The organism is Nocardioides sp. (genome assembly GCA_037045645.1).
In the GTDB taxonomy this organism is placed as follows: Bacteria; Actinomycetota; Actinomycetes; order Propionibacteriales; family Nocardioidaceae; genus Nocardioides.
The window spans coordinates 56789-113572 of the sequence record JBAOIH010000001.1; the positions used below are offsets into that span (position 1 = coordinate 56789).

Annotated in this window: 55 protein-coding genes and 5 pseudogenes (1 of these 60 running past the window's edge); 37 read left to right on the top strand and 23 right to left on the bottom strand. The window is 67.9% G+C overall.

The window, feature by feature from the left end; genetic code table 11:
* Positions 1-43: 43 nt before the first annotated feature.
* Both V9G04_00305 and V9G04_00310 read right to left on the bottom strand, forming a co-directional pair.
* Positions 44-1300, bottom strand: a complete 1257-nt coding sequence (locus tag V9G04_00305) for a penicillin-binding transpeptidase domain-containing protein (protein ID MEI2711762.1) — start codon at positions 1298-1300, stop codon at positions 44-46.
* Positions 1301-1691: 391 nt separating this feature from the next.
* Positions 1692-2420, bottom strand: a pseudogene (locus V9G04_00310) (biosynthetic peptidoglycan transglycosylase).
* A gap of 277 nt (positions 2421-2697) precedes the next feature.
* On the opposite strand from V9G04_00310, the gene V9G04_00315 reads away from it, so the two are divergent.
* Entirely contained in the window at positions 2698-2976 is a 279-nt protein-coding gene (locus V9G04_00315; protein ID MEI2711763.1) for a WhiB family transcriptional regulator, read from the top strand.
* Between the two features lies 1 nt (position 2977).
* Here the strand turns inward: V9G04_00315 and V9G04_00320 are convergent, their stop codons facing one another.
* Positions 2978-4129, bottom strand: coding sequence for an ArsA-related P-loop ATPase (locus V9G04_00320; GenBank protein ID MEI2711764.1), 1152 nt, complete (start codon positions 4127-4129; stop codon positions 2978-2980).
* Between the two features lie 41 nt (positions 4130-4170).
* On the bottom strand, positions 4171-5172 hold the full coding sequence (locus V9G04_00325; protein ID MEI2711765.1) for an ArsA-related P-loop ATPase: 1002 nt from the start codon (positions 5170-5172) through the stop codon (positions 4171-4173).
* 43 nt (positions 5173-5215) lie between these two features.
* On the opposite strand from V9G04_00325, the gene V9G04_00330 reads away from it, so the two are divergent.
* Positions 5216-6019, top strand: a complete 804-nt coding sequence (locus V9G04_00330; GenBank protein MEI2711766.1) for a CoA transferase subunit A — start codon at positions 5216-5218, stop codon at positions 6017-6019.
* 1 nt (position 6020) lies between these two features.
* Positions 6021-6650, top strand: coding sequence for a CoA transferase subunit B (locus V9G04_00335; GenBank protein ID MEI2711767.1), 630 nt, complete (start codon positions 6021-6023; stop codon positions 6648-6650).
* A gap of 225 nt (positions 6651-6875) precedes the next feature.
* On the opposite strand, the gene V9G04_00340 is transcribed toward V9G04_00335, so the two are convergent.
* Positions 6876-8243: an MFS transporter gene (locus V9G04_00340; protein MEI2711768.1), complete on the bottom strand. Its 1368-nt coding sequence runs from the start codon at positions 8241-8243 to the stop codon at positions 6876-6878.
* A 151-nt stretch (positions 8244-8394) separates the two neighbouring features.
* On the opposite strand from V9G04_00340, the gene V9G04_00345 reads away from it, so the two are divergent.
* From V9G04_00345 to V9G04_00405, 13 genes are all read left to right on the top strand, one after another.
* Positions 8395-9435, top strand: coding sequence for an LLM class flavin-dependent oxidoreductase (locus tag V9G04_00345; GenBank protein ID MEI2711769.1), 1041 nt, complete (start codon positions 8395-8397; stop codon positions 9433-9435).
* A gap of 10 nt (positions 9436-9445) precedes the next feature.
* Positions 9446-9601 (top strand): hypothetical protein, encoded by a 156-nt coding sequence (locus tag V9G04_00350; protein ID MEI2711770.1) that lies wholly within the window; start codon positions 9446-9448, stop codon positions 9599-9601.
* A gap of 3 nt (positions 9602-9604) precedes the next feature.
* Positions 9605-10060 carry a RidA family protein gene (locus tag V9G04_00355; GenBank protein ID MEI2711771.1) on the top strand — a complete coding sequence of 152 codons (456 nt, stop codon included), beginning with the start codon at positions 9605-9607 and terminating at the stop codon, positions 10058-10060.
* An 8-nt stretch (positions 10061-10068) separates the two neighbouring features.
* Positions 10069-10941 carry an NUDIX hydrolase gene (locus V9G04_00360; GenBank protein MEI2711772.1) on the top strand — a complete coding sequence of 291 codons (873 nt, stop codon included), beginning with the start codon at positions 10069-10071 and terminating at the stop codon, positions 10939-10941.
* Positions 10938-11744, top strand: a complete 807-nt coding sequence (locus V9G04_00365; protein MEI2711773.1) for an MBL fold metallo-hydrolase — start codon at positions 10938-10940, stop codon at positions 11742-11744. The genes V9G04_00360 and V9G04_00365 overlap by 4 nt, the downstream gene beginning before the upstream one ends.
* 52 nt (positions 11745-11796) lie before the next feature.
* Positions 11797-13722, top strand: a complete 1926-nt coding sequence (locus V9G04_00370) for a PKD domain-containing protein (protein ID MEI2711774.1) — start codon at positions 11797-11799, stop codon at positions 13720-13722.
* 20 nt (positions 13723-13742) lie between these two features.
* Positions 13743-14114, top strand: a complete 372-nt coding sequence (locus tag V9G04_00375; protein MEI2711775.1) for a hypothetical protein — start codon at positions 13743-13745, stop codon at positions 14112-14114.
* Positions 14008-15639: a PKD domain-containing protein gene (locus tag V9G04_00380; GenBank protein MEI2711776.1), complete on the top strand. Its 1632-nt coding sequence runs from the start codon at positions 14008-14010 to the stop codon at positions 15637-15639. Before V9G04_00375 ends, V9G04_00380 begins: the two co-directional genes overlap by 107 nt.
* 450 nt (positions 15640-16089) lie before the next feature.
* A complete protein-coding gene (locus V9G04_00385) occupies positions 16090-16920 on the top strand; it encodes a hypothetical protein (GenBank protein MEI2711777.1) in 831 nt (276 codons plus the stop codon).
* 28 nt (positions 16921-16948) lie between these two features.
* Positions 16949-17257 (top strand): hypothetical protein, encoded by a 309-nt coding sequence (locus tag V9G04_00390; protein ID MEI2711778.1) that lies wholly within the window; start codon positions 16949-16951, stop codon positions 17255-17257.
* A 251-nt stretch (positions 17258-17508) separates the two neighbouring features.
* Positions 17509-18024, top strand: a complete 516-nt coding sequence (locus tag V9G04_00395; protein ID MEI2711779.1) for an RNA polymerase sigma factor — start codon at positions 17509-17511, stop codon at positions 18022-18024.
* Positions 17960-19123, top strand: a complete 1164-nt coding sequence (locus V9G04_00400; GenBank protein MEI2711780.1) for a hypothetical protein — start codon at positions 17960-17962, stop codon at positions 19121-19123. The genes V9G04_00395 and V9G04_00400 overlap by 65 nt, the downstream gene beginning before the upstream one ends.
* A 75-nt stretch (positions 19124-19198) precedes the next feature.
* Complete coding sequence (locus V9G04_00405; GenBank protein ID MEI2711781.1) at positions 19199-19606, top strand: hypothetical protein; 408 nt, start codon at positions 19199-19201, stop codon at positions 19604-19606.
* Between the two features lie 148 nt (positions 19607-19754).
* Here the strand turns inward: V9G04_00405 and V9G04_00410 are convergent.
* Positions 19755-20318: pseudogene (locus tag V9G04_00410) on the bottom strand (transposase).
* Positions 20319-20509: 191 nt separating this feature from the next.
* Positions 20510-21202, bottom strand: a complete 693-nt coding sequence (locus V9G04_00415) for a Crp/Fnr family transcriptional regulator (GenBank protein MEI2711782.1) — start codon at positions 21200-21202, stop codon at positions 20510-20512.
* Between the two features lie 95 nt (positions 21203-21297).
* Between V9G04_00415 and nth the strand changes: the two genes are divergently transcribed.
* From nth to V9G04_00435, 4 genes are read left to right on the top strand one after another with little or no spacing between them, the layout of a single operon-like run.
* Positions 21298-22017 (top strand): endonuclease III, encoded by a 720-nt coding sequence (nth, locus tag V9G04_00420; protein ID MEI2711783.1) that lies wholly within the window; start codon positions 21298-21300, stop codon positions 22015-22017.
* Complete coding sequence (locus V9G04_00425; protein ID MEI2711784.1) at positions 22014-22523, top strand: TlpA disulfide reductase family protein; 510 nt, start codon at positions 22014-22016, stop codon at positions 22521-22523. Before nth ends, V9G04_00425 begins: the two co-directional genes overlap by 4 nt.
* On the top strand, positions 22520-23176 hold the full coding sequence (locus tag V9G04_00430) for a CoA pyrophosphatase (protein MEI2711785.1): 657 nt from the start codon (positions 22520-22522) through the stop codon (positions 23174-23176). Before V9G04_00425 ends, V9G04_00430 begins: the two co-directional genes overlap by 4 nt.
* Before the next feature lie 7 nt (positions 23177-23183).
* Positions 23184-24359, top strand: a complete 1176-nt coding sequence (locus V9G04_00435; protein MEI2711786.1) for a MarP family serine protease — start codon at positions 23184-23186, stop codon at positions 24357-24359.
* Positions 24360-24364: 5 nt separating this feature from the next.
* Here the strand turns inward: V9G04_00435 and V9G04_00440 are convergent, their stop codons facing one another.
* A complete protein-coding gene (locus V9G04_00440) occupies positions 24365-24766 on the bottom strand; it encodes a phage holin family protein (GenBank protein MEI2711787.1) in 402 nt (133 codons plus the stop codon).
* Between the two features lie 196 nt (positions 24767-24962).
* Between V9G04_00440 and nhaA the strand changes: the two genes are divergently transcribed.
* Positions 24963-26339 (top strand): Na+/H+ antiporter NhaA, encoded by a 1377-nt coding sequence (gene nhaA / locus V9G04_00445; protein ID MEI2711788.1) that lies wholly within the window; start codon positions 24963-24965, stop codon positions 26337-26339.
* Between the two features lie 185 nt (positions 26340-26524).
* Here the strand turns inward: nhaA and V9G04_00450 are convergent.
* Both V9G04_00450 and V9G04_00455 read right to left on the bottom strand, forming a co-directional pair.
* A pseudogene (locus tag V9G04_00450) lies at positions 26525-26656 on the bottom strand (hypothetical protein).
* Between the two features lie 289 nt (positions 26657-26945).
* Positions 26946-27503, bottom strand: a pseudogene (locus tag V9G04_00455) (AMP-binding protein).
* On the opposite strand from V9G04_00455, the gene V9G04_00460 reads away from it, so the two are divergent.
* Positions 27496-27768, top strand: coding sequence for a hypothetical protein (locus V9G04_00460; GenBank protein MEI2711789.1), 273 nt, complete (start codon positions 27496-27498; stop codon positions 27766-27768). The pseudogene V9G04_00455 and the gene V9G04_00460 overlap by 8 nt on opposite strands.
* Here the strand turns inward: V9G04_00460 and V9G04_00465 are convergent.
* From V9G04_00465 to V9G04_00505, 9 genes and pseudogenes are all read right to left on the bottom strand, one after another.
* Positions 27738-28334, bottom strand: a complete 597-nt coding sequence (locus V9G04_00465; GenBank protein MEI2711790.1) for an acetyl-coenzyme A synthetase N-terminal domain-containing protein — start codon at positions 28332-28334, stop codon at positions 27738-27740. The two genes, V9G04_00460 and V9G04_00465, sit on opposite strands and share 31 nt — an antisense overlap.
* Before the next feature lie 124 nt (positions 28335-28458).
* A pseudogene (locus V9G04_00470) lies at positions 28459-30166 on the bottom strand (cation acetate symporter).
* Positions 30167-30177: 11 nt separating this feature from the next.
* On the bottom strand, positions 30178-30567 hold the full coding sequence (locus V9G04_00475) for a DUF485 domain-containing protein (GenBank protein MEI2711791.1): 390 nt from the start codon (positions 30565-30567) through the stop codon (positions 30178-30180).
* 155 nt (positions 30568-30722) lie between these two features.
* Positions 30723-32240 (bottom strand): cation acetate symporter, encoded by a 1518-nt coding sequence (locus V9G04_00480; protein ID MEI2711792.1) that lies wholly within the window; start codon positions 32238-32240, stop codon positions 30723-30725.
* A complete protein-coding gene (locus tag V9G04_00485) occupies positions 32241-32624 on the bottom strand; it encodes a hypothetical protein (GenBank protein MEI2711793.1) in 384 nt (127 codons plus the stop codon). It lies immediately after the preceding gene.
* Positions 32621-33346, bottom strand: coding sequence for a LytTR family DNA-binding domain-containing protein (locus V9G04_00490; protein MEI2711794.1), 726 nt, complete (start codon positions 33344-33346; stop codon positions 32621-32623). The genes V9G04_00485 and V9G04_00490 overlap by 4 nt, the downstream gene beginning before the upstream one ends.
* Before the next feature lie 24 nt (positions 33347-33370).
* On the bottom strand, positions 33371-34480 hold the full coding sequence (locus V9G04_00495) for a histidine kinase (protein MEI2711795.1): 1110 nt from the start codon (positions 34478-34480) through the stop codon (positions 33371-33373).
* A 4-nt stretch (positions 34481-34484) separates the two neighbouring features.
* Positions 34485-35303, bottom strand: coding sequence for a class I SAM-dependent methyltransferase (locus tag V9G04_00500; GenBank protein ID MEI2711796.1), 819 nt, complete (start codon positions 35301-35303; stop codon positions 34485-34487).
* A gap of 61 nt (positions 35304-35364) precedes the next feature.
* Positions 35365-36084, bottom strand: coding sequence for a hypothetical protein (locus V9G04_00505; protein ID MEI2711797.1), 720 nt, complete (start codon positions 36082-36084; stop codon positions 35365-35367).
* A 112-nt stretch (positions 36085-36196) separates the two neighbouring features.
* Between V9G04_00505 and V9G04_00510 the strand changes: the two genes are divergently transcribed.
* Complete coding sequence (locus tag V9G04_00510) at positions 36197-36913, top strand: oxidoreductase (GenBank protein ID MEI2711798.1); 717 nt, start codon at positions 36197-36199, stop codon at positions 36911-36913.
* Positions 36914-37194: 281 nt separating this feature from the next.
* Here V9G04_00510 and V9G04_00515 read toward each other — a convergent pair whose 3' ends face one another.
* On the bottom strand, positions 37195-37995 hold the full coding sequence (locus V9G04_00515; GenBank protein MEI2711799.1) for an HAD family hydrolase: 801 nt from the start codon (positions 37993-37995) through the stop codon (positions 37195-37197).
* A gap of 76 nt (positions 37996-38071) precedes the next feature.
* Between V9G04_00515 and ssd the strand changes: the two genes are divergently transcribed.
* From ssd to V9G04_00550, 7 genes are all read left to right on the top strand, one after another.
* A complete protein-coding gene (ssd, locus tag V9G04_00520; protein ID MEI2711800.1) occupies positions 38072-39115 on the top strand; it encodes a septum site-determining protein Ssd in 1044 nt (347 codons plus the stop codon).
* Entirely contained in the window at positions 39115-40257 is a 1143-nt protein-coding gene (locus V9G04_00525; protein ID MEI2711801.1) for a TadA family conjugal transfer-associated ATPase, read from the top strand. Before ssd ends, V9G04_00525 begins: the two co-directional genes overlap by 1 nt.
* On the top strand, positions 40254-41015 hold the full coding sequence (locus V9G04_00530; protein ID MEI2711802.1) for a hypothetical protein: 762 nt from the start codon (positions 40254-40256) through the stop codon (positions 41013-41015). Before V9G04_00525 ends, V9G04_00530 begins: the two co-directional genes overlap by 4 nt.
* Positions 41016-41024: 9 nt before the next feature.
* Positions 41025-41741 carry a type II secretion system F family protein gene (locus tag V9G04_00535; protein ID MEI2711803.1) on the top strand — a complete coding sequence of 239 codons (717 nt, stop codon included), beginning with the start codon at positions 41025-41027 and terminating at the stop codon, positions 41739-41741.
* Positions 41742-41880: 139 nt separating this feature from the next.
* Positions 41881-42165 (top strand): DUF4244 domain-containing protein, encoded by a 285-nt coding sequence (locus V9G04_00540; protein ID MEI2711804.1) that lies wholly within the window; start codon positions 41881-41883, stop codon positions 42163-42165.
* The gene (locus V9G04_00545; protein ID MEI2711805.1) at positions 42165-42524 is read left to right on the top strand and encodes a TadE family type IV pilus minor pilin; all 360 of its coding nucleotides are present in this window, start codon (positions 42165-42167) and stop codon (positions 42522-42524) included. Before V9G04_00540 ends, V9G04_00545 begins: the two co-directional genes overlap by 1 nt.
* The gene (locus V9G04_00550; protein MEI2711806.1) at positions 42521-42871 is read left to right on the top strand and encodes an Rv3654c family TadE-like protein; all 351 of its coding nucleotides are present in this window, start codon (positions 42521-42523) and stop codon (positions 42869-42871) included. Before V9G04_00545 ends, V9G04_00550 begins: the two co-directional genes overlap by 4 nt.
* Before the next feature lie 12 nt (positions 42872-42883).
* Here the strand turns inward: V9G04_00550 and V9G04_00555 are convergent, their stop codons facing one another.
* Both V9G04_00555 and V9G04_00560 read right to left on the bottom strand, forming a co-directional pair.
* The gene (locus tag V9G04_00555; GenBank protein MEI2711807.1) at positions 42884-43186 is read right to left on the bottom strand and encodes a hypothetical protein; all 303 of its coding nucleotides are present in this window, start codon (positions 43184-43186) and stop codon (positions 42884-42886) included.
* Between the two features lie 32 nt (positions 43187-43218).
* The gene (locus tag V9G04_00560; protein ID MEI2711808.1) at positions 43219-45489 is read right to left on the bottom strand and encodes a DEAD/DEAH box helicase; all 2271 of its coding nucleotides are present in this window, start codon (positions 45487-45489) and stop codon (positions 43219-43221) included.
* Between the two features lie 271 nt (positions 45490-45760).
* Between V9G04_00560 and V9G04_00565 the strand changes: the two genes are divergently transcribed.
* From V9G04_00565 to topA, 4 genes are all read left to right on the top strand, one after another.
* Positions 45761-46108: an anti-sigma factor antagonist gene (locus V9G04_00565; GenBank protein MEI2711809.1), complete on the top strand. Its 348-nt coding sequence runs from the start codon at positions 45761-45763 to the stop codon at positions 46106-46108.
* Positions 46109-46216: 108 nt separating this feature from the next.
* Complete coding sequence (locus V9G04_00570) at positions 46217-48529, top strand: sodium-translocating pyrophosphatase (GenBank protein ID MEI2711810.1); 2313 nt, start codon at positions 46217-46219, stop codon at positions 48527-48529.
* Positions 48530-48668: 139 nt separating this feature from the next.
* Positions 48669-50144 carry a class I SAM-dependent methyltransferase gene (locus V9G04_00575; protein ID MEI2711811.1) on the top strand — a complete coding sequence of 492 codons (1476 nt, stop codon included), beginning with the start codon at positions 48669-48671 and terminating at the stop codon, positions 50142-50144.
* A 99-nt stretch (positions 50145-50243) separates the two neighbouring features.
* The gene (topA, locus tag V9G04_00580) at positions 50244-52946 is read left to right on the top strand and encodes a type I DNA topoisomerase (GenBank protein ID MEI2711812.1); all 2703 of its coding nucleotides are present in this window, start codon (positions 50244-50246) and stop codon (positions 52944-52946) included.
* Here the strand turns inward: topA and V9G04_00585 are convergent, their stop codons facing one another.
* Complete coding sequence (locus tag V9G04_00585; GenBank protein MEI2711813.1) at positions 52947-54116, bottom strand: hypothetical protein; 1170 nt, start codon at positions 54114-54116, stop codon at positions 52947-52949. It abuts the gene before it with no gap.
* 108 nt (positions 54117-54224) lie between these two features.
* Between V9G04_00585 and tmk the strand changes: the two genes are divergently transcribed.
* The 3 genes in view from tmk to V9G04_00600 are tightly spaced (each overlapping or abutting the next) and all read left to right on the top strand, a layout consistent with a single transcriptional unit that may run on beyond the window.
* Positions 54225-54869: a dTMP kinase gene (gene tmk / locus V9G04_00590; GenBank protein MEI2711814.1), complete on the top strand. Its 645-nt coding sequence runs from the start codon at positions 54225-54227 to the stop codon at positions 54867-54869.
* Positions 54866-56026, top strand: coding sequence for a DNA polymerase III subunit delta' (locus tag V9G04_00595; GenBank protein MEI2711815.1), 1161 nt, complete (start codon positions 54866-54868; stop codon positions 56024-56026). Before tmk ends, V9G04_00595 begins: the two co-directional genes overlap by 4 nt.
* Positions 56026-56784, top strand: the beginning of a protein-coding gene (locus tag V9G04_00600) for an alpha/beta hydrolase (protein ID MEI2711816.1). 804 nt of this gene lie beyond the right edge of the window; 759 of the gene's 1563 nt are visible here — the first part of the coding sequence; the start codon lies at positions 56026-56028; its stop codon lies beyond the right edge, outside the window. The genes V9G04_00595 and V9G04_00600 overlap by 1 nt, the downstream gene beginning before the upstream one ends.

The window sequence follows — 56784 nt, forward strand, 5'->3', positions numbered from 1 at the left end:
TTCGAGACGCCGACTACGTCGGCTCCTCAACCAGCGGGGGCGGTTAGTTGCGGTTGCCGTTGCCGTTGTTCTTCCCGCCCTTGCCCTTGTTCTTGTTCTTCTTGGGCTTGACCTGCGGCGTGCCGTCGGAGGGGTAGATCACCACCGTGTCACCGGAGGCGGCGTCCGCACCGGCTTTGGGGTAGGTGTACGCGACGGTGTCCTTGTCCTGCGAGGAGTCGCGGTAGCCGCCGATGGAAGTTTCGAAGCCGGCGTCCTCGAGCGCGGCCTTGGCGGCCGAGAGTGACATGCCGGTGACGTCGGGAACACCAGTCAAGTAGCCGGCTACATCGGTGCCGGACGGCTGGACGAAGTCCACCGAGGGCAGTTTGGTCGCGGCTACGTCCATCATGTCGCCCCACATCGGGCCGGCCAGGGTGGAACCGAACGCCTCGCCGACATAACGGCCGCCGACGCTCTGGCCGTTGAGCGTGACCCAACTGCCCGACTCGTTGGCGCCGGCGATCATCGAGGCCGTGGCCAGTTTGGGCGTGTAGCCGACGTACCACACCGCCATGTTGGAGTTGATCGTGCCGGTCTTCGCGGCCGAATCCATCGGCAGGCCCAGACCCTGGCTGTAGCCGAAGCCGCCGGGCTCCTGGAGGCCGCGCAGCACGTCGTTGACGGCATCGGCGACAGGCGACGGGATCACCTGGCGGCAGGCCTCCTCGTACTCTCGGATGGTCTTGCTCTTGGAGTTCTCGATCGAGGTCACCGGCCGGGAGTCGCAGTGGAAGCCGCGACCGGCGAAGGTGGCGTACGCCTCGGCCATCTCCAGCGGGCTCACGTTGGCAACGCCGAGCACGAATGAGGCGACCCGCTCGGGTGGGATGCCGAGCTTCTTGTCACCGTTGGGGTGGTCGAGTTGGATGCCCATCTCCTTGGCGAGCTTGAACGGCTCGCACAGGCCGGTCTTCTTCTCGAGTTGGGCATAGAAGGTGTTTACCGACAGCCGGGTGCCGGTGTACATGTTCATCACGCCCGACGACGTGGAGTTGCCGACCGGCCACTCGCCATAGTCGTACGGCTTGTCCTGACAGTCGAGGAAGTCCTCCTTGCGCAGCACCATCTTCTCGGGCGAATTGACCGACCAGGTCAACGGAATGCTCTGATTGATGGCGGCGGCGAGGACGAACGCCTTGAACGTGGAGCCGGCCTGGAAGCCCTTCGCGTCGCCGTACTTCTCCGGCACGATGTAGTTGAGGTAGGTCTCGCCCTTCTTCTTCAGCCGACCCATCGGACGTGACTGGGCCAGCGCCATCACGTTGCCGGTGCGAGGTTCGACGCATGGCGAGTGCGCCGATCGCCTGGTCGGTCGGATAGACGTGATTGCGTACGGACGCCTCAGCCGCGCGCTGCATGTCCATGTCGATCGTCGTGCGGATCGTCAGACCACCCGAGTAGAGCAACTCCCGGCGCTCCTTCGGGGTGGCGCCCAGCGACTCGTCCTGCATCAGGTAGCGCACGACGTAGTCGCAGAAGAAGGGCGCGGCGCTGAACACACAGCCGTTGCGGGTCTCCTGCGGCCTGAGGTTGAGCGGCTGGTCCTTGATCCGCTCGGCCTTCTTGTCCTTGATCACATTGAGTTGGGCCATCCGCTCCAGCACCACGTTGCGTCGCGTCAGCGCCCGGTCGGGAGCGTTGGTCGGGTCGTAGCCGGTGGGGTTCTTCACCAGGCCCGCGAGCATCGCGGCCTCGGGCAGCGTCAGGTCGGCGGCGTCCTTGGAGAAGTAGTGCTTGGCTGCGGACTGCACGCCGTACGCACCATCGCCGAAGTAGGCGATGTTGAGGTAGCGCTCCAGGATCCAGTCCTTGGAGTAGTTCTCCTCGAACGCGATGGCATAGCGAAGCTCGCGGATCTTGCGGGCGTACGTGTCGTCGGTCGCCGCCTGCCGTTCCTTCTTGGTCTGCGCCTGATCGATCAAGGTCAGCTTGACCATCTGCTGGGTGATCGAGGAGCCACCCTGCACAACCGCTCCGGAGTTGGCCTGGTTGGTAACCAACGCCCGCAGGGTGCCCTTAAGGTCGAGCGCGCCGTGTTGGTAGAAGCGGTAGTCCTCGATCGCGACGATCGACTTCACCATCACCCGCGAGATCTGCGACAGCGGGACGGTAATGCGGTTCTCGTCATAAAGGGTGGCGATCAGCCCACCCTTGGCGTCCAGGATCTGCGTACGCTGCGCCAGGTCGCGGGTCTTCAGCGACGCCGGCAACTTCTCCATCGACTTCGCAACGTCCTTGGCGCCTGCCCCCAGCGCGCCCACGAACGGCAAAGCCAGGCCCGCGGTGACCACGCCCATCACCGCGGCGACCAGCACCATGACGCCCAGGTGCGACAGGATCCGTCCCGCGGAAAGGGGTCGAGAATCAGGTGCAGACATGCTTGTCAGAGTACGGGAGAGCCGAAGTCGGGCCTAACTCCCGCACGCGGCTCCTGGACCGGTATCGCGAGGGCGTGCCCACTACTTTAGTACCCACGCTGAGGTGAGGCGTCTAGTCCGGTCGGGCTATGTGGAACTAGTCAATTACGACTCTGGCGACCGGATGAATGAACCTTTAACGTTCTGTCCAGGTGGTGAGTTGTGGGTGACGAGCCGCCGGTCTCGAGCGGACGTCATGGGGACTTTCGCCGACCGAGATGAAACTTGGGTTGCGCACATGTGGGCAAATGATTGGGCTATCAACGCCGCGTGCCGGTCGTTATCGCCGGACGAGCTCTTCGTACGAGGTGCCGAGCAGAACAAGGCGAAGCAGTTGTGCGCCTCCTGCGTGGTGCGTACCGAATGCCTTGCCGAGGCACTGGACAACCAGATCGAGTGGGGCGTGTGGGGAGGCATGACCGAGCGGGAGCGTCGAGCGCTGCTGCGTCGGCACCCCGATGCGTCGTGGCGCCTGGTCCTTGAGACCGCCCGCGACGGCTCACCGCTGCCTGTCTGAGTCAGGGCGCCGCAAGCAGGTCGCCGACCAGACGCAGCCCGTCGAGGTCGTGTACGTCCGTGGCGAGGGCGGGTACGACGATCGTCGCGACGTCGGGATGTGCCGCCGCGAACCGTTCGCGCAACAGCACCTCGCGCTCCCCGAGTCGTACGCGGTCGGCATGCAGCCGTAACAGACCCGCGGACGCCGAATCCGCGTCCTGACTGCGCAATCGCTCCGCGGCGGCGTACGCCTCGTCAGCCGACAGGTCGCTCTGCGGCCGTGCGCTGGCGCGGTTCACCACGAGACCCGCCAGGGGCATCTGGTCCTCGCGGAGACGATCAACGAAGTATTCGGCCTCGCGCAACGCGTCGGGTTCCGGAGCGGCGATCACCAGGAACTTCGTGCCGTCGGCTTGGAGAAGTTCGAACGTCTTCTGGGCGCGCTGACGAAATCCCCCGAAGAGGGTGTCGAAGGCCGACACGAACGTCTGCATGTCGCGCAGCACCTGCGCCCCCAGGATCTTGGTCAACGCGTTGGTGACGATGCTCAACCCGGCGGTCATCAGCTTGGCCGGACCGCGCGCGGGCGCCAGCAACAACCGGATGAACTTGCCGTCGAGAAAACTCGACAACCGCTCGGGGGCATCGAGGAAGTCCAGTGCCGAGCGGGAGGGTGGGGTGTCGACCACGATCAGGTCGTACGTCTTGTCCTTGGCCGCCTGCTTGTGGATCTGGCCGAGCTTTTCCATCGCCATGTATTCCTGGGTGCCGGCGAAGGAGCTGGACAAGGCGATGTAGAAGGGATTGTTGAGGATCTGCTGGGCCTTCTCGGGGGTGGCCTGAGACTCGACCACCTCGTCGAAGGTGCGCTTCATGTCGAGCATCATGGCGTCGAGGGAGCCGTGGTTTCGGCTCCCCTCAACGGGGGCGAGGGGGACGGGGCGCGGGGTGTTGTCCAGGGCCGCGATCCCCATCGACTGCGCGAGCCGTTTGGCCGGGTCGATCGTGAGCACCACGACGCGGCGACCACGCTCGGCCGCACGCAGAGCGAGGGCAGCCGAGGTGGTCGTCTTGCCCACGCCGCCGGAGCCGCAGCACACGATGATGCCAGTGGAAGGGTCGTCGATCAGTGCATCGATATCGAGTTCCCCCGCGGCCGACGCGACCGTCATGGGACCGACCCGGGTGCGGGTCTTCGTACGTCTGCGAGCCATCACGCCATTCCTTGCTCGTCGAGTGCGGCGGCGAGTTCGTAGAGCCCGCCGAGGTCGATCCCGCCCGCGAGGCGGGGGAGTTCGTAGACCGGCACGCCCAGGTCGTGGACCAGCGCGCGTTGCTCGTCCTCCAGGGCCCGGCGCTCGGCGTGGTCGAGCCCCTCCGCGAGGAGACCCTCCACGAGTTCGGGCTCGGCATCGAGTCCGACGCCTTCGAGGGCACGACTGATCTGCCCCACGTCGAGGCTGCCGTCGCGCAGTGCGGCCAGGTCCGCCTCGCCGAGGTCCTGCGGGCGTACGAGATTGACCACCACGCCGCCGACCGGGAGGTCGTGTTTGCGCAACTCGGCGATCCCGTCCGCGGTCTCCTGCACCGGCATCTCCTCGAGCACCGTAACGAGGTGGACGGCCGTGCGCGGCGAGCGGAACAGCGTCATCACCGTGTCGGCCTGGCTTTTGATCGGACCCATCTTGGCCAGGCCGGCGAGTTCGCCGTTGACGTTGAGGAACTGCGCGATCCGCCCGGTCGGGGGAGCGTCGAGGACGATCGCGTCGTAGTGGATGGCATCGCGGTTGCGCTTGTTGCGCTGGGCGGCCTCATAGACCTTGCCGGTCAGCAGCACGTCGCGTACGCCCGGTGCGATCGTGGTGGCGAACTCGATGACGCCGAAGCGGTCCAGAGCCTTGCCGGCGCGACCGAGCTTGTAATACATCGCCAGGTATTCCAGCAGCGCCGACTCTGCATCGATGTGTAGCGCATAGACGTTGCCGCCGCCGGGGCCGAGCCCCGACGCGATCCGGCGTTCGGCGTACGGCAGCGGGTCGACGTCGAACATCCGGGCGATGCCCTGGCGTCCCTCGACCTCGCAGAGCAGGACGTTCTGGCCCTTCGCTGCGAGCGCGAGCGCGAGGGCTGCGGCGACGGTGGATTTGCCGGTGCCGCCCTTGCCGGTGACGACATGCAACTGCACGCGCGGCCAGTCCGAGTCTGAGGGATTCACGGCTCAGAGACTAGGCGGGACCCGTAGGGCTAGGGTGCCGAGCATGGACAAAGTGGTGGCATCTCCTGCTCAGGCTGTGGCGGACATCTCGTCCGGCTCCACCCTTTCGGTGGGGGGTTTCGGGCTCTGCGGCGTGCCGTCGGTGCTGATCGAGGCACTGCTCGACGCGGGCGTGGATGAGCTGGAAGCCGTGTCCAACAACTGCGGCGTCGACGAGTGGGGGCTGGGCCGGCTGCTGATGGCGCGGCGGCTGCGCCGGATGATCTCGTCGTACGTGGGGGAGAACAAGGAGTTCGCGCGGCAGTACCTCTCCGGTGAGTTGGAGGTCGAGCTCACCCCGCAGGGAACGTTGGCCGAACGGATGCGCGCGGGCGGGTCGGGCATACCGGCCTTCTTCACCGCCACGGGGGGAGGCACTCAGGTCGCCGAGGGTGGACTGCCGTGGCGCTACGACACCGAGGGCAACGTGATCGTGTCGTCACCACCCAAGGAGACCCGCGACTTCGACGGGCGGGAGTACGTCCTGGAGAACGCGATCGTGGCCGACTTCGGGCTGGTGCGAGCGTGGAAGGGTGACCGGCACGGCAACCTCGTCTACCGGGATTCGGCGCGCAACTTCAATCCTTTGGCCGCGATGTGCGGACGAGTGACCATCGCGGAGGTCGAGGAACTCGTCGAGCCGGGCGAGATCGACCCCAACCACGTGCACACACCAGGTGTCTTCGTCCAACGCGTCGTCGCGCTGAGCCCGGAGCAGGCGGCGGACAAACGGATCGAGAAACGTACGACCCGACCGCGTCCTGAGGGCGCCGCTTCGGATTCGGCGACTCACGGACTGGGAGGCTGACATGGCATGGACACGTGAAGAGATGGCGGCGCGCGCCGCATCGGAGCTGACCGACGGGTCGTACGTGAACCTCGGCATCGGGCTGCCCACGCTGGTGCCGAATTATGTCGCCGACGATGTGGAACTCGTGCTGCAAAGCGAGAACGGCATCCTCGGCGTCGGTGCCTATCCCTATGAAGGCGACGAGGACCCCGACCTGATCAATGCCGGCAAGGAGACGGTCACCTTGCGCAAGGGGGCGTCCTTCTTCGACTCCGCGACCTCGTTCGGGATGATCCGCGGCGGCAAGATCGACGCGGCGATCCTGGGGGCGATGCAGGTGTCGGCCAAAGGCGACATCGCCAACTGGATGATCCCCGGCAAGATGGTCAAGGGGATGGGGGGCGCGATGGACCTCGTCCATGGTGCCAAACGGGTGATCGTGTTGATGGAGCACGTCGCGAAGGACGGTTCGTTCAAGATCGTGCATGAGTGCTCGTTGCCGTTCACCGGCAAGGCCGTGGTCGAACGCATCATTACCGACCTCGCGGTCATCGACGTGACCTCGCAGGGACTGCGCTTGGTGGAGTGCGCGCCGGGCGTGACCGTGGATGAGGTGCGGGAGAAGACAGAGCCGGAGTTGCTCAACTGAGGGTGCGCTCAGAGCCAGCCATTCTCGTGCGCCGGGTTGCGGCAACGACCACGTCCGAGCCTGCCTAAGGCGATTGGGCCACTTCTTTGTCAGGCGTACGAGCAGCCCCGTGCATCCGGGGCGTGCCGGGGCGAAGCGGCTGCCGAGCTCCTCGCGGGGGAACTAGACACCCGAATTGTCCGCTCAGCACCCGGCTCGTCAGGGGTTGAGCGGACCAGAGTCCGCTCAACCACCGGCCAGCGTGCGGTTCGCGGCCGCCACGCCGAGCACGCCGCCGAGCGTGGCAAGCAGGAACACCACCAAGAACGGGTCGAGCCCAGCACGCCCCGCAACGCTGAACGCCACCCCGGCCAGCGACAGCGCGAGCGCGGCCCCCAGCGAGTCGGCGATGGTCAGCGCCGAGGAGTTGAAGCCGCGGTCCTTGTCGGTGGACACGGCCAGCATCGCGACACTCGTACGCGGGTAGGCGAAGCCCATCCCGGCCCCGGCCAGGACGTACGACGCTGCGGGCAGCACCGGGTGTACGGCGCCTCCGGACGCGTGGACTAGCACGCACACCGCCAGCAGGCCGATGCCGGTGAGCACGAGCGAGGTGCCGACGACCATCGCGCGGGTGTTGGAGACGCGTTCGCCGAGGCGGGACTGGATCGAGCTCGCAGTGGCCCAGATCAGGCCGACACAGGTCAACGCGATCCCTGCGCGGCCCGGCGTCAGGCTCCAGTGGTCTTCGAGGACATAGACGATGTAGGCCTCGGCGCAGAAGAAGACGCCGCTGAGCAGACCGCGTGTGGCCATCACAGCGGGCAGGCCGCGCCGCAGCAGCAGTGAGCCGGCGGGCAACAGGCGTCGCAGTGACAACACCACCAGCGCGAAGGCGACGATCGCGCCCAAGGCCGTGATGCCGGTGGCGGACCCGAGCAACTCCAAGACCAGCACCGTGATGGCACCCACCGCGGCCCACCACAGACGTACGCCCGGCGTACGCGTGGACGACTCGCTCGGTCGCAGGCTGCGCAACGCCGGCAGCAGCAGCGCGAGTGCGCCGACGACGAGGAAGACCACGCCGAGGAAGACCCAACGCCACCCCAGGGTGTGTTCCACGAAGGCCGCGAGGCCGGGGCCGAACAAGGCGGGCAGCACCCAGGCGGCGGCGAACGCCGCGAAGATCGAAGGTTGCAGGGGCGCCGGATAGACCAGCCCGACCACGACGTACAACCCGACGGTCAACGCGCCACCGCCGAGGCCTTGGAGCACCCGACCGAGCAGCAGCACCTCCATCGAGGGAGCGAAGCCACACACGAGCAGACCCAGGGAGAAGGTCGCCAAGGACGCCAGCAACGGCACGGCCGGGCCGGAGTGATCGCTCCACATCCCGGCCGCAACCATCCCGACGACCCCGCTCGCCAGGGGTGCGGCGAAGGCCAGTGCGAACAAGTCCAGTCCGCCAAGGTCTCGCGCGACGGTCGGCATCACCGTGGCGACCGCCATCGCCTCGAACGCGACGAACATGATCATCGCGCAGGTGCCGATCGTGGTGGCGACGTACTCCGGTCCGACGACACCGCCGCGCTGGCGGGCGGTGCGTGCGGTCATGCGAGGACCGTACGGGTATGCGGGCGGAGGCCCCCACCCCCGCACGAAGAACTGCGGCCGCGGGGGTGACCGGAGGCGCGGCGACTCCTGTCGTGGCCGCAGTTCTTGCAGGTCTTGGGAATGTCGCGGGACCCGCCGGCCTTGTCCCAAGGTGACTCCCGCGCTGTCCGTCCTCGATCTCGTCCCCGTCCGCACCGACCAGACGACCGCTGACGCAGTGTCCGCTTCGCGCTCACTCGCGCGGGTCGCGGACCACCTCGGCTACAGGCGCTATTGGGTCGCCGAGCACCACAACATGCCGGCCGTCGCGGCGACCAACCCGCCGGTGCTGATCGCAATGCTCGCTGCCGCGACGTCGCGGATCCGCGTGGGCTCCGGTGGCGTGATGCTGCCCAACCACGAGCCGCTGGTGATTGCCGAGCAGTTCGCGCTGCTGGAGGCGGCGTACCCCGGTCGCATCGACCTGGGCATCGGCCGCGCGCCCGGCACCGACCCGTTGACCCGCTACATCCTGCGCGGCGGGTCCGGCGACGCGGCCGACAACGCGGTGGCGAAGTTCCCCGACTATGTCGACGACATCCGCACCCTGATGTCGCCCGACGGGGTCGAGGTGGCGTACGGACATCGGCGCCAGCCGCTGCGCGCGACCCCGCAGGCCACGGGCATCCCGACAGTCTGGCTGCTCGGCTCGTCGGACTATTCGGCTCGGCTCGCGGCCGAACGTGGGCTGCCGTACGTCTTTGCGCACCACTTCACCGGCGACGGTACGGCCGAGGCGCTGGCGCTCTATCGCGAGAACTACCGGCCCAGTGCAGAACACCCGGAGCCGCGTACGTTCCTCACCGTCAATGCGGCTGTCGCCGACACTCTCGACGAGGCGCGTCGGCTGGCGCTGCCGCAGGTGCAGGCGATGATCGCCCTGCGTACGGGCGCGCCGCTCGGGCCGCAACGGCTGGTCGAGGAGGCCGAGGAGATCGGGGTAGCGCCCGAGCACCAGGGACTTGCCGAGGCGATGCTGCGACGGTGGGTGGTCGACGCGCCGTCGGCAGCACGCGACCGGATCGCCGCTTTGGCACAGCAGTTCGGCGTAGACGAGGTGATGATCCACCCGGTGCCCGGCACGTTGCGCGGCACGCCGGCCGATGCCAACCCGGAGAGGGAGCGCACCCTGCGTCTGCTCGCGGGTGAGTAAGGTGCCGATCATGACGAAATGGGAGTACCAGGTCGCGCCGATCCCGTTGCACAACGAGGCGCTGATGCTCAACAACTTCGGCCAGGACGGCTGGGAGTTGGTCGCGATCCACCAGAACGCACAGGGTGGCCTGGTCGCGTTCCTCAAGCGTCCTCAGGAGGGCTGACAGATGGGAGCCGAAGCCAAGCTTGCCGAGATGGGGATCGAGGTCCCCGAGGTCGTGCCGCCCGTCGCGGCCTACACGCCAGCCGTACGGTCCGGCCACCACATCTTCACGTCCGGCCAGCTGCCCGCCCGCAAGGGCGAGATGATCGCGGTCGGCAAGGTGGGCGCCGAGGTCGACGAGGACACCGCGTACGAGTGCGCGAAGCAGTGCGCGCTCAACGCGCTCGCCGCGATCAAGGCCGAACTCGGCTCGCTCGACGACGTCAAGCGCGTGGTCAAGGTCGTCGTCTTCGTCGCCTCCGCCCCCGACTTCGTCGGCCAGCCCAAGGTCGCCAACGGCGCGTCGGAGTTTCTGGGTGAGGTCTTCGGCGAGGCCGGCGTACACGCACGTTCGGCAGTCGGCGTTGCCGCGTTGCCGCTGGGTGTGCCGGTCGAGGTCGAACTGCTCGTCGAAGTCTGAGGCGTGCGATGAGGGTCGACCCGACCCGCGCGCTGCCGCCGCAACTGATCGAGCAGGCGCGCCGTTTCGAGGACGCCGCGAACAAACCCGCCGAGCCGCGCAACGCGGCGTCGGTGATCTTGATGCGTGGCTCGGCAGACCTGGAGGTCTATCTGCTGGTGCGCCACCTCGGCATGGCGTTCGCGGGCGGGATGGTTGCCTTCCCCGGTGGTGGTGTCGATCCGCGTGATGCCGAGGACGCCGCGCACTGGGCGGGTCCGACGCCCGCGGAGTGGGCGAGTCGTTTGGGGGTGGAGCCCGAGCTCGCGCACTCGCTGGTGCTGGCCGCGATCCGCGAGACCTTCGAGGAGTCGGGCGTCCTGCTCGCCGGCGAGACCGCCGACAGCGTGGTCGCAGACACCACCGGCGACGATTGGGAGGCCGACCGGCAGGCGCTGATCGATCGCGAGCAGTCGCTCAGTGAGTTCTTGCAGCGACGTGAGTTGGTGGCGCGTACGGATCTCCTGGTGCCGTGGGCATGTTGGCTCACCCCGATCTTCGAGCCGCGTCGTTTCCGCGCCTGGTTCTTCCTGGCCGTGTTGCCCGAGGGGCAGGTCACGCGGGACGTGTCGACAGAGGCGTCCGAGGTGATGTGGCTTGACGTACGAGAGGCGCTGGCGCGCGCGCACCGCGACGAGTTCGTGATGCTGCCGCCGCAGTACTACACGCTGCTGGAACTGCTGGCCGCCCCGTCTCCGACCGACGCCATGGCGCTGGGCCGTCGGCGCGAGGTCGAACTCGTGATGCCTGCGGCTCGCTTCGACGGCGAGGTGGGCTATCTGGAGGTCCCTGAGCAACTGGTGGAGTTGGCCGCGCGTGTCGTCGAGGAGGAGGGCTGGTGAGTTGGACCGGAGGCTCGTTCGGCGAGGTGGGGGAGTGCGTACTGGCTCCCAACGCCAACTTCATGACGCTCGACGGCACCAACACCTGGGTCTTGCGTGCGCCGGACTCCGATCGGTCGATCGTGATCGACCCCGGCCCGCCTGACGCTGCGCACCTCGACGCGGTCGCGTCAGCGGCGGGTGACGTGGCGGCCGTACTCCTCACCCATCACCACCTCGATCACTCCGAGGCGGCGCGTGAGTTCGCCGAGCGGATGGGGTGTGGCGTACGCGCTCTCGACCCCGCTCTGCGCCTGGGCTCCGAAGGGCTCGGGGGCGGCGACGTCGTCGTGGTGGGTGACCTGGAGGTGCACGTCGTCGCCACTCCTGGGCACACGGCCGACTCGTTGTGCTTCCTGATCCCGTCGGAGCGGGCGGTGCTTACCGGCGACACGGTGCTGGGACGGGGTACGACCGTCGTGGCGCATCCTGACGGTGAACTCGGGGCGTACCTCGACTCCCTGGATCGATTGCACCAGTTGGCCGTGGAGCGGTCGGTGCTCTCGATCTGGCCCGGGCACGGCCCGGTCATCGAGGACGCTCTTGGCGCCTTGGACTTCTACATCGCGCATCGCCGAGAGCGTCTCGCACAGGTCGAATCGGCGCACGCGACTCTGGTGGCCGCCGAACATCCCGAGGGCATCGCGACCGAGGAGGTGCCGCGCCGCATCGTCGAGATCGTCTATGCCGACGTCGACCCGGTGCTGTGGGGCGCGGCCGAGTTGTCCGTACGCGCGCAACTCGCCTACCTGCAATCTCGCTGAAACTGCCGGTCCCGCCGGGTTCCGCAGCGTCCGGACAGGGTAGGAAGTGGGCATGGGTTCGTCACGTACTCCTCGTCTGATCCGCCGCGTCGCCGTGGTCGCCGTCCTGGGATTGCTGGCCTTCCTGCCCACGGTCGCCCAGGCCGGGTGGACGAACCCCGTCACAGTGCTGGCCTCCGGCCACCGGGAGACGGTGGGTGGAGCGATGGTCGCGCTCGATGATGCGGAGAACTCGTACGTCGTCTGGGAGACCAGGAACCCTGCGACCGACGCGATCACCGTCTGGCAACGCATGCGTACGCCCGGCGGTGCCTGGTCGGAGCCAGTTGCCGCCCTCACCACGACCGGGACGTACGTCAGCGTGATCGACGTGCAGGCCCGCGGCAATGGCGATGTCGTGATGTTGCTCCGCGAGTCGAAGCCGCGCGTCGCAGAGAATGCGCTCCTGGTCCTACGACGCGCGGCCGACGGCAGTTGGTCGAAGTCGTCCGTGACGAACGCACCTGTCGACACGACGTCTGAATCGATGGCGCTCAATGCGCGCGGAGATGTCGTCGTGGCTTGGCGCGAGCCGGGCGGGGTGCGCGCGCGCTTTGCGCCCGTTGGCGGCAGCTGGGGTGCGATCGAGACGGTCTATCAAACGTCATACCAAAGCGCGATGGGTGGCGACCGCGTCGAGATCGGTCTGAGCGACACCGGCGTCGTGACCGCGGTGTGGTCCGGCGAGGGCTGCAACAGCGGTGATGTGTGCCAGTGGTTCAACTCGATGCGTGCCTCGGCGACGAACTGGCCGCGCTCCGCACTCACCCCCACGAGCCAGAACGTGGGCCACGCCGAGTTTGTCCACAGCGGCGCCGGTGACATGGTCTTCGCCTACACGGTGCAGACGTCGAGCACAGCGCCGCGGGCGCTCTATGCCCGGTTCCGCAACCCGGGCGCCGGGTCGTGGGCCGGAGCCCGCCTCCTCTCAAGCGGGCCGGTGCCGAACTCCCCGTACGTCGCGTTGTCGGCCAACGGTCGTTCGACCATCCTGTGGAGTGAGTGGCCAGTGGGCGGCACCAACGTCGTCAAGGGCGCGAGCCGTCCGCGTGGCACCGGCGAGTGGGTGACGCAACTCCACCTGCCGTCGCAGAATGGCGCCTCGTTCCTGGCGGCCGGCGAAGACGGCTCGATGCTGGGCATCTGGGAGGGCACGGGCGCGTACGCACAACAGAACGTCGCCGCCTTCCAAGCCGCGGACGGCACCTGGGGTCAGGCTCAGCCACTCCCGCTGAAGGACCTGGGTTGGTTCACCGGTGGTCTGATTGCGGCAGATCGTGCAGTGCTGACTGCCGATAGATCTCTTCCTGATGAGCAGCGCGAGTTAGTCGTCACCAGTTTCAGCGCCGGCGCGCCGGCATTCGGCAACGTCGAGGTGCCCGCGTCCCTTTCGGCCGGGTCCCAGGGGACCTTCTCTGCCGTCGTGTCCACCTGGCTGTCGCCGTCGGTCACGTGGGACTTCGGGGACGGCGCCAAGGCGTCCGGTGCCGCGGTCTCGCATGCGTACGCCTCCCCTGGGACCTACACGGTCACGATCACCGGCTCTGACGGTGCAGGCGGAACGGTGTCGGCCACGCGTACGGTCACCGTGACCAAGGTCGCGGTGGTTGCTCCTCAGTTGCGCAAGTTCAAGGTCAAGCGGCACAAGATCGCGCGGGTGGGTTCGAAGTCGGCTCGGGCGAAACGTACGCGGGTGATCGTGAAGCTCTCGCAGAAGGCCGAGGTCCGCTTCGTGGTGAAGCGGGTGCGCAAGTCGGGCAAGGCGCGCAAGGTCGGGGCTTTCACGAAGCGGCTCGATCGTGGCAAGTCGCGGTTCTGGCTAAAGGCGAAAGCTGGCAAGCGGGTGTTGAAACCCGGTCGGTACGTCGTGGTAGCGCGGGCGAAGAATGGGAATGGTCGCAGCGCGGCGAAGCGGCAGAAGTTGATCGTGGTGCGTTAGCGCCCGGACTCGGAGGATCGATGAGCAGGACACGTACGTGGCGCGCGGCGTTGGTCGGGGCCGTGGGCATGTTGCTGGTGGGCACGGGACTGACCACGACACCGTCGCAGGCCGGGTGGACCAACCCTGCGGTCACGCTGGGCACGATGGCCGACAATCCGATCGTGCTGGTCAACGAGGCGGGCACGAGTTTCGCGGTCTGGCAGGACCGGCCCTCAGAGTTCGTGTGGCGGGCGTTGATCGAGCACCCGCCCTGCCGGAGGCTCATGGGGTGCACCGCAGATCGTGGCGACGGGGGATTGGTCCACCCTCGCGGATGCGGTCCTGCTGCCCGAGGGTCAGGTGGCCATCGGCTGGGAGACCTTGGTGGCGAAGTCGGGCGGCGGCTTTGACCGGGCCGTCTTCTTGACGACTCGGAGTGCGGCAGGCGCGCTCTCCACGCAGCGTATGTCGGCGGTGGGCAAGGACGCGTCCGAGATGGACCTAGCTGCGAACGGTCGCGGCGACATGGTGATCTCTTGGGAGAACAACGAGGGCATCTGGGCTCGCTATCGGGTCGCGTCGTTGGACGCATGGACCGGCGTGTGGTGGGTGCGCCAGAACTCCAGCACCAGCGTCTGGAATGTCCGCGACTCCAGCGCCGGGATCGACGATGCCGGGCGTGCGACGATCGTGTGGCGTGAAGGCACTTGCGGCTCCTCGTCGGGAGGCACGTGCTCGCTGTTCGCCTCCTCGCGCAACATGTCGACGGGCTCTTGGTCGGCTCCTTCGGCGGCGTTGGCCACCTCGACCAGCGATCTCCTCCGCAGCAACCTCAGTGTCGGAGCGAGCGGAGAGATGGTGGTGGTCTGGCGAGGCAACACGGCACCGTGGGCCGTGTTCGTCCGGACCAAGACCGCTACCGGGTCGTGGAGTGCACCGATCCAACTCGCCACCGATGCGGCAGATCCGGCAGCCACGGTGGCCGCGACAGGTGAGATCAGCGTGGTCTGGAGAGACTTTGCGCAAAGAGAGATCCGTACGACGAGCCGACGCCCCGGTGCCGCTTGGGCTGCTCCGGTGACCCTCGCGAAGGGACAGGAGCCCGTGACCATCGCCGCCGGGCCCGATGGCTCGTTGACCGCGGGGTGGACCTCCCGTGATGACGGCACGACTGGAGTGCGGACCCGAGACGCAAGCGGTGCTTGGAGTGCGGCGCAAACCCTCAATGGAGAGTCGCGCCGCCAGGCGGTGGCAACGGCCAGCAGTGGGCGCGCCTCAATCGCGTGGGTGGACGCGTCGAGCCACGACCTGCGGGTGGCCGACTACTCCGCTGCCGCGCCTGCGCTGAGTGATATCGGTGTGCCGGCGACGTTGACCGTCGGCAAAGCGGGAGCCTTCCGAGCCTCGGCGACCTCCTGGCTGCCGGGGGTGGCGGTCTCATGGGACTTCGGTGATGGCACGGTCACGACTGGTGCGTCTGCGGAGCATTCGTACGCCGCTGCGGGAACCTACTCCGTGATCGTGCGTGCGACCGACGCCTCTGGCGAGGTCTCGACGCAACTGCGCAACGTGGTCGTCTCCGGTGGCACCGTGGGTGGCTCGACGGCACCGCAACTGCGCAAGTTCAAGGTCAAGCGGCACAAGATCGCGCGGGTGGGTTCGAAGTCGGCTCGGGCGAAACGTACGCGGGTAATCGTGAAGCTTTCGCAGAAGGCCGAGGTCCGCTTCGTGGTGAAGCGGGTGCGCAAGTCGGGCAAGGCGCGCAAGGTCGGGGCTTTCACGAAGCGGCTCGATCGTGGCAAGTCGCGGTTCTGGCTGAAGGCGAAAGCTGGCAAGCGGGTGTTGAAGCCCGGTCGCTACGTGATCGTGGCCCGGGCCAAGAACGCAGACGGCCGCAGCGCGGCGAAGAAGCAGCGCCTCACCGTCCTGCGTTGACCAGGCCCCCGCGGGGTGTTGAGCTGGCCCCCGCGGGGTGTTGAGCCGGAGAACGCGGGGTGTTGAGCCGGAGAACGCCACTTTGTCTCCACAGCCGAGGCGGGAAACGCGGTTTTCCACAGCAGAGTTTATGGACCGAGCGGAATCGAGCAGCGCGTACAAACCTAGGCGCCATGACACAGATGCTCGGACCGATCGCCGACTCACCCTTCACTCTGAAACTCGCGCGGGAGGCTGGGATCAGCCGGGAGACAGTACGCCGTGCGGGTGCGCCGCGGAGAGGCCCTATCCGACAGACTCCTGTGAGACGGGGAAGCCGGAATTGACAACTACCGGTTGATCGAGGAGGGGAAGCGCCCGACCCTGTGGATTCCTCGCTGGACGTGACAGTACCCCCAATGTAGGCCACTTCGAGCCTGCATCGAACCGCGGTCAGAGAGGACCGGCACCATGAACAAATACGTGGGTCGCGTCGGCATTGCCGTTTGCGCGACGCTAGTAATGGCGGTAGGAGGCTTGTCTGCATCAGCCCTGGCCGCCACCGGCGGTGACGAGACTCGCACCGGCGCTGTCAGTGTCGACAGTGCCGGGGTGGTTCAGTACGGGTTTGACGAGGCGCAGCTTCCTGGTGCGTCATTCGCGACTCAGGCTGGGCAGCAGACGCGGGACGGCGGGTGCACCTTCAGCGAACAGGCAGAGGGTGAGGCCGGGCAGAACGGACCAACGGTCACCGTTACGCGGGACGTCTCCTATGACCCGAAGACCTGCGAGCTGAAGGTCGCGAGCGCGACCTACACCTCCGAGAACGTGCCGGATGAGTACCGCGACGAGTTGGACGAAGCCAGCGAAGCCACCGGATCGTTCGTTGACGGCGGTATCGCTCCTCGGGCGACGACGTACATCGGCATCCTGAAGGTCAACGTCGAGGACCCGGTCCAGATCGACGTCACTTCCACCACCGCGCGCGTCAACTGGTCAGGCACGAGTTCGTGCGTCAACAGCTCCAGCCACACGGCAAACTGGGGCTGGTACTCACCGAGTGGCTGGAGCCGCACCTACGCTTCTTGGGACAACGACCGAAACTGCTCCCGCGCCTACACCAACACCAAGGGCAAGTACCGCAACGGCACGTTCTGCGCGACCATCGACACTCGCACGGATCACTCCAAGACGCGGTTCGAGGGTCGCCCCAGTGGCGGCTGGGCCTGGTCCTACACGGTTGACAAGTCCGGCGGTTGCACTTCTCTGCTGCACTACGAACGCATCGTCACCACTCCGTGAGAGCCTGAACGGACACAAGGAGATGGACATGCAGATCGTTCAGCGCAACACCCCAAGTTCTGATGCTTGGCAAGGGGGTATTGCAGCGGTGGGTGGGTTCGTCGTCGCCATGCTGGCAGGAGTCTTCATGCCTCCGCTCGGCGCGCTGCTCGCATTGCTTGCACTAGGAGTACTCGCCGTCTACTGGAAACGGCAGGGGCTCCCATCAAAGCTCGCAGCTGCCTCCGCAGGAGTCGTGGCCGCTGCACTCGTCTATGGCGCACTCGTGGTCGTCAACCAGATCGCTGGCGATCCTGGCACGGGAAGCGGCAGTAGTGCCGTCGACCAGACCGACTGATTCCTGCGACTGTGAAGGTGGGTGGCGCCAACAACAGCGGTGCCACCCACCCGCACTTCTCAGACACGCCCAAGACGAAGATTCGTCTCTGGCTCATCCTCGACTTGTTACGCTGCTGGAGGGAAGAACGCATCCCTGAGTGCGGCCTACCAAGCGGCCTCCAAGGTGTATCTAGCATCCGGGGGATGCTGACGAGACTGGCGCCTCCTTCAACGCGCTGTGTCGGATGCACACGGAGAAGGAGGTGTCGGATGGTGGATGCCTTCTGGGCAGACTTCCTCGTCGACATGCTCCCCAAGGTTCACAGGTTCATTCGAGCTAGGTTCAAGGCAGAATTGGCCGAAGACCTAGCCAGCGACACGCTGGTGACATTGCTACAGAAGCAGGTCAGTCCCCCCAAGGACGAGTCCGAGTTGCTGCAACTGAGGTCCCTGACGTACAAGATCGCGGCACGACACATCTCCAATGCGGAGAAGAAGGCCCGCAGGCAGGCCAAGGTGCTCGAACAGGGGATGCTCCGAGTCACCCCCGGAGTCGATCCGACATACGAAGCGGTCGTCCCGTTGGACTTGGCGGCGGCGATTGCACAGTTGGACTTCAACGACCGCCAGGCTGTGAACCTGATGATTGCAGGCTTCCGCACGGCAGAGATAGCAGAGATTCTCGGCATTACCGCAAAGGCCGCCTCAATGCGATTGGCCCGTGCCCGAGAACGCCTATCCCAAAGACTCGCCGAAGGAAACGAGGTGGATGATGTCACAGCATGATGGCGAGTACGAGCGCGTTGAACAGGAGCTGTCGGCGCTCTTGAATCAGGAGTTCGGCATCCAACCGCAGAGCCTTGACCTCTCCGCCGAAGAACAGACGGCGTTTGAGTCTCGAATGTCGAGCCGAGTCACAGCAGTTCTCCGGGCAGCGAATGAGGCCACCGGGCGGGAGACCAACTCCGCCCGTCACCGCCCCCTGATAGCTGTCGCTGCGGTCGCCCTAGTGGCAATCGTGCTTGGAGTTGGCATCTCGGTTTGGCCAATCACCGAGCAACCGGTACATGCCGCAACACCACCGGTGCTCAAGGTCGAGAACATTGGTCGCCCTACCTACCCTCTCTCCGGCAGTTCTCCTGATGAAGAACTCCGGCGCCTGGCGCGCATTGCCGAAGGTCAAGCCCTCACCCCGGTGACAGGCGATGTCCAGCGGGTGCGAACGGCCGCATGGTGGCTCAACACCAACAAGACTTCAACTGGCCCCGACAGTCGTGTGACCCCAGTAGTGACCAACAACTATCGCTTCAGCGATGGCGACATGCGGGTCATCACCACCGTCGGTGAACCTTTGGACGACGCCGGGAACGTTGGTGCCGGGAGTCAGTCAGGCAACGCCAGTGATGAGGTCATCCCTGCCAGCGCTGGCGACCCCTTAGGCGATCCTGCTGCCCTCCCGCTAGACCCGGCAGAACTTCGCAGGGTGCTACTTGGCACCGATGGCGAGTGCGCTGGCATCGAGGGCACATGCCTCGTCAATGCGATCCAAACACTTGGTCTGACCTCAGTTCCCATCCCTGAGTTGCAAGCCGCACTCCTGAGGGCACTCGTGAATTCGCCGGACATTGCTTACGCAGGTTCGGCGGAAGGGCGCAACGGACGGATGAGTGAGGTGTTCATCCTCGCCAGCCCGGATCGCCTCCAGCAGCGACTCGTTCTGTTTGATGCCGCCACGGGCTTTTTTTCCGGCGATGAGACGGTCTTAGTCGAACACAACGACGAACTCAACGTCGAGGTCCCTGCCGTGATTGAGTTCAACACTGTGCTCGAGCACGAATGGGTCACCGAAGATCAACTTCCCTCAGCCGACTTGACCACAGACTGACCCGACGGGGCTCAGCCCAACGGGCGGATAGCGTCAGCCAGGTACTCAGCGAACTTCTCCGAGCGGGCGCTCAGCATGGCCGATCTCGATTCCTCCAACAGTGTCGGGCGAGAGGGTCTGCCCGGGGACGGCGTGGCGGCTGAGGGGGCGGTGGGTCCCCGTGCGGGTCGGCCGGTCCGGCGGTCGTTCAGCGCTGAGGACAAGCGGCGGCTGGTTGCGGCCTACGACGCGACCCTGCATGGCCAGAAGGGCGCGATGTTGTGCCGTGAGCGGTTGTACGACTCCCACATCACTGAGTGGCGGGCCGCGATCGCCGCGGGGACGCTGGACGCTCCGCCGAAGCGGGGCCGGCCCAAGGGCTCGAAGACGACACGCTCACCCGAGCAGGCCCGGATCGCGGAGCTCGAGCGGGAGAACGCGAAGTTGCGCACGGAGCTGGACAAGACCGAGCAGGCACTGGGCCAAGGACGGACGACGCCTTAGAGGTGCTGGGAAAAGGTGTCGCGTTCTTGGAAGCTTCTGTCGTCGAGGAACGCGCGGTGAACCGGGCCACTGTGGTGGCCTGGCAGACGGAGAGCGTCGGGTCAAGTCCCGGGTAGTGGTGTAGCGCTGCGTTCTCCTTCGTGATGGGTCAGGCAGTCAGGGCTGGTAGGTCATCAGCTCCGATCTCGGGTTCGGTGGTGGGGACGACGTCGACTCGGCAGCGGGTGAGGACTTCGAGTCCGAGGTAGCGGCGGCCTTCGGCCCATTCGTCGGTCTGCTCGGCCAGGACTGCGCCGACGAGGCGGATGATGGCGTCGCGGGTGGGGAAGATGCCGACGGCGTCGGTGCGTCGCCGGATTTCGCGGTTGAGGCGTTCGGCGGGGTTGTTGGACCAGATCTGGGTCCATACGTCCTTGGGGAAACTGGTGAACGCGAGGATGTCGGCGCGCGCACTGTCCAGGTGGTCGTGGACCTCGGGCAGCTTCTCGACGACGTAGTCCAGGAGCCGGTCGAACTGCGCGTGCACGGCGGTGGCGTCGGGCTGGTCGTAGACCGAGTGCAGCATCGCCTTGACCGCGGGCCACATCGTCTTCGGGGTCGCGGCCATCAGGTTCGCTGCGTAATGGGTGCGGCACCGCTGCCACGAGGCACCGGGCGGGTTCGCTGCCACTGCCTCGACCAGGCCGGCGTGGGCGTATGAAGTCACGAGCCGGGGTGGGGCGGCCGTATTCGGCGCCGACGACGGCGTCGGCGTCCGCGGACAGCAGGCGTTGATCATCGTCTGCAACAGCGCCTAACTCGATCGTGAACTACGCGAGCGGTCGCAGCCGACCCGACGTTATTACCGACGTGCCGTCTGACCACGATGCCCGGGTCAACACCCCGCGGGGGCCAGGTCAACGACTAGCGGGCGCGGCGCTGGAGGCGCTCGACGTCCATCAGGATCACCGAACGGGGCTCCAGGCGCAGCCAGCCGCGGGAGGCGAAGTCGGCCAGGGCCTTGTTCACCGTCTCGCGAGAGGCACCCACCAACTGGGCGAGCTCTTCTTGGGTGAGGTCGTGGTGGACGTGGACGCCGTCGTCGGCCGTACGCCCGAAGCGGTCGGCCAGATCGAGCAGAGCCTTGGCGACCCGGCCCGGCACGTCGGAGAAGACGAGGTCGGCGTTGACGTCGTTGGCCTTGCGCAGTCGCGACGCGATCTGGGAGAGCAGACCGCGGGCCACCATCGGGCGACCCTCGAGCCAGCGCAGCAGGTCGGCGTGGGAGAGATAGGCGAACGTCGTGTCGGTGACCGCCGTGACCGTCGCCGAGCGCGGGCCGGGGTCGAAGAGGGACAACTCGCCGAACATCTGGCCGGGGCCGAGGATGGCGAGCAGGTTCTCGCGACCGTCGGCGGACGTACGCCCGAGCTTCACCTTGCCTTCGGTGACGACATAGAGCCGGTCGCCGGAGTCGCCCTCGTGGAAGAGCACCTCGCCGCGGGAAAGCTTGGCCTCGACCATCGAGTCGCGCAGCGCCGTGGCCGCTTCGTCGTCGAGGTGACTGAACAGCGGCGTCTGACGCAGCGCATCGTTGTCCACGGGAACCTCACTCATACAGGCGTACGGCAGCCCGCGAGTCGGACCGACCTGCGCCGATGATAGCCAGCGGTGGCCCAAGTCACACAAGCGGCTCCCCGTAGGCTTCGGCTGTGTCTCGTCTCAACCCGCCCGTCGTACGACCGTCCACCTCGCTGGTGCGGCGCGCTCGCAAGATCGATCGGGTCCTCGCAGACACCTATCCCGACGCCAGGTGCGAGCTCGACTTCGACGATCCGTTCCAGCTGCTCGTCGTCACCGTGTTGAGTGCGCAGACCACCGACAAGCGCGTGAATGCCGTACGCCCGAGGCTCTTCGCCGCCTATCCGACTCCCGAGGCGATGGCCGCGGCGCCGCGCGAGCACCTGGAGGAGATCGTCGGACCGCTCGGCTTCTTCCGCGCCAAGACCGACTCGCTGCTCAAGCTCAGTGCTGCCCTGGTGGACAGGTACGACGGTCAGGTCCCACCCAAGTTGAAGGAACTGGTCACCCTGCCCGGCGTCGGCCGCAAGACGGCCAACGTGGTGTTGGGCAATGCGTTCGGCGTCCCGGGCATCACGGTCGACACGCACTTCGGACGCTTGGCCCGAAGGTTTGCCTGGACCGAGGAGACCGATCCGGTCAAGGTCGAGCACGCGGTCGGCGCGCTCTTTCCCAGGCGCGACTGGACCATGCTCAGCCACCACCTGATCTGGCACGGTCGGCGGATCTGCCACGCCCAGAAGCCCGCCTGTGGTGCCTGCCCGGTGGCCCGGTGGTGCCCGGCGTACGGCGAAGGCCCCACCGACCCCGAGGTCGCTGCGAAGCTGGTGAAGACGGAGGGCCGGGCATGAAGCAGGGGTTCCTTGCCGCCGTGCTGGTCGTCGCCCTCACCGCGTGCACGACCCACGGCGCCGACGAGCCCGAGGTCACCACGCTGCCCGAAGTCACGTTGAAGAACTTCGACGGCCCGGGCGAGACCACGCTCAGCGATCTCAAAGGCCCGCTCGTCGTCAACCTCTGGGCCTCCTGGTGTGGTCCGTGTCGCGACGAGATGCCGCTGCTGGAGGAGTTCTCCCAGAAGTACGAGGGGCGCGTCGACGTGCTCGGCATCGACTTCGAGGACCCGCAGGTCGAGGCGGCCAAGGATCTCGTCGAGGAGTCCGGGGTCACCTACGACCTGCTGACCGACCCTCAGGGCGACGTCAGCGCCACCCCGCCGTTCCCGCCGATCTCACGGATGCCGTTCTTGGCGTTCGTGGACAAGGACGGCACGGTGGTACACACCGAATTCGTGGTGGTCGACCAGATCGGTGACCTGGAAAAGATGGTCGAGGAGCACCTGGGGGTCCAAGGATGAGCATCCCCGCCTGGCTCGGACCGATCCAGGACGGACTCGACCGGATCACCGGCGCGGACCTGACCAGGTTCTTGCCGCCCGAGGATTTCGAGGGGCGTACGGGCGCGGTGCTGCTCCTCTTCGGCGGCGAGACCCGCGAGGAGGCGTACGTCCTGCTCACCGAGCGTGCCCACGACATGCGCTCACATCCGGGGCAGGTGTCCTTCCCCGGGGGATCGATCGACGAGGGCGAGACGGCGCAGCAGGCTGCGCTCAGGGAGGCCGAGGAGGAGACCGGGGTCCGCACCGACGGCATCGAGATCCTGGGCGCCCTGCCCCAGTTGTGGCTGCCGCCCGCCAACTTCGCCGTCACCCCGGTCGTCGGCTGGTGGCGCGAGCCGAGTCCCGTCAGCGTGGTGGATCCCGCCGAGGTGCACGCGATCTATCTGTCGCCGGTCGATGAGTTGCTCGACCCCACCCATCGGATCACGGTGCGCCATCCGCGTGCGCCGGGCTACACCTCGCCTGCGTTCTTGATCGGGGACGACAAGGACCTGATCCTGTGGGGTTTCACGGCCGGCATCATCGCGCGACTGTTCGACTTCATCGGCTGGACCCGGGCGTGGGACGACACGGTCGTGCGCGAGCTCCCGGATCACATGTTCCAGCGATGATGGCTCGATGAACGTCCTCGACTGGTGCCTGCTGGTGCTGGTCGGCCTCTATGCCCTGTCGGGCTACTGGCAGGGCTTCATCACCGGCGCCTCGGCCACGGCCGGTCTGCTGATCGGTGGCGTCCTGGGCATCTGGCTGGCCCCGTTGGCGCTCGGCAACGCCGCGTCCTCGGTCTGGGTATCCCTCGGCGCGTTGTTCATCGTGATCTTGTGCGCTTCGTTGGGGCAGGCGCTGATGCAGTACGTCGGGGCGCACCTTCGCGATCGGATCGCCTGGCAGCCGGTCAGGTTCGTCGATGCGGTCGGGGGAGCCGCGCTCAGCGCGGTGGCCGTACTCCTGGTGTCGTGGGCGTTGGGTGTCGCCGTCTCCGGCTCGCGTCTGGGCGCGCTCACCCCGCAGGTGCGTGAATCGATTGTCTTGGGCAAGGTGGACGCCGCATTGCCCAATGGCGCCAATCGGGTGTTGCGCGCCTTCGACAACGTCGTAGGCAACACCTTCTTCCCGCGCTATCTGGAGCCCTTCGCACCTGAGCGCATCGTGAAGGTCGCCCCCGGCCCCAAGCGGATGTTCACCGACCCCGATGTCGTCAACGCGGCCCCTTCGGTGCTCAAGGTGCGCTCGACCAGGGCTTGCCAGGGCGGCATCGAGGGCTCCGGTTTCCTTTATGCGCGCAACCGGCTGATGACCAACGCGCACGTCGTGGCAGGCGTACGCCGACCCGAGGTGCTGATCGGAGACCGGTCGGTGCCGGCGCGCGTGGTGCACTACGACGCCCGGCTCGACGTGGCGGTGCTCGCGCTCGACACCGCAAACCTGCCCACGCTGCCCTTCAACCGCAGCGCCAAGGCCAAGGACCCGATCGCCATCTTGGGCTTCCCACAAGACGGCCCGTACGACGTCCGCAGCGGCCGGATCCGGGCGCAACAACGCCTGCGCTCACCCGACATCTACGGGTCCGGATCGGTGATCCGCGAGGTGTTCTCCGTACGCGGACTCGTCCGCCCCGGCAACTCCGGCGGGCCGATCGTGGACTCGGCAGGCGACGTCGTGGGTGTCGTCTTCGCCGCCTCGGTCAGCGATCGCCAGACCGGTTATGCGCTCACCGCCGATCAGGTGGCCGAAGCGGCCGCGCTGGGAGTGACGTCCAGCGCCCAGGTGTCGACCGGCCGTTGTGTGAGCTGACGAAGTCAGCGGCGGATCAGGGTCGCCTGGGTCTTCTTGGCCTGCGCGATGGCGCGCTCGGGAGCCTTGACCTTCAGCACCTTGCGATACCCGAGGTAGGCAAGCAGGGCCGCGATCAGCGTGTAGACCCCGAAGACGATCAGGAACGCCCAGTGCAGCGACAGCCCCGAACCGTTCCAGTGGATCAGGTAGGCGAAAGCCACCGACAACATGATGATCGCGAGCAGCCCGATGAACGCGGCGCCGGCGAAGAACCCGGCTCCGGCACCGGCGTTCTTCACGCTGAACTGGATCTCCGACTTGGCGAGTGCGATCTCCTTGCGCATCAGCGCCGACATGTCGGTACTGATGTTGTGGACGAGTCGGCCGATGGTCGGGTCGTCGTCCTTGACCGGCTCGGTTCGCATGTCTGATCCTCTTTCCTCGCGCTGGCTCGTCGAGTGACACTAGCGCCGCAGGTCGTCGATGCGCGGGGCCAGCCTGGAGCACGATAACCTCTCCTCCTGGTGTGCCGGGAAGTCTGGTCGGCTCGCGTGGGATCGTACGCCCCGCGCGGTGTGCAGCCGCCAACCCCGAGGGAGCCCGTCCGCGATGCAGCCCGACATGCCCGACGCCCGCCGCGACGACGACCTGTGGCGGTCGGGGAGGCGGTTCATCTCCAGCGACCGACCGCTGGCACGTCTGGTGGCGCGCCCCGTACGCGAGTTCCTGCGGATCGAGGCGGCAGGCTCCGTGCCGCTCCTGCTGGCGGCTGCCCTGGCCTTGATCTGGGCCAACAGCCCGTGGTCGGAGGCCTACGACCACTTCTGGCATGCCGAGATCTCGCTCGACCTGGGCGTCCTCCAACTCACCGAGTCGTTGCAGCATTGGGTCAACGACGCATTGATGGTGATCTTCTTCTTCGTCGTCGGGCTGGAGATCAAGTACGAGATCGTCAACGGCGACCTGCGCGACCCCAAGACCGCTTCGCTGCCGATCCTGGCCGCGATCGGCGGCATGCTCGTCCCGGCGGGCATCTACCTGGCCCTCAACGCCGGACACGAGAGCAGCGCCGGTTGGGGCATCCCGATGGCCACGGACATCGCCTTCGCGGTCGGCGTGGTCGGGTTGCTCGGTCGCCGGATCCCGTCCGCGGCGCGGATCTTCCTGCTGACCTTGGCGATCGTCGACGATATCGGGGCGATCCTGGTGATCGCGTTCTTCTACACCGCCGACCTCAACCTCACCTGGCTCGCGGTCGCGGTCGCCCTGCTCGCGGTGATGGTGGTGGCTCGCGTACTGCGGATCTGGACGATCTGGTTCTACGTGGTCATCGGCGTCGGCGTGTGGCTGGCGTTGCTGGAGTCGGGCGTACACGCAACCCTGGCGGGCGTCGCCATCGGCCTGCTCACGCCCGCCGAGCCCCTGCTGAAGGAGCAGGTGGCGCGCCAGTACGCAGTCCGCGCGCTCGAAGATCACAGCCTCGACCCGGACGAGTTGGCGCGGTTGCGCTTCCTGTTGCGCGAGTCCGTCCCGGTGGTGGAACGACTGCAGAGCACGCTGCACCCTGTCTCGGCCTACCTGGTGTTGCCCGTCTTCGCGCTGGCCAACGCGGGCGTCGAACTCGGCGCGCTCGACAAGGTGTTCACCTCCGAGGTCGGCCTCGGCATCATCTTGGGGCTGGTCGTCGGCAAGCCGATCGGCATCGCGCTGGCCTCGTGGCTCGCGGTCCGACTCGGCCTCGGTCGGCTGCCGGCAGGTGCCAACTGGTCGATGGTGATCGGACTGGGAGCAGTCGCGGGCATCGGCTTCACCGTGTCGCTGTTCATCGCCGGTCTCAGTTTCCCCGGCCAGGCACTGCTGACCGACGAGGCCAAGATCGCGATCCTGCTGGCGTCCCTGATCGCCGCGGCGATCGGCGTCGTACTGCTGCTGCTGGGCACCCGGGGCCGGATCTCGACCGCGCACGATCAGCGCGATGAGCCGGCCCCGAGCGACTAGGACTACTCGGAGGAGCCGCCCGACTCCTTGGCCTTGATCAGGTCCATCACGGTCGAGTCGGCCAGCGTCGTCACGTCGCCCACCTCACGGTTCTCCGCGACGTCTTTGAGCAGGCGGCGCATGATCTTGCCCGAGCGGGTCTTGGGCAGTTCGGGCACGATCATGATCTGGCGCGGTTTGGCGATCGGGCCGATCTCGTGGGCCACGTGCTTGCGCAGTTCCTCGACGATGTCGGGTCCTCCGTCGCCCGCGGACTCTCGCAGGATCACGAAGGCACACACGGCCTGACCCGTCGTCTCGTCCGCGGCCCCGACCACGGCGGCCTCGGCGACCTTCTCGTGGCGACACGAGCGCCGACTCGATCTCGGTGGTGGACAGGCGGTGACCCGACACGTTCATCACGTCGTCGACGCGACCGAGCAGCCAGATGTCGCCGTCGTCGTCCTTCTTCGCGCCGTCACCGGCGAAGTAGAGCCCGGGCCAACGAGACCAATAGGTGTCGATGAAGCGCTGGTCGTCGCCCCACAGCGTGCGCAGCATCGCGGGCCAGGGCTCACGGAGCACCAGATAGCCGCCGTTGCCGTCAGGCACCGAGTTGGCGTCGTCGTCCACGACGTCGGTGACGATGCCCGGCAGCGCCTTCATCGCCGAGCCCGGCTTGCCCGCGGTGACGCCGGGCAGTGGGCTGATCAGGATCTGGCCGGTCTCGGTCTGCCACCAGGTGTCGACGACCGGGCAGCGGTCGCCGCCGATGACCGTGCGATACCAGACGTACGCCTCGGGGTTGATCGGCTCGCCGACCGAGCCCAGCAGCCGCAGCGACGACATGTCGTACGCGTCGGGAATCTCGCGGCCCTGCTTCATGAAGGTCCGGATCGCGGTCGGTGCGGTGTAGAAGATCGAGACCTTGTAGTCCTGGATGATCCGCCACCAGCGCCCCTTCTCGGGGGTGCCTTCGAACATCACCTGGGTGGTGCCGTTGGCCAGCGGGCCATAGACCATGTAGGAGTGCCCGGTGATCCAGCCGACGTCGGCGGTGCACCAATAGACGTCGTCGTCCTTGAGGTCGAACACCGACCAGTGGGTGAACGAGGTGCCGACCAGATAGCCACCGGTGGTGTGCAGGATGCCCTTGGGCTTGCCGGTGGATCCGGAGGTGTACATCACGAAGAGTGGGTGTCTCGGAGTCGTGCGGCTCCGGCTCGTGCTCGGTCGAGGCGGTGTCGACGATGTCGTGCCACCAGACGTCGCGAGAGTCGTCCCAGGCGACGTCTTGCCCGGTGCGACGGACCACCACGACCTTCTCGACCAGGTCGCCGACCTTGGTCACGGCCTCGTCGACCGCGGGCTTGAGGGCGGACGGCGCACCGCGGCGGTAGCCGCCGTCGGCGGTGATGATCACGCGCGCCTGGCAGTCGACGACGCGTGAGGCCAAAGCGTCGGCGGAGAAGCCACCGAAGACGACCGTGTGCGATCACGCCGAGTCGAGCGCAGGCCAGCATCGCGACCGCGACCTCGGGGATCATCGGCATATAGATCGCCACCCGGTCGCCCTTGCCCACGTCCCAGGGAGGTCAGCGCGTTGGCGGTCTGGGAGACCAGGTCCTTGAGTTCGGAGTAGGTGATGTCGCGCGAGTCGATCGCGATGCCGTCGTCATCGGTGGGTTCGCCGATCCAGTGCAGCGCGACCTTGTCGCCGCGACCGGCGGCGACGTGGCGATCGACGCAGTTGACCGAGGCGTTGAGGGTGCCGCCCACGAACCACTTGGCGAAGGGAGGGTTGTCCCAGTCGAGCACCCGGTCCCACTTCTGTGCCCATTCGAGGCGATCGGCTGCGGCCGCCCAATAGGCCTCGCGGTCGGCGTCCGCGCGGGCGTACGCCTCCTCCTTGACGTTGGCGTGTTCCGCGAGCTCGGCCGGGGGCTCGAAACGTCGGTCCTCGGTCGACAGGTTGGCCAAGGCTCCAGAATTCGTCTCGGCGTTTTGCTCGCTCACGTCGCAGTCTCCTCAAGATTCACGGTTCAGGGTGTCGTCCCGGTCGAGACTAGGACGGTCTGGTTGTTCAGGGATAGGGCCGTCCGCCGGGCCGAGCAGGGACCCGGCCCGGCGGACGTGGGTTTCAGTGTGAGATCGCGCCTTCGGCGCCCGCGCCGGTGAGCGCACGAACCTCGAGCTCGTCGAACTCCTGGACGGCCTGGGTCTCCTTCGACGTGATCGTGCCGAGGTAGCCCAGCAGGAAGCCGAGCGGGATCGACACGATGCCGGGGTTCTCCAAGGGGAACCACGAGATGTCGATGCTGGTGGGCAGCAGCGACAGGTTCTTGCCCGTCACCGGGTCCAGGCCCTTGCCCGACATGACCGGCGAGAAGAACACCAGGCCGAGCGAGGAGATCAGGCCGCCGTAGATGCTCCACAGCGCGCCGCGGGTGTTGAAGCGCCGCCAGAACATGTTGTAGAGGATCGACGGCAGGTTGGCCGCTCGCCGCAACCGCGAAGGCCAGTGCGACCAGGAACGCGATGTTGAGGTTCTGGGCCGGGATGGCCAACAGGATCGAGACCCCACCGATGATGAAGGCGGTGATCTTGGCGACCTTGATCTCCTGCTTCTCGGTGGCCTGGCCGTCCTTGAAGACCGAGTTGTAGAGGTCGTGTGCCACCGACGTAGAAGACGCCAGCGTCAGACCCGCGACCACGGCCAGGATCGTCGCGAACGCGATGGCCGCGATCACCGCGAGCAGGATGGCGCCGCCGGTCGTACCTGGGCCGCCGCCCACGGCCTCCGCCAACAACGGGGAGGCGAGGTTGCCCTTGGATTCGGCCACCTTGGCCCATTCGTCACCGGTCACCAAGGCGCGCGCACCGAAGCCGAGCACCAGGGTGAAGAGGTAGAACGTGCCGATCAGGCCGATCGCCCACAGCACCGACTTGCGCGCGTCGCGCGAGGTGGGAACCGTGTAGAAGCGGATCAGGATGTGTGGCAGGCCGGCCGTACCCAGCACCAGCGCGAGGCCCAGCGAGATGAAGTCGATCTTGGAGGTCTCCGACACGCCGTACTTCAGTCCGGGGGCCAGGAACTGCTCCGCAGATGCCGACTTCGCGGTGCCCGCAGCCTCTGCTGCCGCGTCCGCGCTCGCCTTGTAGTTGTCGGCTGCCGTGCCCAGCAGGTCGGAGAGGTTGAAGCCGAACTTCGCCAGCACCATCACCACGATGACCGCGGAGCCGACCATCAGCAGGACCGCCTTGATGATCTGCACCCAGGTGGTGCCCTTCATGCCACCGACGGTGACGTAGAAGATCATCAGCAGACCCACGCCGACGATGGTGAAGTTCTTGACCGCTTGGCTCTCGACGCCGAGCAGCAGCGCGACGAGAGCGCCTGCGCCCACCATCTGGGCCAGCAGGTAGAAGATCGACACGACGACAGTGGAGGTCGCGGCAGCCGTACGGACGGGGCGTTGCCGCATCCGGTAGGCCAACTGGTCGGCCATCGTGTAGCGACCCGAGTTGCGCAGGAGTTCGGCCACCAGCAGCAGCGCGACCAGCCAGGCGACCAGGAAGCCGATGGAGTAGAGGAAGCCGTCGTAGCCCGAGAGCGCGATGGCGCCGGAGATGCCGAGGAACGAGGCGGCCGACATGTAGTCGCCGCCGATCGCCAGGCCGTTCTGGAAGCCGGAGAACGAGCGACCGCCGGCGTAGTAGTCGGCCGCGCCCGAGGTCTGGCGGCTGGCCCATACGGTGACGGCGATCGTCGCGATCACGATGACACCGAAGAGCAGGGAGGTCAGCGTCTGCTTGCTGTCGCTGGCGCCGGTCACGAGGACCGAGATGAGGGCGTGGTTCACGAGAGCCTCCTCGACTCGTACTCGGTGTTGATCTTGTCTGCGATGGGGTCGAACTTCGCGGCGGCGTGGCGTGCGTACACCCAGGCGATGCCGAAGGTGGTGACGAACTGGAGGAGGCCGAGGACCAGGCCGATGTTGATGTTGCCGAAGAGGTGCTTGCCCATGAAGTCGCTGGCGTAGGTCGAGAGCAGGACATAGAGCAGGTACCAGACCAGGAACGCGATGGTCACCGGGAACGCGAACGCCCGATAGCGCTTGCGCAACTCCTGGAAGTCGGCCGATTGGTTGAGCTCTCGATAGAGAGGGTCGTTCGGTTGGGCGTGGGTGTGCGCGCCGGGCGCAGCCTGCGGCCGCTGATCCGGCCGCTCATCCGGGTGGTCACTCATGGCGACTCCTGCCTCGGTCGGTGGGTGTGATCGCGCTCACGTTGGGGCATGCACCGGCCCTGGCGGCACACCTTCGGCGTGCTCGCGCGCCGAATGGCGCCGGCTGGATCGGTCAGCGGTGGAATTCGTACGACGAACGGTTCCTGCCGCAGACCTCAGCCGCGGTCCAGGCGCATCGCCTCGGGAGTGTGCAGCCGGACCATGAAGGTGGTCACGCGAGGGGAGCGCGAGCCCGGGGTGAGCAGGGAGACGCCGATCATGGTGACGAAGGCCAGTGGCACGGTCCACAGCGCCGGCTGGGCCAGGAGAGTGTCGGCCCACGAGCCAGCGCCCTCGTCGCTGAAGAACGTGCGTACGACCGCGAATCCCGAGGTCAGACCACCCATCGCGAGACCGGCGAGGGCGCCCGCCGCGGTCAGTCGGTGCCACCAGATGCCCAGCACCAGCAGCGGGCAGAAGGTGGAGGCCGCCACCGCGAAGGCCAGCCCGACCGCGGTCGCCACTCCTACGTCGGCGATCGCGATCGCCAGGAGATAGGGCGCGACGACCGCGACCACTGCGCCCGCGCGGAAGCCGGCCACGCCCGGAAGCCGCGACTCGAAGAGGTCCTGGCTGAGCACGCCCGCGATCGCCACGGTGAGCCCCGACGACGTCGACAGGAAGGCAGCGAAGGCCCCGGCGACGAGCAGCGCCGACAACAGGTCCGCGGCCGTCGCCCCCAGCATGCGGCTGGGGAGTTCGAGCACGACGAGGTCGCTGCGCCCGGACGTGACCAGATCCCCGGCATAGATGCGACCCAGGGCCCCATAGACCGGCGGGAGGACATAGAACAGGCCGATCAGAGCCAGCACCACCAGCGTCGTACGCCTCGCCGCGCGGCCGTCGGGATTGGTGTAGAAGCGCACCACCACGTGCGGCAGGCCCATCGTGCCCAGGAAGGTGGCCGCGATGATCGAGTACGTCGTGTAGAGCGCGTGCGGGCTCTCGGTGGACATCGGGTCGCCCCAGTGGGGCTCCTGGCCGGGGAGGTCGAACGCGGCGCTGGCAGGGGAGACGCCGCCGTCGCCCCACCACACGGAGAGCAGCACGATCGCGGGCACGAGCAGCGCGGTCAGCTTGAGCCAGAACTGGAAGGCCTGGACGAACGTCACCGAGCGCATCCCGCCCGCGAGTACGTTGCCCAACACGACCAGCGCCACCACAAGGCCACCGACGCGCGGGTCGAGCCCGGTCGCCAGACGCAGCGTCAAACCCGCGCCTTGGAACTGTGGGATCAGATAGAGCATCCCGATCGCCACGACCAGCATCGAGGTGAGGCCGCGTACGCGTCGAGACTCCAGCCGCGCCTGGGCGAAGTCGGGCAGCGTGTAGGCGCCGCTGCGGCGCAGTGGGGCGGCGACCAACACCAGCAGCACGAGGTAGCCCGCGGTCCAGCCGACGGGGTACCAGAGCATCTCGGCGCCGAAGGCCAGCACCAGCCCCGCCACTCCGAGGAAGGAGGCAGCGGACAGGTATTCGCCGCCGATCGCCGACGCGTTGAGCGCCGGGCGGACCGCGCGTGAGGCGACGAAGAAGTCCGAGGTCGTCCGGGCCACGCGCAACCCCCACCAGCCGATCGCCAAGGTGGCGACGGCGACCGCGACCACCGCGGCGGCACCGTACGCGTGGTTCACCTAGGAGCCCTCGACGACATCGGCGAACGCCGCCTCGATGCGTTCGGCGCGCCGGACGTGCCAGCGCCCGATCAAGAAGAGCACCGGATAGATCCCGAACGCCAACAACACCCACGGCAGGGGCATCCCGAGCAGGGTCTGATCGGCGAGCCCGGGCGCTTGGTGGAAGACGAGCGGGAGCAGCCCGATCAACACCACGACGAGGCTCAACGTGGCCGCTGCCGCGCGCAACTGGGCACGCAGCAGAGAGCGTACGAAGATCGCGCCCACCTCGGTCTGGGCGTCGATCTCGGTCGCCGCCGTGCGTGGCTGACGACGTCGGTTGCTCGATCTCGGCGCGGTGACCCGCACGCGTGCGGGGCGCCCCGAGTCGGCCTGGTTCACGCCTGCCCCGGCTTGTGGCGTCGTACGAGCAGGTCGCGCAATTCGCGCGTGTGTCGACGGCTCACCACGAGTTCCTGGTCGCCGACCATCACCGTGCAGCGGCCACCTTCCGTACGCACCTCGCTGACGTGCGGCAGCGCGACCAACAGCGAGCGATGGATGCGTACGAATCCCGCGTCTCGCCACTGCTGCTCCAACGTGGCGAGGGGGGTGCGCAGCAGGTGCGAGCCCTGGGCCGTGTGCAGCCGGGCGTAGTCGCCCTGCGCCTCGACGAAGCGAATGTCCGCGCGCGCGATCAGCCGGGTCCGACCGCCCAGCTCTACCGCCACCTGGTCGTCGGCGCGTGGCGCCGTGCGACTGCTGCCCTCGACGATCCGGCGTACGGCTTCGCCGAGGCGCTCTTCGCGCACGGGTTTGAGGACGTAGTCGACCGCGTTGAGTTCGAACGCGTCCACCGCGTGCTGTTCGTGGGCGGTGACGAACACGATCGGCGGGGGATTCTTGAACCGCGACAACACCTGGGCGAGTTCGAGGCCGCTGAGACCGGGCATCGAGATGTCGAGGAAGACCGCGTCGACCTCGCTCTCCTGGAGCAGGCGAAGCGCATCGGTGGCGGAGTCGGTCGTACGCACGGTGCTCACGCGCGGATCGCGACCGAGCAGGAAGCCGAGCTCGTCGAGAGCCGGTCGTTCGTCGTCGATCACGAGCACGCGCAGCGTCATGCCTGCTCCCTCATGCCTGCTCCCTCATGATTGGGTCACTCCCGGTGCGAATTTGGGGACGCGCACGATCACCTTCGTGCCCGCTCCCGGAGCGGTTTCGACCACCAGACCATAGTCGTCACCGAAGGCTCTGCGCAGCCGCTCGTCGACGTTTCCCAGACCGATCGAGTCGGTGTCGGACTCGCCGGCGAGGATGAGTTCGATCGCAGTGGGATCGGCGCCGTCGCCGTCGTCCTCGACGGTGATCACACATTCCCGGTCACGGTCGGCGGCCTCGATCACGATGCTGCCCCCGCCCGTACGACCCTCCATGCCGTGCTTGATCGCGTTCTCCACCAGGGGTTGCAGGCACAAGAACGGGACGGTGATGGGCAGCACCTCGGGCGCAATCCGCAAGGTGACTCGCAACCGGTCGCCGAAACGCGCCTGCTCGAGCAGCAGGTATCGCTCGATCGAGCGCAGCTCCTCGGCCAGCGTGGTGAACTCGCCGTGCTTGCGGAACGAGTAGCGGGTGAAATCGGCGAACTCCAGCAGCAGTTCGCGCGCCCGGTCGGGATCGGTGCGGACGAAACTGGCGATCGCGCCGAGCGAGTTGTAGATGAAGTGCGGGCTGATCTGAGCTCTCAGCGCGCGGACCTCGGCCTCCATCAGCAACGTCCGATTGGCGTCGAGCTCGGCGAGCTCGAGTTGACCCGACACCCAGCCGGCGACCTCGGATGCCGCCCGGATCAGTCCGGCGGTGGGGTAGGCGGTGAGCACCTGGAGCGTGCCGACCAACGCGTCTTCGACGAAGAGCGGGGACACGATGGCATGGCGCAACTCGCAGCTCGACTGGTCGCAGCGGCTGCGTGCAACCTGGGTGGTCCCGCTCTCGATCGCGACGCTCGCGATCTGCGCGACGTGCGGGGTGTGGTGCTCGCCCGCGCCGTCCCAGGCCAGCAGCGTGGTCCCCTTGGTGAGGGCCGCGGCCGGGGTGCCCAGCAAGGAGCGCAGGTGCTTCAGCGAACGTTCGGCGCTGCTCGGCGTGAGTCCCTCGCGCAACGCCGGGCTGGCCAGGCTCGCGGTGTGCAGCGTACGAAAGGTGGCGCGGTCGGCTTCGGTGCCGAGGTGGGCGCGTCGTGGCAGCCAGCGCACCCGGTCACCTGAAGTCGATCAGCAGACCGTCATCGCCGTCGTCGGTGATCGGCTGGTCTTGCGTCGAGGTGGACATCAGCCGATCGATCACCTGGGCGCGGTAACACCGGGTGACGTAGGGCAGTTGCATCCCGTCATAGCCGCGACCGAAGTCGGCATAGAAGTCGCGCACCTCGGCGAGCTTGGCCTCGCGCTCCTCGTCGGGCAGCGTGGAGATGTAGGAGCGTGAGAGCACCAGGTCGTGCAGCACGTCCGGGTCGATGTGCTGCCAGTGCTTGAACTCGTGGGTCTCCACGGGCATGAACCAGTGCAGGTGGTCATAGGGCGCCTGCACTGGGGTGATCGGGTCGAAGTCGTGCTCGGCGTTGCCGATCAGTCGCCCGAGTCGCTTGACCCACGGGATCCGGTCGTCGCGGAAGTTCCACAGCAAGCCCAGGCGGCCGCCGTTCTTGAGCACGCGAGCGATCTCCGGGATGGCGCGCTGGTGGTCGAACCAATGAAAGGCCTGACCGGCGATCACCACGTCATAGCTGTTGTCGGGTGCGGTGATCTCCTCGGCCCCGCCGCGAGAGGCGCGTACGTCCGGCAGGTTCGTGCGCAAGACCGCGAGCATCTCGGGGTCGGGTTCGGTGGCGTGCACGTCGTGGCCCAGGTCGACCAGGGTCCGGGTGAGTTTGCCCGTCCCTGCGCCCAACTCCAGCACCGTCGTCGGATGCTCGCCGACCAACCAACGCACCGCATCGGGGGAGTAGTCGGGGCGCCCGTGGTCGTACGCCTTCGCGACGGCGCCGAAACTCCGGGCGAGGTCAGGAGTCTCGCTCACCTGCCAAGCGTCGCACAGCCGGGCCCGCACGGTGGCGAGCCCGGCGCGGTGTCGCGAGGGATCATGGAGCCGTGTAGGCCCAGGTGAAGTAGACGCTGGTCTTGGTCGACGCGGCGACCGCGACGTCGACGTAGAACGCGCGGGTGCGAAGCGCGGAGTGCGACCAGGTTCGGCCACTAATGCCCGTGGCGGCTCCGAAGCTTCCTTGGTAGAGGCAGACCTTGCCAGCAGGCGCGGTCGGGTTCGCGTACGAGCCCGTGCAGGTCGCGTCGTCATCCGACGAGACGGTTGAGGAGTCAGGCGCCCAGTTGATCACCGTCAGCGCCGTCGGCGCCTCCGCGGGCAACGTGATGTTGACGGGCTCGTCGCCCGTGACGGAGAAATACTCCTGACCCTTCACAGTGACCCCAGACGGGATCTTGTCCCAGGCGCTGAAGCCGCGAGGCCCCGTGGCGCCCGCCGGGCCGGTGGCTCCCGTCGCGCCGGTGGCCCCCCTGGGTCCGACCGGACCGGCAGGCCCAGCGGGACCGGCAGGCCCAGCGGGACCGGCAGGCCCAGCGGGTCCCGGCACACCGGTGCCCACCTGGTTGAGCTTTGTCTTGACCTTGGCGGCCAGGTCCTTCTCCTTGACCGCGTTGTTCTTGATGTGTTTGGACACGATCGCGTTCTTGGCGATCTGCTTGCCGGTGATCAGACCGGCGGCGTGAGCGCCGCCGAAGCCCACGACGAGAGCCAGCGCCAACGTCGAGGTGACGCCGGAGTAGGTGGGGCGAATCTTCATCCGAACCTCCAAGGGTGGGGTGAGGCCTTCGAGTCTTCGTCTGATCCGTCGAGGTGTCGGTAGTGCTGGCCCTACTTCTGGGCAAAATCTCTCGCGATTAGCCTTGCTGGTCGTGACCGACTTAACCGTCGCCGACCTCGCCCGGCTCGAAGGCGTGCCCTCCGCGATGGCGTCGGCTCGCGACGGCATCGACGTCCTGCTCCGTGACCGAGGCCTTCGTCGTACGCCCGCCGACGCAACGGCAGACTCGTTGCTCAAGGGGGCGTACGCGAGCGCGGTGCTCGCGGACAGTGTGTCCTCCTGGGAGGACGTCGACGCTGGGCGTGGGGATGAGACGGCGCAGGCCGCCCTGCGGATCTCGACCGAGTTGCTCGCTCTGGTGCCGACCTTGAAGCGATCGCCGCTGCAGGCCTTCGCCCGGATCCATGCGCTGGCCGCGGTCGACGCCCCGGAACTCGCGGGGCGACCGGCCGGTCCCGAGGCGGCGCAACGGCTCCAGGAGCTCGGGCGTTTGCTCCTGGCTCGTGGTGACGTGCCCGCGCTGGTGTTGGCGGCGGTGGCGCACGCCGAGTTCGCGACCGGAGGCTTCTTCGCCTCGCACAACACTCTCGTGGCTCGCGCGGTCGAGCGGCTCGTGCTCGTCGCCACCGGCGTGGACGAGAAGTCGCTGATCGTGCCGGAGGCCGGACACCTGGCGCACCGGGCGGCGTACGAGTCCAATCTGCGCGGCTGGGCCGCTGGCTCGCGCAACGGACGACACTCCTGGCTGCTCTACGCGGCCGAGGCGTACGCCGCCGGTGCGGAGGCCAGCCCGCTGAAACAGGGCTGAAATAGGTGCGGCGGCGGGAGCTGAAGCTCACCGCCCCATGAAAAATAGGTGCGGCGGCGGGAGCTGAAGCTCACCGCCGCCGCGTCACGTGTCCCTGTCGGCTACCAGGCGTGCATCACCTTGTGCGCTCCCAGGAATGTCCTGGATAGTCGCGCCCTGTAGGAAGGGTCGATCGCCGCGTGGGTACCCGGTACACGTGAGTTCTGGAGTTGTGATGGAGCCTTGTCTACGCCGTTTCGGGTCGCCGTTCAAGGCTTGACTTTTCCTTGTGGATGAGATGGTCAGGCGTCGAGACGGCGACGGCGTGCGTTCGCCCAGATGGCACCGCCGACGGCGAGCGCGCCACCGATCGCGAGCGCCGTCAGTGTCGGCATCGCCACCCGCGACATCCGAGATTTCAAGCCGACCGGCCGCGCGAACGTCAGCGTCGGCCAATCGCGCTCCTCGCAGATGCGGCGCAACTCCTTGTCCGGGTTGACCGCGTGCGGATGCCCGACGACCTCCAGCATGTGTACGTCGGTGATCGAGTCGGAGTAGGCATAACAGCCGGACAGGTCGTAGCCGCGTTGGTCAGCCAGGGCGGTGATCGCGCGGGCCTTCTCCTCGGCGTACGCGTAGTAGTCGATCTCGCCGGTGTAGCGCCCGTCGACGACTTCCAGATGGCTGGCGACGACGTGGTCGGCACCGAGCAACTCGCCGATGGGCACGACCACGTCGGCGCCCGACGCCGACACGATCACGATCTCGCGACCCGCGAGTCGGTGCTCCTCGATCAGCTCGACGGCCTCGTCGTACACGATCGGATCGACCACGTTGTGCAACGTGTCGGCGACGATCTCGCGGACCGTGGCGACGTCCCAACCGGCGACGAGTTGGGACATGAACTGGCGCATCTTCTCCATCTGGTCGTGATCGGCGCCTCCGACCAGGAAGACGAACTGGGCGTACGCACTGCGCAACATCGAGCGCCGGGTGATCAGGCCTCCGGCGCGGAAGGGCTTGCTGAAGGCCAGACTGCTGGACGCGGCGATGATCGTCTTGTCGAGGTCGAAGAACGCCGCACTTCGTGCGCCTGGAGGCATGGCGTCATCGTAGGCGTTATCCACAGGCAGACGACCAGTCTGTTTGTGGCGCGCGTTTTGCGGCAGGTGTGGTGTCATGAGCGCACCGCTAGTGATCACCCAGGACCCGCACCTGCACGACCAGGTCAGCCGACTCGCTGCGGCTGCCGGTGTGGAGATCTCCGTCCAGCCCGATGTGGGCGCCAGCCTGGGAGACTGGGCCGCCGCCGCGTTGGTCCTGGTCGGGGCCGACTGCGCCGACTCGTTGGCCGCGTTGCTGCCACCGCGGCGCGAAGGCGCCTACGTGGTGTGCGAGGGACCGGCGCCGCATCAGCTCTTCGAGCAGGCGTTGCGTCTTGGTGCCGAATCGGTCGTCTCACTGCCGACGTCGCAGACCTGGCTGGTGGAGGTGCTGACCGACGCGGGGGACCTCGCCCCGACTCGCGGGCGCACGATCTCGGTGATCGGTGGGGCTGGCGGCGCTGGGTCCACGACCTTCGCGTGCGCACTCGGGCAGGTGCTGGCACGGCAGTCGTCGGTGCTGATGCTCGATGCCGACCCGCAGGGACCGGGGCTGGATCGGGTGCTCGGGATGGAGGATCTGGCGGGCGTACGCTGGGACTCGCTGATGCACACGACCGGTCGGCTGAGTGCGCGCTCGCTGGCCGATGCGGTGCCGCGCCGTCGCGGTCTGGGTGTGGTGACGTGGCCCGCGGGTGCGCGTGGTGCGTTGCCGGTCTTCGGCTTCCGCGAGGTGCTGTCGGCAGGCGTACGCGGGCACGGCCACGTGGTGATCGATCTGCCCCGCGCGCCCGGACCGTTGGCGCAGGAGGCTTTCGTACGCTCCGATCACCTGGTGATGGTCGTCTCGGCCTCGCTGACGGGCCTGGCTTCTGCCGCTCAGGTCGCAGCTCGGCTGCCGGCCGGGACCGACACCGGACTGGTCGTGCGGGGTGAGGCTTTCACGGCCGCCGAGGTCACGGCCGCGGTCGGGTTGCCCGTCTGGGCGATGATGCGCGACCAGCGTGGGCTGACCGAGGCCATCGACCTGGGACTGGGTCCCGTACGAGGTCGTCGCGGTGCGCTCACGGCCGCCAGTCGCGAGGTTCTGGACGGGCTCGCCCTCAGGGAGGCGGCGTGATGGATACCGAATTCGACCCCGCACTGCTAGAACGTGTCAAGCAACGTTTGGCGGCATCGCCCGGACCGCTCGATCCGGCCCGCGTTGCGGCGGCGCTGAGAGAGACCGGCGTCCCGGTCGGTGACGCGACGGTTCTTGCCATCCACGACGCCCTGCGCCGCGACGTCCTGGGCGCGGGTCCGCTGGAGCAATTGCTGCAACTGCCCGGGGTCACCGACGTGCTCGTCAACGGACCGGCGCAGGTGTTCGTGGACGCCGGTGACGGACTCACCCTCGCCGACGTCACCTTCCCCGACGACGGTGCCGTCCGCCGACTCGCTCAGCGCCTCGCCGCCGGGGTCGGTCGTCGCCTCGACGATGCCTCTCCGTGGGTGGACGCGCGCCTCAAGGACGGCACCAGGTTTCATGCGGTCCTGGCGCCGGTGGGACGTCCCGGAACCTTGCTCTCGCTGCGGATCCCGGCGAGGAAGGCATTCACCCTCGACGACCTGGTGGCGGCGGGCTCGATCACCTCGGCCGGTGCACGGTTGCTGGCACGCATCGTCTCGGCCCGGTTGGCGTTCCTGATCAGTGGTGGCACCGGCACCGGCAAGACGACGCTGCTGGCCAGGGTGCCGCCGCGCGAACGGCTGGTGCTCGTCGAAGACGCGGCCGAACTTTCGCCTGTCCATCCCCACGTCGTGGCGTTGGAGGCCAGGCCGGCGAACCTCGAAGGCGTCGGCGCGGTGACGCTGCGCGATCTCGTACGCCAGGGGTTGCGAATGCGCCCCGACCGACTGGTCGTGGGGGAGTGTCGCGGCGCGGAGGTCACCGACCTGTTGGCGGCGCTCAACACCGGGCATGAGGGCGGCTGCGGGACGATCCATGCCAACTCTGCGGGTGACGTACCTGCGCGGATCGAGGCGCTGGCGTTGGCGGCGGGCCTGACCCGGGACGCCGCACACAGCCAACTGGCTGCTGCGCTCGACGCGGTGATCCACGTCGGGCGCGACAAGGAGGGGCGACGGCGGGTGCTGCAGGTGGGCGTACCCCGTCGCGGCACCGATGGCCTGGTGCAGATCGAGTGCGCAGTGTCGTTCGACGACCAGACCCTGGTCGAGGGACCGGCTGCGGGCGTCCTGGCGCACCGGTTGACGGCATGACGGTGTTGTGGGCGCTGGTCCTCGGCGCAGTCGCCGGGGGACTCGCGTTTCCACGCACCGGACGACCGGGCGACCGTCGCGTCGCGCGGGCGGTGGTCGTGGTGCTGGCGTGCGTGGGGGCCCTGATCATGGGTGACTCTCTGACCGCGCAACGTGCCGGCTTGCTGGCCGTCGCCGGGGTCGCCGCGGCCGGATCCTGGCAGCTGTGGCGATCGCACGGGTTACGGCGCCGGGAGAGGGCTGCCAGAGCCGCGGTCGCGGAGGGTGCCGCGCTGCTGGTGTCCGAGTTGCGTTCCGGGGTGACGGCCGATCAGGCCCTCGCGCGGGTGGCCGAAGAGGTCGAGGTCTACCGCCCGATCAGCCGCGCAGCCGCACTCGGAGTCGACGTGCCGGCGGCGCTGCGTACGGCTGCTGCGGGTCCTGGCATGGAACAACTGGCGCTGATCGGAGCGGGCTGGGCGGTCGCCCGGCGTACGGGTGCCAGCCTGACCAGCACCCTGAGCCAGGTCACCTCGTCGCTGCGCGCCCAAGAGGCGACCGATCGACTCGTCGAGGGCGAACTCGCCTCTGCCCGCGCTACCGCCAAACTCGTGGCGGTGCTCCCGGTCGCGGCTTGGGGCATCGGCAGCGGTGCGGGCGGTGATCCGTTGGGATTCCTGCTCGGCACCGGGTGGGGGCTGGTCTGCCTCCTGCTCGGTCTGGCATTGACCTGGGGCGGAATCGCGTGGATCTCGGCTCTGACCGCGCGTGAGGGATGAGGCGCTGAGATGCAGGACCCGACCTCCGGATTGGTGATCGGCGCCGCGATCTGCGCGGGGCTGACGGTCTGGCTCACGGTGCCACCGCGAATCGATCCGGCACCGGTGCCGGCGAGGGCTGTGCCCGGTGCATCCCGTCGCCCTCAGTGGGCGCCGGTGGCAGCGGCCTTCGGCACCTGGGCGTTCGTGGGCGGCGTCCAAGGCGTCGTCATCGCCGCGGTCGTCGGGGTTGTCGTCGCGGTGATCGTGGCGCGCGCCGAGGATCCCCACGCGCGGCGTCATCGAGTGGCGGTCGAACGCCAACTGCCTCACGTCGTACTCATTCTCGGCTCGGCTCTCAAGGCCGGTGCGCCGGTCGGGCGAGCGCTCGAGGTGGTGGGCGAGGCGTTCCCGGGCCCTGCTGCCGACCAACTCGCCGACGTCACCGCGCGGCTACACCTTGGTGTCGATCCGGCCGTCGCTTGGGAGCATCTTCGCGCCGACCCCTCCCTGGCACCTCTGGCGCGGGTGATGGCCTCGTCTGCTCGGTCGGGGGCGCCGGTCGCCGAGGCCGTCACCCGCTTGGCCGAGGACCTGGCCGAGCAGTCTCGCGCTCGCGACGAGATGCGGGCGCGCACTGTCGGCGTACGTGCGGCGGTGCCGCTGGGATTGTGCCTGCTGCCCGCGTTCCTCGTCCTGGGCATCGTGCCGGTCGTCGCCGGTCTGCTCACCACCTTGCTCGAATAGGCCACTTCTTCTCCACAGGACCCACTCGGGAACGGTTCTCCACAGCGGTCGGTCCAACGCCAGCAGCCACGGCCGATCCAGAGCACAGTGGGCCTTCTTGCGGCTCGACGGGAGTCGCCTCTCGGGAAGGAAATCCCTCATGACTGGACCTACTGCTGCCGGACCTTCTGCTGCCGGACCTACTGCTGCCGGACCTTCTGCTGCCGGACCTACTGCTGCCGGACCTACTGCTGCCGGAGTGACTGCTGTCGCCTCGACTGCGAGCAGCGACGAGCGCGGCATCACGACCGCCGAATACGCGGTCGGCACCGCGGCCGGTGCCGGACTGGCCGGGCTGCTCTACAAGTTGTTGAGCGGTGGCTTCGGCGAGGGCCTGCTCAAGAAGTTGTTCGACCACGTGCTCAGCCTGCTCGGCATCGGCTGATGCGACGGCGTGGCGAGCGTGGTGTCGTCACCGCCGAGTTGGCGATGGGGCTACCGCTGCTCCTCGCGCTGACCGTGGCATTGGTGTGGGTGCTCTCGGTCGGCTATGCCCAGATCAGGCTGGTCGACGCGACGCGGGAGGCCGCGCGGGCGTTGGCGCGTGGCGACTCCGAGGAGCAGGCGCGCCGAGCAGCCGTACGCGTGGCGCCCGAGGGGGCCAGCTTCGCCTTCGGCACCGCCGACGGGTTGGTCACCGTGCAGGGCCGAGCACGCGTGGACGATGCCGGACTCGCCATCAGGGTGGCGCCCTCCGTAAGGCTTCGTGCCGAGGCGATCGCGTTGGCTGAGGAGGACCGGTGAGACGACGCAACGCGCGCGGGTCGGGCACGCAACTGATGGTCGCCTTTGCCGGGGTCCTGCTGCTGGTTGGCGCCGCTGTGACCGTCGTGGCGGCCATGCTGGTGGAGCATCGCCGAGCCCAGAGTGCCGCTGACCTCGCGGCGCTCGCGGGAGCGGCGGCGCTGCTAGACGGGCGGGCCGGGTGCGAGGTCGCCCGCGACGTCGCAGCACGCAACGGCGCGGCTGTCGTCTCGTGTGTCGTGGACCGGCGGGAGGTGGTGGTGCATACGCGCATCAAAGGTCCGCGGTCCTTGGGGCAACGCGGGGACCTCGAAGGTCACGCCAGGGCCGGGCCCGTCAGTGGCTGACGCAATGGCGCGTCAGTGTTCCTCGTCGCGCTTGCGGTCCGCTTCGACCCGATCGAGCTTCTCGTTGAGTGCCGCCAGTTCCCTGCGTTCGCGACGGTGGGCCAGGCTGCGCTTGGTGCCGAACTTGAGGATCGAGATGCCCGCCATCACGGCGGCGCCGGACGCGACGCCGATCAGGAAGAACGCCATCGGCGAGATGTCGATGCCTAACCAGGCCACGGCGTCCGGATTGTCGGCGCTGACCTCGGAGAGGAAGACGCCCGAGAGGATGGCGAGCACACCGAGAAGAATGAAGAGCAAGCCCACGATGACCATGGGTGCACAGTAGGGGATGTCGCCGGGCGCGTTCAGTGATGGCGGGCCAGCAGGATGTCGAGCAGCAGCACGGCGCCCGACTTGTCGAGCGGGTTGTTCTGATTGCCGCACTTGGGCGACTGGATGCACGACGGGCACCCGGACACACAGGTGCAGGCGGCAATCGTCTCGCGGGTTGCCCGCAGCCAGTCCTCGGCGGCACGGAACCCCCGCTCTGCGAAGCCGGCTCCCCCCGGGTAGCCGTCATAGACGAAGACGGTGAGCAGTCCGGTGTCGGCGTGCAGCGCGGTGGAGACGCCGCCGATGTCCCACCGGTCGCAGGTGGCCACGAGAGGCAGCAGGCCGATCGAGCAGTGCTCGGCTGCGTGAGCGGCGCCGGGACGGTCGGCGGACTCCAGGCCGGCGGCTGCCATCACGTCGTCGGGCACCGTCCACCACACAGCCCGGGTGCGCAGCGAGCGCGGCGGCAGGTCGAGTGGCTCCTCCGCCACGATCTCACCGCCGGGTTGGCGTCGCTTGAGGAAAGAGACCACCTGGTTGCTCACGTCGACGTCGCCGAAGTTGACCGAGGCGCTGCCCCAACGTCGGCTCTCGCGCATCCGGGTGATGCGGATTTCGGTGATGTCGCGAGCGGTAGTGGAGTAGGTGATCTCAGGGGCCGGTGCCACGTGCGCCACGTGGTCGTCGAGGTCCAGTTCCGACACCCACCAGGTCTCGCCGCGGTGGACGTACACCGCCCCAGTGTGAGCGGTCGCGTGCGCCGCGCCACCGTCCATGGTGCCGATCAATCTGCCGGTGCCCTGCTCGATCAGGGACACCTGTCGCCCTCCCGTGGACCGGATATCGGCGAGGTCGGCTGCACGCCGCTGGTCGGTCCAGAACCATCCCGTCGGCCGGCGCCGCAGCAACCCCTTGGAGGTGAGCGCGTCCAGGCACGCCCGCGCGGTGGGACCGAAGTAGTCGACCTCCTCGTCTCGCAGCGGGGACTCCTGAGCGGCCGCGCACAGGTGCGGTGCCAGGACCTGCTCGTTCGTCGTGTCGAAGACCGTCGCCTCCAGCGGCTGGCCCAACAGCACCTCGGGATGCGAGATCAGGTAGGTGTCGAGCGGGTCGTCCTTGGCGATCAGCAGCCCGAGCGCAGGGCCGCCCGCGCGTCCGGCGCGGCCGAGTTGTTGCCAGAACGCTGCGCGGGTGCCGGGGTAGCCGGCGAGCAGGACCGCGTCGAGTCCCGCCACGTCGATTCCCAGTTCCAGCGCATTGGTCGCCGCGAGCCCGGTCAGTCGCCCGGCACGCAGGTCGGCCTCGATAGCTCGCCGCTCTTCGGGGAGGTAGCCACCTCGGTAGGCACCGACTCGGCGGCCGAGCCCGGGCTCAACCTCGTCGAGCAGGCGTGCGGCCGTGGTGGCCACCTGTTCGACCCCGCGCCGCGAGCGTACGAACGCCAACGTCGCGACGTCCTCGGCCACCAGATCTGCCAACAGGTCGGCCGCCTCTGACGAAGCTGCCCGGCGCGACGGGGCTCCTTGTTCACCCAGGTGCGCGGTCAGCGGTGGTTCCCACAGCCCGATCGTCACCTCACCGCGAGGCGACGCGTCGGCGGTGAGGGGCACGACGTCCAGACCGGTCAACAGCCGAGCCGCCTGCTCCGGGTCGGCGGCCGTAGCGGAGGCGAGAACGAAGGTCGGCTCGGCGCCGTACGCCGCGCACACCCGCCGCAGCCGTCGCAGGATCAGCGCCACGTGGGCGCCGAAGACCCCTCTGTAGTGGTGACACTCGTCGATCACCACGAAGCGGAGTTTGGCAAAAAAGTCGGCCCAGCGGTCGTGGCGCGGCAGCATCGAGCGGTGCAACATGTCCGGGTTCGTCAACACCCACTCGGCGTACTCTCGCGTCCACTCGCGCTCGTCCTGGCTGCTGTCGCCGTCGTGCGTGGCGATGCGTACGTCGGTGCCGAGCCCGCGCAGTGCCGCGCACTGATCGTGGGCCAGGGCTTTCGTCGGCGCGAGGTAGAGCACCGCCGCGCCGCGCTGTCCGCGTGGGCGACGCTCGGCGCGGATCGCCGAGAGCCCCGGAAGTTGGTACGCCAGCGACTTGCCGGAGGCGGTGCCCGTGGCCAGCACGACGTGCGTACCAGCCCACGCAGCGTCGGCGGCGACCTGTTGATGCAACCACGGCGATGCGACCCCGCGCTGCGCCAACCGAGCGACCAGGTCCGGGTCGACCCACTGGGGCCAGGTGCCGAACTGTGCCGCGCGCGGCGGTAGCACCGTCACATGGCGCAACCGCTCTCCACGAGTGGGCACTGCCGCCAATCTGGACAACGGGGAAGAAAACTGGGCTCTGGAGAAAACTTCCGGGGTCTGGCTCGCGTCATCCAGTTGGGGTGAGTGCGTCTCACCTCCACGACCGCGTTCCCGCACGGGTGAAGTCTGACAAACGGCACCGACATTCGACTTTGGTAGCCGTGGGCAGGAATTCCACCTCACCGGGCGCCGTGGTTTGATAGTCCCGGCAACATCAGGGGTGGTACGCCACCCGGTCAAGGCGTTCTCTGGGGGCGCCGTAGGAGCGATTGTGGATCTGACACTGGCGACTCGCGACGCCGACGCCTCAACCATCATCACGGTGGGCGGCGAGATCGATGTCTACACCGCACCCAAGTTGCGCGACCTGATCACCGAGTTGGTCGGCCAGGGCCGTTATCACCTCGTGGTCGACATGAGCGGCGTGGAGTTCCTCGACTCCACCGGCCTCGGAGTGCTCGTCGGCGGTCTCAAGAAGGTCCGCAGCAACAACGGCTCCCTCCACCTGGTGTGCAGCCAGGAACGTCTGCTCAAGATCTTCCGCATCACCGGTCTGGCTAAGGTCTTCCAGATCCACCCCACCGCCGAGGACGCCCTCGCCGCCGAAACCGTCGGCTGAACCTCAAGGCGGGTCGTCCCCGCCTGACCCCGCCTCCTGTGGCCTGTGTCACCGCGTGCGATACTCCGCGCGACACGAATGCGACCCGCATCACAGGAGGATCAGCACATGGCCGGGATCATTCCCGCTGTCGGAACGCCTGATCTCACCGGCACCAACCAGCTTCTGGTCATCATCGTCTTGGCCATCGCCCTCGCGGCGTTGGGCATGGCCGTGGTGTTCTGGCGGCAGGTCATGGCGGCTGCTGAGGGCACCGACAACATGAAGAACATCGCTCAAGCGGTGCAGGAGGGCGCAAACGCCTACCTCACCCGACAGTTCCGCACTCTCGGCATCTTCGCGGTCGTGGCGTTCGCGGTGCTGCTGCTGCTCCCGGGCGACTGGGACGTCAAGATCGGACGGTCCCTGTTCTTCCTGTTGGGTGCCGGCTTCTCGGCTGCCATCGGCTTCCTGGGGATGTCTCTGGCCGTTCGCGCGAACCTGCGTGTCGCCGCCGCTGCCGAGACTCAGGGACGCGACCCGGCTATGACGGTCGGCTTCCGCACCGGCGCCTTCGTCGGCATGGCCACCGTCGGCCTCGGCCTCCTGGGCGCCTCGCTGGTCGTGCTCCTCTACAAGGATGACGCGGCGCACGTGCTGGAGGGCTTCGGCTTCGGTGCCGCGCTGCTCGCGATGTTCATGCGAGTCGGCGGCGGCATCTTCACCAAGGCGGCCGACGTCGGTGCCGACCTGGTGGGCAAGGTCGAGCAGAACATCCCCGAAGACGACCCGCGCAATGCCGCGACCATCGCCGACAACGTCGGCGACAACGTCGGCGACTGCGCGGGCATGGCCGCCGACTTGTTCGAGTCGTACGCCGTCACGCTGGTGGCCGCGCTGATCCTCGGCTCGCAGGCATTCGGTGACAAGGGCCTGGTCTTCCCGCTCCTCGTGCCGGCGATCGGTGCGTTGACCGCGGTCCTCGGTGTCTTCCTGACCCGCCCGCGCGCGGGTGAGAACGGACTGACCACCATCAACCGCGCCTTCTATATCTCTGCCGCCGTCGGAGCGCTGGCGAGCGTCGTGCTGTCGTACGTCTACCTGCCGTCGACCTTCGCAGGATTCGACAATGTCACCGGCATCGACATGGGTGGCGCCGAAGGCGACCCGCGAGTGATCGCCTCGGCCGCCGTGGTCATCGGTGTGGTGATGGCCGCCGGCATCCTCGCGCTGACCGGCTACTACACCGGCACCGAGTTCCGCCCGGTCAAGGACGTCGGCAAGACCTCCCTGACCGGCCCCGCGACCGTGATCTTGTCCGGACTTTCGGTTGGTTTCGAGTCTGCCGTCTACACCACGCTGGTCATCGGCGCGGCTGTCTTCGGTGGCTTCATGCTGGGCGGCGCGACCCTGACCGTGTCGCTGTTCGCGGTCGCGCTGGCCGGCTGTGGTCTGCTCACCACCGTCGGCGTGATCGTGGCGATGGACACCTTCGGCCCGGTCTCCGACAACGCCCAGGGCATCGCCGAGATGTCGGGCGACGTCAGCCCCGAGGGCGCGCAGATCCTCACCGAACTCGACGCCGTCGGCAACACCACCAAGGCCATCACCAAGGGCATCGCGATCGCGACGGCTGTGTTGGCCGCCACGGCGCTGTTCGGCTCGTACGCCACCTCGATCAACGAAGCGATCACCGAATCGGGTGCGGAGTTCAACTTCGCCCACCTGTACGTGTACAACCCGGCCGTGCTGGTCGGCGTACTCCTCGGCGCTGCCGTGGTGTTCCTCTTCTCCGGTCTGGCGATCAACGCCGTGGGCCGCGCGGCCGGTGCGGTCGTGATGGAGGTACGCCGCCAGTTCCGCGAGATCCCCGGGATCATGGAGGGCACTGGCCGTCCCGAGTACGGCAAGGTCGTCGACATCGTCACCCGCGACTCGCTTCGTGAACTCGTCACGCCCGGCATCTTGGCCGTCTTCGCCCCGATCGCGGTCGGCTTCGGCCTGGGCGTCACGGCGCTCGCTGGCTTCCTCGCCGGCGCGATCGGCGCTGGCACCCTGATGGCCGTCTTCTTGGCCAACGCGGGTGGCGCGTGGGACAACGCGAAGAAGCTCGTCGAGGACGGCCACCACGGCGGCAAGGGCTCCGACGCCCACGCCGCGACCGTTATCGGCGACACGGTGGGTGACCCCTTCAAGGACACCGCCGGCCCGGCCATCAACCCGCTGATCAAGGTGATGAACCTGGTCTCGTTGTTGATCGCGTCGGCCGTGGTCTCGCTGAGCATGGGCAAGGACGAGAACGATGCGCTGCGCATCGGCATCGCGCTGGTCGCGGTGGCGGTGATCGCGGTCGCGGTGTTCATCTCCAAGCAGCGTGAGGTCGCTATCGCGGACGATGGGGATAACGCGGGCTCGTCGTCGATGACCCCGCAGGTTTCCTGAGTCGAGCGGACCAGAGGCCGCTCAGCCCCCGGAGAACCGGGTGCTGAGCGGCCTTTTCGCGTGCTGAGTTGCTGCTCGGCCCCGGTGCACACTCCGCCCAGCGAGCGGCTTTGCGGCCCGGCTGGCACAGTGACACCTTGTGGACGGACTCGATCTGGATCTGGCGCCTCGCCTGCGCGACGCGCTGCTGGCAGCCGACTTCACCTTCGACCACGTCGTCGAACGCCTCGGCCCGCGCGCACACGGCGCCCTGGCGCGCAACGAGACCGCGCCAGGACTGCTGTCCACCGGTTCGGGGGATGCGCTCGACGCGCTGATCCGCCTCTTCCTGTTGCAGGCCGACGTGGCCAGGTCTGCCGTCGACGCCGCGCTGCCCGGCCTGGCCGAGCCGCTCGCGCACGCCGGGCTCCTCGACCTCGCCGCCGGGCGGGTCCGAGCCCTGCTGGACTGTCGCCCGTACGCCGAGGAGGAGCGCGACCTCTGGGTCGTCTCGGACCTGACGCCCGGGATGGACGGCGCCGCCAATGTGATGACCGGCGACTATGTCCTCGGCATCAGCCCGGCCTCCACCTCCTTGGCCCACCTCACGATGCGGCGCCCGGTTGCACGCGCGCTCGATCTGGGCACCGGGTGCGGCGTACAAGCCCTGCACCTGGCAGCGCACAGTGACGTCGTGGTCGCCACCGACGTCAACCCGCGGGCGTTGGCGATGACTCGCTTCAACTGCGCGCTCAACGAGGTCGCACAGGTGGACGTACGTGACGGGTCGCTCTTCGAGCCCGTCGCGGGGGAGCGGTTCGACCTGATCGCCACCAACCCGCCGTTCGTGATCTCGCCGGCCAACACCGAGCGTCTGGTCTATCGCGACTCGGGCCTGCCCGGCGACACGGTCGTCGAGCGGATCGTCCGCGAGGCACCGGAGCACCTGGTCGACGGTGGCTGGCTGCAGGTGCTGGCCAACTGGGTCATCAGCAAGGACACGCCTTGGCAGGAGCGACTCGCCGAGTGGTTGCGGCCCGGCGACGATGCGCTCGTGGTGCAGCGTGAGGTGCTCGACCCGGCGGCGTACGTCGAACTCTGGCTCAAGGACTCCGGACACCACGGCGGGCCTGACTATCTGGCCCGGCACGACGCTTGGCTGCGCTGGCTCGACGACCAGAGGGTCGAGGGGATCGGCTTCGGTTGGATCAACGTGCGTACGGCAGGCTCTGGAGCGCGCGAACTGCTCGAGTGGCCCTACGAGGTGGAGCAGCCGATCGCGCCTGCGATCGCGAAGTGGGGGGACGCCGTGGCGCGGATGGCCGGACTGGACGAGCAGGGGTTGCTGAATGCGCACCCGGTCGTACGCCCCGACGTACGCCAGGAGTCCCACGGGCAGCCGGGCGCTGAGGATCCCGAGACGATCGTGCTGCGCCAGCAGCGTGGCTTGTGCCGTGCCCGGCAGGTGGACACGGTCGAGGCGGCACTCGTCGGAGCCAGCGACGGTGACCTCAGCGTCGCTCGATTGCTGGATGCCCTCGCGAGTCTGCTGGAGCGCGACCCCGCGGAGTTGACCGCGCACTACCTGCCGGTCGTGGCCGAACTCGTGGGTGAGGGCTTCCTCGAACTGGGCTAGGAAGTGGCCCGTACGGTGGCCGTTTCGCGTGTTCGCGCTACCGTGTCGGCCCGGAAGGGTCTCGGGAGGCTCAACCGCATCGAGAAGGACGAAGGTTCAGTGGCACACAAGTTGGTGATCGTCGAGTCGCCCGGAAAGATCTCCAAGATCCGGGACTACCTCGGCAAGGGGTACGTCGTCGAGGCGTCCATTGGTCACATCCGCGACCTTCCGCAGAGCGCTGCCGACACTCCTGCCAAGATCAAGGACAAGCCCTGGGGGCGGATGGCTGTCGACGTCGACAACGACTTCACGCCCTATTACGTCGTCCCGGCCAAGTCGCGCGACCAGGTCCGCAAACTCAAAGGCTTGGTCAAGGACGCCGACGAGCTCTACCTCGCCACCGATGGTGACCGCGAGGGCGAGGCGATCGCCTGGCATCTGCTCGACGAACTCAAGCCCAAGAACATCCCGGTCCACCGGATGGTCTTCGGCGAGATCACCCGCTCCGCGATCGAAGAGGCTGTCGCCAACCCGCGCCAGATCAACGACGATCTGGTCGAGGCGCAAGAAGCGCGTCGCATCCTGGACCGGCTCTACGGCTACGAGGTCAGCCCGGTGCTGTGGCGCAAGGTGATGAGCGGACTCTCGGCCGGTCGCGTCCAGTCCGTGGCCACCCGACTCGTGGTCGACCGCGAGCGCGAGCGGATGGCGTTCCGGGTCGCGTCCTACTGGGATCTGCAAGGCACGTTCGACGCGGGCGACAAACACGACCCGCGGATGTTCCCCGCCAAGCTGCACTCGATCGACGGCTCCCGCGTCGCGAGCGGCTCGGATTTCGACAACACCGCCACGCTGAAGTCGCAGAGCAAGCTGCACCTCAACCAGGCCGCGGCCGAGGCACTCGTACGCGCTCTGGGCGACACGACCTATTCCGTACGCTCGGTCGAGTCCAAGCCCTACCGCCGCCAGCCGTACGCCCCCTTCCGCACCACCACGATGCAGCAGGAGGCCTCGCGCAAGCTTGGCATGAGCGCGTCGACCACGATGTCGGTGGCGCAGCGTCTCTATGAGGGCGGTTACATCACCTATATGCGTACGGATTCGATCACGCTGTCGACGTCGGCGATCGCGGCCGCCCGCAACCAGGTGCGCGACCTTTACGGGGCCGAATACCTTCCCGACGCTCCGCGCGTCTACTCCGGCAAGGTCAAGAACGCCCAAGAGGCGCACGAGGCGATTCGTCCGGCCGGCGACTCGTTCCAGACTCCGGCGCAGACCGGCCTGAGCGGCGACCAGTTCCGCCTCTATGAGCTGATCTGGATGCGTACGGTCGCCTCGCAGATGAAGGACGCGACCGGCAACTCCGTCACCGTCCGCCTGGGTGGGCAGTCCTCCGACGGTCGGGACGTGGTTTTCTCCGCGAGTGGTCGCACGATCACCTTCCACGGCTTCCTCAAGGCGTACGTCGAGGGCCGCGACGACTCCAAGCGCGCCGACGACGCCGAGACCCGGCTGCCCGGCCTGAGCCAGGGCGAGACCGTGTCGGCCGCGTCGATCTCGGCCGAGGGTCACGAGACCAAGCCCCCGGCTCGCTACACCGAGGCCACGCTGATCAAGGAACTCGAGGATCGCGAGATCGGGCGCCCGTCGACGTACGCCTCGATCATCGGCACCATCCAGAACCGCGGCTATGTCTACAAGAAGGGCACCGCGCTGGTGCCTGCCTGGATCGCGTTCTCCGCGACTCGGCTGCTGGAGGAGCACTTCCCGCGCCAGATCTCGTACGAGTTCACCGCCGGGATGGAAGACGTCCTCGACGACATCGCCAAGGGTGAGAAGGACCGGGTCAGCGAACTGCAGGAGTTCTACTTCGGCAACGACTCGGTCGCGGGTCTGCACACCCTGGTCAACGAGTTGGGCGAGATCGATGCCAAGGACCTTGCCACCTTCCCGATCGGTGGCAAGGAGTCGGGCATCGTGCTGCGGGTGGGTCGCTACGGCCCCTACCTCGAAGGTCCCGACGACGAAGGCAACCCTGCGGGCAAGCGGGCCAACGTGCCCGACGACCTGCCGCCCGACGAGTTGACGCTGGAGAAGGCCAAGGAACTCTTCGCCAATCCGGCAGGGGAGGAGATCGCGCTGGGTGCGCACCCCGAGACCGGCTTGCAGATCGTGGCGAAGAACGGTCGCTTCGGTCCGTACGTGACCGAGGTGCTGCCCGAGGACGCGTCGAAGTCCGCGAAGCCGCGTACGGGTTCGCTGTTCAAGTCGATGACGTTGCAGACCGTGTCCTTGGACGACGCGCTCAAGCTGTTGTCGCTGCCGCGTGTGGTCGGCTCGGACGCCGAGGGTGTGGAGATCACCGCGCAGAACGGTCGCTACGGGCCGTACCTGAAGAAGGGCACCGACTCCAGGTCGCTGGTCAGCGAGGACCAACTGCTGACGATCACCCTCGACGAGGCTCTGGCGATCTATGCCCAGCCCAAGACCCGTGGTCGTGCTGCTGCCGCGGCGCCGCTGAAGGAACTCGGCAACGACCCGGTCTCCGGTCAGCCGATCGTGGTGAAGTCGGGCCGTTTCGGCGAATACGTCACCGACGGCGAATACAACGCCACCTTGCGCAAGGATGACTCGGTCGAGGACATCACGACCGAGCGGGCTGCCGAACTGCTCGCCGATCGGCGCGCTCGTGGTCCGGCGAAGAAGACTGCCAAGCGGGCGGCGAAGAAGTCGACCAGGAAGTCGACTGCGAAGAAGACGGCCGCCAAGAAGACGACCGCGAAGAAGACGACGAAGAAGGCTGCCGCGAAGAAGTCCTGATCAGGGGATCGCGGTGGCCGAGGGCAGGACGGCGACCTCGGTCGGCGCTACGGAGGGTGTCGGCGTCGTGGCGCCATGCCAGGCCGGGAACTGCTCGCGTACGCACAGGTCGAAGTCGTCGTCGGTGCGGGCCACGTCGTTGAGGCCGACCTCGAGCATGGCGCAGGCGATCTGTGCGTTGACGAGTGCCGGCTGATCGGCGATGCAGTCGGCCAGCTCGGGGTCCACGAAACCGTGCGCTCCGCAGAGCTCCGCTGCGGTCTGGGCGGGCGGGGTCGCGCTGACGGTCGGAGTGGGGACGACCGTCGGCGAGGTGGTGGGAAGCGGCGTCGTGGGTGCTGTGGTGGGAGGCGCCGTCGTGGGCGCCGGCGTCTGGGAGGCCAGGACGAACACCGGGGCGCTCGTGGACGCGGTGACGACCGCCTTCGGTGCCAATCCGGTCGCGATCGTCTCGATCGGCATCACGTCCATGGGCGGCAGGGCGTACGAGGTGACGTGGACGTCGGCGTACGTCTGCGAGGTGTAGAGCTCGTACGCGCTCTCGACCTTCTGCGCGTAGACCCTGCCCGTGTGGAGTTGGCGCAACGCCTTGCGCCGGTCCGCTTGCTGGCCGAGGTCACCGCCGTCGTGGCACAACACGGCCGCGACCGCGAGGGAGGCATCGTCGAGGTCGCCGATGCGGCGCAGGCCGTCGTTATCGGCGTCCACGCCGATGCCGGCCCACGCGTCGGGCTGCAGCCGCATCGGGCCGCGTACGCCCGCAGCGCGCAGGCGCGGCGTGATCCGACCGTCGGTGCCGAGCACCCGGCCACCCACGCGCCCGTGATCGGAGGCGACGCTGCCGACGGCCGCCAGCAACTCCCACCGCAGGCCGCACTCGGGTCGCGCGGTTGCCATCATGGCGGCGGCGTTCTGGTAGGCGGCAAGTGCGGTGCTCGGGATCTCAGGTGCCGTCATGGTGGCCGTGCGAGACGTCTTGAAGCTCGACACGGCGCCCTCGAAAGTCACGTTGACAGGCAGGGGCGCGGCGCCCGGCGCTGGCGCGACGACGGTGGGCTGCGGCGCGCGGGCATCCGGGCTGGCTGCGGGCGAATGCCAGGTGACGGCCAGGACGGACGCGGCCGCGACAGTGGCTACGGCGCCGGTGCTGACGGCCTTGATCGAGAACACGCGGGCAATCCTCCCCTATGCCCCTCAATCAGATAACCCCTGAATGCCTGTGTGGACAGGAATTCACACTTTGGTCGGGCGTCGGTGCCGACCCGTAGGGTTACGGCCGTGACCGATCCCGTCTACTCCGACCGCGGGGTATTCGTGTGCTTCGAGGGCGGTGAGGGCGCGGGCAAGTCGACCCAGTCCCGACTCCTGCGCGAATGGCTGGAGTCCCAGGGCGTCACGGTGGTGTCGACCTTCGAGCCCGGCGACACGGCAGTCGGTCAGAAGATCCGCCAGATCCTGCTCGACCCGGCCACCGGCGCGCTCGCCGACCGCACCGAGTCGCTGCTCTACGCCGCAGACAAGGCCGAGCATGTGGAGACCGTCGTCAAGCCTGCACTGGCTCGCGGCGAGGTCGTGATCACCGACCGCTATGTCGACTCGACCCTGGCCTACCAGGGCGCGGGGCGTGCCCTGGACGTCGGGGAGGTCGAGGAGGTCGCTCGCTGGGCGACCGGAAACCTGCGTCCGCACGTGACCGTGGTGCTCGACCTGGAGCCGAGCGCCGGGCTGGGGCGCTTCGAGGAGCGCGACCGGATCGAGGGTGAGTCGCTGGAGTTCCACGAGCGCGTACGGGTGGCATTCCTCCTGATGGCGCAGGCGGCGCCGGAGCACTACCTGGTGCTCGACGCTCGCGCACCGGTCGAGGAGATCGCGGCGGCCGTACGCGCTCGGATCGAGCCGCTGCTCGATCAGGTGGCCCGATGACCGTCTGGGACACGTTGGTCGGCCAGCAGGTGGCGATCACGGCCCTTCAGGCCGCCACGTCCGGGCAGGGGATGACCCATGCCTGGCTCTTCTCCGGTCCGCCGGGCTCCGGCCGCTCCAACCTGGCGCTGGTCTTCGCGGCGGCGTTGCAGTGCGAGCGCCCCGGCGGTGTGGCCGCTGGTTGCGGCGAGTGCCACGCCTGTCACACGGTGATGGTCAAGACGCATGCGGACGTACGACTGGTCGCGACGCAGCAACTCACCATCGGCGTCGATGACGTGCGCGAACTCGTTCGTCGGGCCGCCCTGACGCCGGTGGGCAGCGGCTGGCAGATCATCATCATCGAGGACGCAGACCGGCTCACCGACCAGGCTTCCAACGCGCTGCTGAAGGCGATCGAGGAGCCGTCGGAGCGTACGGTCTGGATGCTCTGCGCTCCGACGGCAGAAGATATGCTGCCGACGATTCGCTCCCGCTGCCGGATGGTCGAGTTGTCCACCCCGCACGCCCGCGACGTCGAGGCATTCCTGATAGCCCAAGGGGCTGACCGGCAACGCGCTCACACGGCCGCTCGTGCAGCGCAGGGACACATCGGCCGCGCGCGTGCGCTCGCGACCGACGACGAGACCATGCAGCGCCGCCACAGCGTCGTCACGTTGCCGTTCGGCCTGACGTCACTGGGTGCCGCGATGTCCGCGGCCGAGACGGTCAACGAGGCAGCCAAGGCCGAGGCGAAGGCGTTTACCGACGAGGCGGACGAGCGGGAGAAGACCGCCCTCGCGTCGGCGTACGGCGTCGTGCAGGGCGGCCGTCGGCCGCGAGAGTACGCCCCGGCGCTCGCGGCACTGGAGCGCGACCAGAAGAAGCGCGCGACCCGGCAGGTGCGCGATGTCGTGGATCGCGGCCTGATGGATCTCGCGTCGGTCTATCGTGACGCGCTGCGGATCGCGGCTGCAAGCGGTGCCGAGTTGGTCAACGAGGACCTGCGCCGCCAGGTCCAGGACCTGGCCGGTGCCGCCTCTGCGGAGGTCAACCTGGCGCGGATCGAGATGATCTTCGCGGCTCGCGAACAACTGCTGGAGTTCAACGTGCCGCCGTTGCTTGCGTTGGAGTCGATGATGGTGGGGTTGTGGCTCGCCGGCATGGAAGCGAAGTGATGGAGTCCACCAAACCGCGCTGGCTGGTGCCCGTGCTCGTCACCATGATGGTGCTGGCGCTGATCGGCGTGGGCATCGCGATCACGTACGAAGCCTCCAAACCGATCGCGCAGCCCACCTTCCCGACCCGCTCGCCGTCTGCGACCTCCAGCGCCGCGGTGGAGCCGCCAGAGCCCGAGTTGGCCGAGTTCTACGGCCAGTCGCTGGACTGGGAGGGGTGCCGCAGTGCGTACGAATGTGCGTCCCTGACCGTGCCGGTCGACTACGCCGACCCGACCGGTGAGACCGTGGAGATCGCGTTGTTGCGGGTGCGCGCCCAGGGCACCCCGATCGGATCGCTGGTCGTGAATCCGGGTGGTCCCGGAGCCCCGGGGACCTCCTATGCGGCCGCCGCCGAGCAGGTGTTTCGTCCGGCGCTGCTCGAGTCGTACGACATCGTCGGCTTCGACCCGCGCGGCACGGGGGAGAGCAGCCCGGTCGACTGCCTCTCCGACGGGGCGCTCGATGACTATCTCGCGGGTGATCCCGACCCCGATGATGCCGAGGAGGAGGCCGAGTTCTTCGATTCGTTGCGTGACTTCGGCCAGGGTTGTGTGGACAACACCGGTGACCTGATCTCCCACGTCACCACCCAGGAGGCGGCGCGTGACATGGATGTCCTGCGCGCGGCTCTCGGCGAAGAGCACCTGGACTACTTCGGGGCTTCCTACGGCACCCGTCTCGGGGCGACGTACGCCGAGTTCTTCCCCGACCGAGTC

Excerpts from the sequence above, each read along its gene's own strand:
- V9G04_00305 (MEI2711762.1), bottom strand. The coding sequence starts at position 1,300 with ATGGCGCTGGCCCAGTCACGTCCGATGGGTCGGCTGAAGAAGAAGGGC.
- V9G04_00315 (MEI2711763.1), top strand. The coding sequence starts at position 2,698 with ATGTGGGCAAATGATTGGGCTATCAACGCCGCGTGCCGGTCGTTATCG.
- V9G04_00320 (MEI2711764.1), bottom strand. The coding sequence starts at position 4,129 with ATGACGGTCGCGTCGGCCGCGGGGGAACTCGATATCGATGCACTGATC.
- V9G04_00330 (MEI2711766.1), top strand. The coding sequence starts at position 5,216 with ATGGACAAAGTGGTGGCATCTCCTGCTCAGGCTGTGGCGGACATCTCG.
- V9G04_00335 (MEI2711767.1), top strand. The coding sequence starts at position 6,021 with ATGGCATGGACACGTGAAGAGATGGCGGCGCGCGCCGCATCGGAGCTG.
- V9G04_00340 (MEI2711768.1), bottom strand. The coding sequence starts at position 8,243 with ATGACCGCACGCACCGCCCGCCAGCGCGGCGGTGTCGTCGGACCGGAG.
- V9G04_00350 (MEI2711770.1), top strand. The coding sequence starts at position 9,446 with ATGACGAAATGGGAGTACCAGGTCGCGCCGATCCCGTTGCACAACGAG.
- V9G04_00355 (MEI2711771.1), top strand. The coding sequence starts at position 9,605 with ATGGGAGCCGAAGCCAAGCTTGCCGAGATGGGGATCGAGGTCCCCGAG.
- V9G04_00360 (MEI2711772.1), top strand. The coding sequence starts at position 10,069 with ATGAGGGTCGACCCGACCCGCGCGCTGCCGCCGCAACTGATCGAGCAG.
- V9G04_00370 (MEI2711774.1), top strand. The coding sequence starts at position 11,797 with ATGGGTTCGTCACGTACTCCTCGTCTGATCCGCCGCGTCGCCGTGGTC.
- V9G04_00375 (MEI2711775.1), top strand. The coding sequence starts at position 13,743 with ATGAGCAGGACACGTACGTGGCGCGCGGCGTTGGTCGGGGCCGTGGGC.
- V9G04_00385 (MEI2711777.1), top strand. The coding sequence starts at position 16,090 with ATGAACAAATACGTGGGTCGCGTCGGCATTGCCGTTTGCGCGACGCTA.
- V9G04_00390 (MEI2711778.1), top strand. The coding sequence starts at position 16,949 with ATGCAGATCGTTCAGCGCAACACCCCAAGTTCTGATGCTTGGCAAGGG.
- V9G04_00395 (MEI2711779.1), top strand. The coding sequence starts at position 17,509 with ATGGTGGATGCCTTCTGGGCAGACTTCCTCGTCGACATGCTCCCCAAG.
- V9G04_00405 (MEI2711781.1), top strand. The coding sequence starts at position 19,199 with ATGGCCGATCTCGATTCCTCCAACAGTGTCGGGCGAGAGGGTCTGCCC.
- V9G04_00415 (MEI2711782.1), bottom strand. The coding sequence starts at position 21,202 with ATGAGTGAGGTTCCCGTGGACAACGATGCGCTGCGTCAGACGCCGCTG.
- V9G04_00425 (MEI2711784.1), top strand. The coding sequence starts at position 22,014 with ATGAAGCAGGGGTTCCTTGCCGCCGTGCTGGTCGTCGCCCTCACCGCG.
- V9G04_00430 (MEI2711785.1), top strand. The coding sequence starts at position 22,520 with ATGAGCATCCCCGCCTGGCTCGGACCGATCCAGGACGGACTCGACCGG.
- V9G04_00435 (MEI2711786.1), top strand. The coding sequence starts at position 23,184 with ATGAACGTCCTCGACTGGTGCCTGCTGGTGCTGGTCGGCCTCTATGCC.
- V9G04_00440 (MEI2711787.1), bottom strand. The coding sequence starts at position 24,766 with ATGCGAACCGAGCCGGTCAAGGACGACGACCCGACCATCGGCCGACTC.
- nhaA (MEI2711788.1), top strand. The coding sequence starts at position 24,963 with ATGCCCGACGCCCGCCGCGACGACGACCTGTGGCGGTCGGGGAGGCGG.
- V9G04_00475 (MEI2711791.1), bottom strand. The coding sequence starts at position 30,567 with ATGAGTGACCACCCGGATGAGCGGCCGGATCAGCGGCCGCAGGCTGCG.
- V9G04_00490 (MEI2711794.1), bottom strand. The coding sequence starts at position 33,346 with ATGACGCTGCGCGTGCTCGTGATCGACGACGAACGACCGGCTCTCGAC.
- V9G04_00505 (MEI2711797.1), bottom strand. The coding sequence starts at position 36,084 with ATGAAGATTCGCCCCACCTACTCCGGCGTCACCTCGACGTTGGCGCTG.
- V9G04_00515 (MEI2711799.1), bottom strand. The coding sequence starts at position 37,995 with ATGCCTCCAGGCGCACGAAGTGCGGCGTTCTTCGACCTCGACAAGACG.
- ssd (MEI2711800.1), top strand. The coding sequence starts at position 38,072 with ATGAGCGCACCGCTAGTGATCACCCAGGACCCGCACCTGCACGACCAG.
- V9G04_00525 (MEI2711801.1), top strand. The coding sequence starts at position 39,115 with ATGGATACCGAATTCGACCCCGCACTGCTAGAACGTGTCAAGCAACGT.
- V9G04_00530 (MEI2711802.1), top strand. The coding sequence starts at position 40,254 with ATGACGGTGTTGTGGGCGCTGGTCCTCGGCGCAGTCGCCGGGGGACTC.
- V9G04_00535 (MEI2711803.1), top strand. The coding sequence starts at position 41,025 with ATGCAGGACCCGACCTCCGGATTGGTGATCGGCGCCGCGATCTGCGCG.
- V9G04_00540 (MEI2711804.1), top strand. The coding sequence starts at position 41,881 with ATGACTGGACCTACTGCTGCCGGACCTTCTGCTGCCGGACCTACTGCT.
- V9G04_00545 (MEI2711805.1), top strand. The coding sequence starts at position 42,165 with ATGCGACGGCGTGGCGAGCGTGGTGTCGTCACCGCCGAGTTGGCGATG.
- V9G04_00555 (MEI2711807.1), bottom strand. The coding sequence starts at position 43,186 with ATGGTCATCGTGGGCTTGCTCTTCATTCTTCTCGGTGTGCTCGCCATC.
- V9G04_00570 (MEI2711810.1), top strand. The coding sequence starts at position 46,217 with ATGGCCGGGATCATTCCCGCTGTCGGAACGCCTGATCTCACCGGCACC.
- V9G04_00595 (MEI2711815.1), top strand. The coding sequence starts at position 54,866 with ATGACCGTCTGGGACACGTTGGTCGGCCAGCAGGTGGCGATCACGGCC.